Annotated in this window: 60 protein-coding genes (1 of these 60 running past the window's edge); 20 read left to right on the top strand and 40 right to left on the bottom strand. The window is 34.1% G+C overall.

Going from position 1 to position 55637, the window contains the following annotated elements:
* Positions 1–165: 165 nt before the first annotated feature.
* The 6 genes from ACU68W_RS06370 to ACU68W_RS06345 all read right to left on the bottom strand — a co-directional run bounded on the left by ACU68W_RS06370 (position 166) and on the right by ACU68W_RS06345 (position 9422).
* Complete coding sequence (locus ACU68W_RS06370; protein ID WP_002836002.1) at positions 166–672, bottom strand: glutaredoxin domain-containing protein; 507 nt, start codon at positions 670–672, stop codon at positions 166–168.
* A gap of 114 nt (positions 673–786) precedes the next feature.
* Positions 787–1122 carry a hypothetical protein gene (locus tag ACU68W_RS06365; protein ID WP_002836001.1) on the bottom strand — a complete coding sequence of 112 codons (336 nt, stop codon included), beginning with the start codon at positions 1120–1122 and terminating at the stop codon, positions 787–789.
* Between the two features lie 68 nt (positions 1123–1190).
* Positions 1191–1874, bottom strand: a complete 684-nt coding sequence (locus ACU68W_RS06360; RefSeq protein WP_002836000.1) for a ferric reductase-like transmembrane domain-containing protein — start codon at positions 1872–1874, stop codon at positions 1191–1193.
* Positions 1871–6556: an FMN-binding protein gene (locus ACU68W_RS06355; protein ID WP_446756308.1), complete on the bottom strand. Its 4686-nt coding sequence runs from the start codon at positions 6554–6556 to the stop codon at positions 1871–1873. Before ACU68W_RS06355 ends, ACU68W_RS06360 begins: the two co-directional genes overlap by 4 nt.
* A gap of 243 nt (positions 6557–6799) precedes the next feature.
* Positions 6800–7753, bottom strand: coding sequence for a ketopantoate reductase family protein (locus ACU68W_RS06350; RefSeq protein WP_446756307.1), 954 nt, complete (start codon positions 7751–7753; stop codon positions 6800–6802).
* Positions 7754–7772: 19 nt separating this feature from the next.
* Positions 7773–9422 (bottom strand): putative manganese-dependent inorganic diphosphatase, encoded by a 1650-nt coding sequence (locus tag ACU68W_RS06345; protein WP_308611251.1) that lies wholly within the window; start codon positions 9420–9422, stop codon positions 7773–7775.
* Between the two features lie 164 nt (positions 9423–9586).
* Between ACU68W_RS06345 and ACU68W_RS06340 the strand changes: the two genes are divergently transcribed.
* Together ACU68W_RS06340 and ACU68W_RS06335 are read left to right on the top strand one after the other, a co-directional pair.
* The gene (locus ACU68W_RS06340) at positions 9587–10108 is read left to right on the top strand and encodes a cysteine hydrolase family protein (RefSeq protein WP_446756306.1); all 522 of its coding nucleotides are present in this window, start codon (positions 9587–9589) and stop codon (positions 10106–10108) included.
* A gap of 51 nt (positions 10109–10159) precedes the next feature.
* Positions 10160–10786: a nuclease-related domain-containing protein gene (locus ACU68W_RS06335; protein WP_446756305.1), complete on the top strand. Its 627-nt coding sequence runs from the start codon at positions 10160–10162 to the stop codon at positions 10784–10786.
* A gap of 71 nt (positions 10787–10857) precedes the next feature.
* Here ACU68W_RS06335 and ACU68W_RS06330 read toward each other — a convergent pair whose 3' ends face one another.
* The 9 genes from ACU68W_RS06330 to ACU68W_RS06290 form a co-directional block, all read right to left on the bottom strand.
* On the bottom strand, positions 10858–11214 hold the full coding sequence (locus ACU68W_RS06330; RefSeq protein ID WP_094225230.1) for a hypothetical protein: 357 nt from the start codon (positions 11212–11214) through the stop codon (positions 10858–10860).
* Between the two features lie 60 nt (positions 11215–11274).
* A complete protein-coding gene (locus ACU68W_RS06325; protein ID WP_094223995.1) occupies positions 11275–11697 on the bottom strand; it encodes a hypothetical protein in 423 nt (140 codons plus the stop codon).
* 114 nt (positions 11698–11811) lie between these two features.
* Positions 11812–12912, bottom strand: a complete 1101-nt coding sequence (gene mnmA / locus ACU68W_RS06320) for a tRNA 2-thiouridine(34) synthase MnmA (protein ID WP_035112121.1) — start codon at positions 12910–12912, stop codon at positions 11812–11814.
* Entirely contained in the window at positions 12905–13993 is a 1089-nt protein-coding gene (locus tag ACU68W_RS06315) for a cysteine desulfurase family protein (RefSeq protein ID WP_446756304.1), read from the bottom strand. Before ACU68W_RS06315 ends, mnmA begins: the two co-directional genes overlap by 8 nt.
* 123 nt (positions 13994–14116) lie before the next feature.
* A complete protein-coding gene (locus ACU68W_RS06310; RefSeq protein ID WP_446756303.1) occupies positions 14117–14995 on the bottom strand; it encodes a CPBP family intramembrane glutamic endopeptidase in 879 nt (292 codons plus the stop codon).
* A 72-nt stretch (positions 14996–15067) separates the two neighbouring features.
* On the bottom strand, positions 15068–15721 hold the full coding sequence (locus tag ACU68W_RS06305) for a YitT family protein (protein WP_094207832.1): 654 nt from the start codon (positions 15719–15721) through the stop codon (positions 15068–15070).
* Positions 15722–16208: 487 nt separating this feature from the next.
* A complete protein-coding gene (locus ACU68W_RS06300) occupies positions 16209–16367 on the bottom strand; it encodes a hypothetical protein (protein WP_158521241.1) in 159 nt (52 codons plus the stop codon).
* Between the two features lie 419 nt (positions 16368–16786).
* The gene (gene rbr, locus ACU68W_RS06295; protein WP_094207833.1) at positions 16787–17371 is read right to left on the bottom strand and encodes a rubrerythrin; all 585 of its coding nucleotides are present in this window, start codon (positions 17369–17371) and stop codon (positions 16787–16789) included.
* 82 nt (positions 17372–17453) lie between these two features.
* On the bottom strand, positions 17454–17714 hold the full coding sequence (locus ACU68W_RS06290; protein ID WP_094207834.1) for a G5 domain-containing protein: 261 nt from the start codon (positions 17712–17714) through the stop codon (positions 17454–17456).
* Between the two features lie 176 nt (positions 17715–17890).
* Between ACU68W_RS06290 and ACU68W_RS06285 the strand changes: the two genes are divergently transcribed.
* Positions 17891–18619 carry a YdjY domain-containing protein gene (locus tag ACU68W_RS06285; RefSeq protein WP_094207835.1) on the top strand — a complete coding sequence of 243 codons (729 nt, stop codon included), beginning with the start codon at positions 17891–17893 and terminating at the stop codon, positions 18617–18619.
* Between the two features lie 110 nt (positions 18620–18729).
* On the opposite strand, the gene ACU68W_RS06280 is transcribed toward ACU68W_RS06285, so the two are convergent.
* From ACU68W_RS06280 to ACU68W_RS06250, 7 genes are all read right to left on the bottom strand, one after another.
* Positions 18730–19347 carry a hypothetical protein gene (locus ACU68W_RS06280; protein ID WP_446756302.1) on the bottom strand — a complete coding sequence of 206 codons (618 nt, stop codon included), beginning with the start codon at positions 19345–19347 and terminating at the stop codon, positions 18730–18732.
* 77 nt (positions 19348–19424) lie between these two features.
* On the bottom strand, positions 19425–20441 hold the full coding sequence (locus ACU68W_RS06275; RefSeq protein WP_094223999.1) for a hypothetical protein: 1017 nt from the start codon (positions 20439–20441) through the stop codon (positions 19425–19427).
* Complete coding sequence (locus ACU68W_RS06270) at positions 20438–20953, bottom strand: prepilin-type N-terminal cleavage/methylation domain-containing protein (protein ID WP_094224000.1); 516 nt, start codon at positions 20951–20953, stop codon at positions 20438–20440. Before ACU68W_RS06270 ends, ACU68W_RS06275 begins: the two co-directional genes overlap by 4 nt.
* Positions 20928–21251, bottom strand: a complete 324-nt coding sequence (locus ACU68W_RS06265) for a prepilin-type N-terminal cleavage/methylation domain-containing protein (RefSeq protein ID WP_094224056.1) — start codon at positions 21249–21251, stop codon at positions 20928–20930. The genes ACU68W_RS06270 and ACU68W_RS06265 overlap by 26 nt, the downstream gene beginning before the upstream one ends.
* Complete coding sequence (locus ACU68W_RS06260; RefSeq protein WP_311437618.1) at positions 21235–21705, bottom strand: prepilin-type N-terminal cleavage/methylation domain-containing protein; 471 nt, start codon at positions 21703–21705, stop codon at positions 21235–21237. The genes ACU68W_RS06265 and ACU68W_RS06260 overlap by 17 nt, the downstream gene beginning before the upstream one ends.
* Positions 21695–22246, bottom strand: a complete 552-nt coding sequence (locus ACU68W_RS06255) for a hypothetical protein (protein ID WP_094224002.1) — start codon at positions 22244–22246, stop codon at positions 21695–21697. Before ACU68W_RS06255 ends, ACU68W_RS06260 begins: the two co-directional genes overlap by 11 nt.
* A gap of 156 nt (positions 22247–22402) precedes the next feature.
* Complete coding sequence (locus ACU68W_RS06250; RefSeq protein ID WP_094209232.1) at positions 22403–23155, bottom strand: N-acetyltransferase; 753 nt, start codon at positions 23153–23155, stop codon at positions 22403–22405.
* 173 nt (positions 23156–23328) lie between these two features.
* Between ACU68W_RS06250 and ACU68W_RS06245 the strand changes: the two genes are divergently transcribed.
* Positions 23329–24060 (top strand): TraX family protein, encoded by a 732-nt coding sequence (locus ACU68W_RS06245; protein WP_446756301.1) that lies wholly within the window; start codon positions 23329–23331, stop codon positions 24058–24060.
* Positions 24061–24152: 92 nt separating this feature from the next.
* Positions 24153–25172: a tRNA 2-selenouridine(34) synthase MnmH gene (mnmH, locus tag ACU68W_RS06240; protein ID WP_094224004.1), complete on the top strand. Its 1020-nt coding sequence runs from the start codon at positions 24153–24155 to the stop codon at positions 25170–25172.
* A 64-nt stretch (positions 25173–25236) separates the two neighbouring features.
* Here mnmH and ACU68W_RS06235 read toward each other — a convergent pair whose 3' ends face one another.
* The 18 genes from ACU68W_RS06235 to rpmH form a co-directional block, all read right to left on the bottom strand.
* On the bottom strand, positions 25237–26145 hold the full coding sequence (locus ACU68W_RS06235; RefSeq protein WP_446756300.1) for a putative ABC transporter permease: 909 nt from the start codon (positions 26143–26145) through the stop codon (positions 25237–25239).
* A 33-nt stretch (positions 26146–26178) separates the two neighbouring features.
* The gene (locus tag ACU68W_RS06230; protein ID WP_242428076.1) at positions 26179–26535 is read right to left on the bottom strand and encodes a hypothetical protein; all 357 of its coding nucleotides are present in this window, start codon (positions 26533–26535) and stop codon (positions 26179–26181) included.
* A 1-nt stretch (position 26536) separates the two neighbouring features.
* Positions 26537–27508, bottom strand: a complete 972-nt coding sequence (gene pta, locus ACU68W_RS06225; protein WP_154254677.1) for a phosphate acetyltransferase — start codon at positions 27506–27508, stop codon at positions 26537–26539.
* Positions 27509–27532: 24 nt separating this feature from the next.
* The gene (locus ACU68W_RS06220; RefSeq protein ID WP_446756299.1) at positions 27533–28021 is read right to left on the bottom strand and encodes a DUF4446 family protein; all 489 of its coding nucleotides are present in this window, start codon (positions 28019–28021) and stop codon (positions 27533–27535) included.
* Positions 28008–29165, bottom strand: a complete 1158-nt coding sequence (locus tag ACU68W_RS06215; protein WP_446756298.1) for an aminotransferase class V-fold PLP-dependent enzyme — start codon at positions 29163–29165, stop codon at positions 28008–28010. Before ACU68W_RS06215 ends, ACU68W_RS06220 begins: the two co-directional genes overlap by 14 nt.
* Positions 29165–29800: a cyclodeaminase/cyclohydrolase family protein gene (locus ACU68W_RS06210; protein WP_446756297.1), complete on the bottom strand. Its 636-nt coding sequence runs from the start codon at positions 29798–29800 to the stop codon at positions 29165–29167. Before ACU68W_RS06210 ends, ACU68W_RS06215 begins: the two co-directional genes overlap by 1 nt.
* A complete protein-coding gene (locus ACU68W_RS06205) occupies positions 29797–30606 on the bottom strand; it encodes a ParB/RepB/Spo0J family partition protein (RefSeq protein WP_446756296.1) in 810 nt (269 codons plus the stop codon). Before ACU68W_RS06205 ends, ACU68W_RS06210 begins: the two co-directional genes overlap by 4 nt.
* Positions 30606–31352, bottom strand: a complete 747-nt coding sequence (locus ACU68W_RS06200) for a ParA family protein (RefSeq protein WP_446756295.1) — start codon at positions 31350–31352, stop codon at positions 30606–30608. Before ACU68W_RS06200 ends, ACU68W_RS06205 begins: the two co-directional genes overlap by 1 nt.
* A gap of 52 nt (positions 31353–31404) precedes the next feature.
* Positions 31405–32637: a competence/damage-inducible protein A gene (locus ACU68W_RS06195; RefSeq protein ID WP_446756294.1), complete on the bottom strand. Its 1233-nt coding sequence runs from the start codon at positions 32635–32637 to the stop codon at positions 31405–31407.
* Positions 32638–34100: 1463 nt separating this feature from the next.
* Positions 34101–34793 carry a 16S rRNA (guanine(527)-N(7))-methyltransferase RsmG gene (gene rsmG, locus ACU68W_RS06190; RefSeq protein ID WP_446756293.1) on the bottom strand — a complete coding sequence of 231 codons (693 nt, stop codon included), beginning with the start codon at positions 34791–34793 and terminating at the stop codon, positions 34101–34103.
* Positions 34793–36676, bottom strand: coding sequence for a tRNA uridine-5-carboxymethylaminomethyl(34) synthesis enzyme MnmG (gene mnmG, locus ACU68W_RS06185; protein WP_446756292.1), 1884 nt, complete (start codon positions 36674–36676; stop codon positions 34793–34795). The genes rsmG and mnmG overlap by 1 nt, the downstream gene beginning before the upstream one ends.
* A gap of 1 nt (position 36677) precedes the next feature.
* Entirely contained in the window at positions 36678–38036 is a 1359-nt protein-coding gene (mnmE, locus tag ACU68W_RS06180) for a tRNA uridine-5-carboxymethylaminomethyl(34) synthesis GTPase MnmE (RefSeq protein WP_446756291.1), read from the bottom strand.
* 111 nt (positions 38037–38147) lie between these two features.
* Complete coding sequence (locus tag ACU68W_RS06175) at positions 38148–39686, bottom strand: ABC transporter ATP-binding protein (RefSeq protein ID WP_311437614.1); 1539 nt, start codon at positions 39684–39686, stop codon at positions 38148–38150.
* 259 nt (positions 39687–39945) lie between these two features.
* Positions 39946–40869 carry an RNA-binding cell elongation regulator Jag/EloR gene (gene jag / locus ACU68W_RS06170; protein WP_446756290.1) on the bottom strand — a complete coding sequence of 308 codons (924 nt, stop codon included), beginning with the start codon at positions 40867–40869 and terminating at the stop codon, positions 39946–39948.
* Positions 40866–41597 (bottom strand): YidC/Oxa1 family membrane protein insertase, encoded by a 732-nt coding sequence (locus ACU68W_RS06165; RefSeq protein ID WP_094207867.1) that lies wholly within the window; start codon positions 41595–41597, stop codon positions 40866–40868. The genes jag and ACU68W_RS06165 overlap by 4 nt, the downstream gene beginning before the upstream one ends.
* Before the next feature lie 15 nt (positions 41598–41612).
* Positions 41613–41825, bottom strand: coding sequence for a membrane protein insertion efficiency factor YidD (gene yidD / locus ACU68W_RS06160; protein ID WP_094206476.1), 213 nt, complete (start codon positions 41823–41825; stop codon positions 41613–41615).
* Positions 41813–42154: a ribonuclease P protein component gene (gene rnpA, locus ACU68W_RS06155; RefSeq protein WP_002835949.1), complete on the bottom strand. Its 342-nt coding sequence runs from the start codon at positions 42152–42154 to the stop codon at positions 41813–41815. Before rnpA ends, yidD begins: the two co-directional genes overlap by 13 nt.
* A 29-nt stretch (positions 42155–42183) precedes the next feature.
* The gene (rpmH, locus tag ACU68W_RS06150; protein ID WP_002835948.1) at positions 42184–42318 is read right to left on the bottom strand and encodes a 50S ribosomal protein L34; all 135 of its coding nucleotides are present in this window, start codon (positions 42316–42318) and stop codon (positions 42184–42186) included.
* Positions 42319–42533: 215 nt separating this feature from the next.
* On the opposite strand from rpmH, the gene ACU68W_RS06145 reads away from it, so the two are divergent.
* From ACU68W_RS06145 to fumC, 15 genes are all read left to right on the top strand, one after another.
* On the top strand, positions 42534–42806 hold the full coding sequence (locus tag ACU68W_RS06145; protein WP_094206477.1) for an ArsR/SmtB family transcription factor: 273 nt from the start codon (positions 42534–42536) through the stop codon (positions 42804–42806).
* Positions 42807–42828: 22 nt separating this feature from the next.
* Entirely contained in the window at positions 42829–43419 is a 591-nt protein-coding gene (locus tag ACU68W_RS06140; RefSeq protein WP_094224018.1) for a methyltransferase domain-containing protein, read from the top strand.
* 658 nt (positions 43420–44077) lie between these two features.
* A complete protein-coding gene (gene dnaA / locus ACU68W_RS06135) occupies positions 44078–45523 on the top strand; it encodes a chromosomal replication initiator protein DnaA (protein ID WP_094207869.1) in 1446 nt (481 codons plus the stop codon).
* A gap of 287 nt (positions 45524–45810) precedes the next feature.
* Entirely contained in the window at positions 45811–46914 is a 1104-nt protein-coding gene (dnaN, locus tag ACU68W_RS06130; RefSeq protein ID WP_002835942.1) for a DNA polymerase III subunit beta, read from the top strand.
* Positions 46907–47113, top strand: coding sequence for a S4 domain-containing protein YaaA (yaaA, locus tag ACU68W_RS06125; RefSeq protein WP_002835941.1), 207 nt, complete (start codon positions 46907–46909; stop codon positions 47111–47113). Before dnaN ends, yaaA begins: the two co-directional genes overlap by 8 nt.
* Entirely contained in the window at positions 47113–48180 is a 1068-nt protein-coding gene (gene recF, locus ACU68W_RS06120; RefSeq protein ID WP_094224020.1) for a DNA replication/repair protein RecF, read from the top strand. The genes yaaA and recF overlap by 1 nt, the downstream gene beginning before the upstream one ends.
* Position 48181: 1 nt before the next feature.
* The gene (locus ACU68W_RS06115) at positions 48182–48424 is read left to right on the top strand and encodes a DUF370 domain-containing protein (protein WP_349170751.1); all 243 of its coding nucleotides are present in this window, start codon (positions 48182–48184) and stop codon (positions 48422–48424) included.
* Positions 48424–50340 (top strand): DNA topoisomerase (ATP-hydrolyzing) subunit B, encoded by a 1917-nt coding sequence (gene gyrB, locus ACU68W_RS06110; RefSeq protein WP_446756289.1) that lies wholly within the window; start codon positions 48424–48426, stop codon positions 50338–50340. The genes ACU68W_RS06115 and gyrB overlap by 1 nt, the downstream gene beginning before the upstream one ends.
* 9 nt (positions 50341–50349) lie before the next feature.
* Positions 50350–52770: a DNA gyrase subunit A gene (gene gyrA, locus ACU68W_RS06105; protein ID WP_446756288.1), complete on the top strand. Its 2421-nt coding sequence runs from the start codon at positions 50350–50352 to the stop codon at positions 52768–52770.
* A 10-nt stretch (positions 52771–52780) separates the two neighbouring features.
* Positions 52781–53092, top strand: a complete 312-nt coding sequence (locus ACU68W_RS06100) for an STAS domain-containing protein (protein ID WP_035109375.1) — start codon at positions 52781–52783, stop codon at positions 53090–53092.
* Positions 53092–53436 carry an ATP-binding protein gene (locus tag ACU68W_RS06095; protein WP_306479134.1) on the top strand — a complete coding sequence of 115 codons (345 nt, stop codon included), beginning with the start codon at positions 53092–53094 and terminating at the stop codon, positions 53434–53436. The genes ACU68W_RS06100 and ACU68W_RS06095 overlap by 1 nt, the downstream gene beginning before the upstream one ends.
* 4 nt (positions 53437–53440) lie before the next feature.
* Positions 53441–54217 (top strand): SigB/SigF/SigG family RNA polymerase sigma factor, encoded by a 777-nt coding sequence (locus ACU68W_RS06090; RefSeq protein ID WP_446756287.1) that lies wholly within the window; start codon positions 53441–53443, stop codon positions 54215–54217.
* Positions 54218–54829 carry an ABC transporter ATP-binding protein gene (locus tag ACU68W_RS06085; RefSeq protein ID WP_094224024.1) on the top strand — a complete coding sequence of 204 codons (612 nt, stop codon included), beginning with the start codon at positions 54218–54220 and terminating at the stop codon, positions 54827–54829.
* A 1-nt stretch (position 54830) separates the two neighbouring features.
* Entirely contained in the window at positions 54831–55604 is a 774-nt protein-coding gene (locus ACU68W_RS06080) for an ABC transporter permease (RefSeq protein WP_094224025.1), read from the top strand.
* A gap of 13 nt (positions 55605–55617) precedes the next feature.
* Positions 55618–55637, top strand: the 5' portion of a protein-coding gene (fumC, locus tag ACU68W_RS06075) for a class II fumarate hydratase (protein WP_306479133.1). Its footprint extends 1339 nt past the window's final position; 20 of the gene's 1359 nt are visible here — the first part of the coding sequence; the start codon lies at positions 55618–55620; its stop codon lies off the right edge, out of view.

Genomic DNA, 55637 nt, shown 5'->3' with positions numbered 1-55637 from the left:
ACTTACATACCGAATATTTAGTTGTTATTTAGTTTTTCTAAGCCTAATTTTTAGGCTTATTTGATGTGCCATAAATTACAAGATTAATTATTTTTTATTTTCTCTTGACATTTGATAGCTGGTCTAATAAATGCAACAAGCCATAACTAACGTTATGGCTTATCCTTATTTCTTATCAAAAAACTTTTGTAGTTCTTCTGATGTAGTCCCCACTTTGTCGTCGATGTTCATTCTATCGGTGATTTTTGCGTCTTTAACTCGAAACACTGCTGGGACTGTTTTGAGGTCGTTGTCGGTTCTGAATTTTTTCAAATCTTCTGGAGATTTTTTGATTCCAGCGACACTATCTATGTAGTAGATTTCGTATTTGGATACGAATGGTTTGAATACTTTTGAAAACTTCTGACAATCTGGGCATGTTTTTCTTCCAAGATACACTATGATTTCTTTTCCGGAACTCACTTCATCAAGTTCTGCTACTTTGATTTCCTTGACGCCTTTGATGTTTTGTTCGTACTCTTCAATGGCTTTTTGTTTGTCTTCTTCTGTGGTTACGTTTTTGGATTCAACTCCTGTGGCTTTTTTTATAGGCTCATCTTGTTTTTGGTTGCAACTTGCAAATAATACCAACATAAAGCTCACGCAAACGATTAATCTGAATTTGTTTTTCATATGTTCCCTCCTGTTTTTAATTTATTTTATAATATTTACAGGTAATAATCAATCTGTAAAATTTTAGACGTAAAAGACCACCAACTACTGTTGGTGGTCTGCGTTTTAGTAATTCTATTTTGTTTGTTTTTTACGCTGTTTTAAGATATTTCTAATGGTTATTATTGCGCTAATACCCATCAATACTAATGCCAATATCCAGCCGTACAAGCAGAATTTCACAAGCATTGAATCATTTGAAATAAGTCCGTCGTGTAACAAAGTAATCGTGAAGTTCATGTTCATCATTGCAAATGACAAAGCTATTAGAAATACTGTTGTCACTATGTGTAAAATACCATTATCTTTACGTTTTAATGATAAATACAAGCTGAAAATGCTGACCATTAGAAATACCGCTGTAACTACAGCATAATTTCTCGTAATTTCGTAAATTTCTTGTGTTGACATAATGATTATCCTTTCTTTTATGATAACTACATTATATCATTATTATTATACAAACAACCTAAAACAAATTATCGTTGTGCTTTTTTCTTCTTATATATGGATTTTCTTAATCTCAATATAACATAGCTTGCAAAAATAATCGTATAAATTATAACTCCAGAGATGTGTGCTTTCCAATTATTTGAATAAAGCACCATTACATGCACATAAATTCCTATAAAAAATGGATATGCCATTCTTTGAAGTTTCTTCCAGTTTTTGGCGTTCATTTTTCTACGAACTACCTTAAATGATGTCACGAAAAGCGGAATCAGCATCAACAATAAAAATATTGTTATTATTGATGCGATTAGTTCTCTTTTTGGCAAGGATAAGGGATTTGTGAAAAGCACTGGGAAATAATGTACTCCAAATATTATGTTGTGGCTTATCACCAACAAACTTCCTATTATAGACATTTCTCCACGAATGCTCATCAGTTTTTTTGAAAAATCATTGTGTTTTGTAACGGTCCCTAAGAACATTACTATCATGAATGTTGCCGTTGCAAATATTCCTCTGGCGAATATTTTCATGAAATAATCGTTGAACCAAGTTGGCAAATATCTGTAGTAACCCATGTTGTAATAACACACAACTAGTCCCGTCCACGCATACATTCCTAGATAATATGCCCCCGGATGTTTTTTTATTGATTGGGCTGTTAAGCTATAAAATATTATAGTGAAAATTATTCCTATTATTAAAGTCATCTAATCTCCTCCTTTAAGTTTTCCAAATTCTTTTGTTTTTCATCTTGTGTTTTAGTGTCGATATTCAAATCAGTTTTATAGTTGTTTTTTTCATTTTTTGGTTGAGATTTTTCTGACTTTTTATCTGAAGAATCTTTTATAGGTTCTTTTTCATTGTCTTTTTCTTCTACAACAGGTTTCTCGATTTTGATAAACACATAAGATTTTGATATTTCTTGTGTTTTTCTAAGTTTAAATATTATGTTAACTCTAAATTGTCCTACTTTTGTATAATCAGGTTCTTTTTCAAGTGTTACTTCTACCGATCCATCTTGTGGAATGTTGGAGAATTTCGCTTTGAAGTCTTCTATGGTTGGTTTTGTTCCGTTGACTATTATTGGTGACGCTCCATTTCTTTGCGGTGTGAATTTTTCTCCATGGTCTAAGTCATCATCATCTGATATTCCATCACGGTCTTTGTCACGGTACAACCAGTATGTCAATGTTCTCACTAATATTTTGCCATTTTTTTCGGCTTTTAATTTTAGTGTTATTGTTTTAAATCCACTTCCATCTTCCGGCCATCCTTCTGCGCTTACTTGTGGTGTTCCTGTTATTGTCGTTCCGTCAAATGATAATCCTTGTGGCAATCCGTCTATTTGGGCAATTATTTTCGCATCTTTGTCCAAACTTGTCACTGTCGCTGGTCTGATTGGTTTTCCTTCGATCCATTTTTGTCCGTTGGAATCCATCAAGCTTGTGTCGATTACTTTTTGATCAACAGGAATTTCTTCTTTTGTTTCTTGTTCAGCTTTTTTGTCAACTGGTTTTTTCACTATTACCATCACATAGCTTTTTCCAACTTCTTTTATTCCTTTGACTTTGAAAATCAGGTTAACTCTTTGTGGAAGTTCACTCGCTTTTGTATAATCAGGTTCTTTTTCAAGCGTTACTTCTACCGATCCATCTTGTGGAATGTTGGAGAATTTCGCTTTGAAATCTTCTATGGTTGGTTTTGTTCCGTTGACTATTATTGGCTGCGCTCCATTTCTTTGCGGTGTGAATTTTTCTCCTTTATCCACATCGTCGTCGTCTGATATTCCGTCACGGTCTTTGTCACGATACAACCAATATGCCAATGTTCTCACTAATACTTTGCCGTTTTTCTCGGCTTTTAATTTTAGTGTGATAGTTTTAAATCCACTTCCATCTTCCGGCCAACCTTCTGCGCTTACTTGTGGTGTTCCTGTTATCGTCGTCCCGTCAAATGATAATCCTTGTGGCAATCCGTCTATTTTTGCAATTATTTTCGCATCTTTGTCCAAGTTTGTCACTGTCGCTGGTCTGATTGGTTTCCCTTCGATCCATTTTTGTCCGTTGGAATCCATTAAGCTTGTGTCAATTACTTTTTGGTCTACAGGGATTTCTTCTTTTGTTTCTTGTTCTTTTTCTTCAGGATTTTCTTGTTCTTTGTCTTCAACAAGTTTCTTGTCCGATTCATTTCCCGACAATTTGAATGTTACAAATATTACGCTTGGCAAGTTCGGATTGTCTTTCGATTCGAGATGATAGTTCGCTTGAGTGTTGTTGATTGCGGCGTTTGATGTTGTATATTCGTATCTTTTGTTGTTTTTCGATACTGCACGAATTTTTATTTTTGAAAATTCAAATGACGTTGGTGCATCAATTATTTGTCTGTCTGCGATGTTGTTTGTGTTTTCAAAATCTTTTGATGCGTTTTCCAATCTGTACCATTTGATTCCGTCAACACTGTACTCCAATCCTACGATATAATCCTTGCTGTAGTTTCCGATTAGAATTCTGAACTCATCGTATGACAATGATTTTTCGTGAACAACTTTTGCTTTGATTACGTTCGTATCGGAATATTTTGACAAATCATTCGTAATTATGTTGCCCTTGTCATCTGTAATTGAAATTCCATTGGCTTGGAAATCTGTCCAGCCGATTTTTTCGGATGAACCGTTTTTTTTGATTACAATAATCTTCATTTCAGAAAAATCAGCTGCATCGTTTTTGTTCACTTCAATTGTTTTGTTTTTAGGTGATATAATCTTGATTTCTTTGACATCTGAATTATTCTTGTAATCATTTGACGATTTTGCTGTTGCTTCTCTTGTCGACTGTGCGATTCCACTTGCACTCACAGTCGCACCCGTTATGCTGTCGAACATTTCTTTCGAGTTGTATTTATCTGACATGTATGCCTTTACGGTTCTTGAAAGTAGCGTCAAATCAGATTCTGTTTTAATGTTGTTTCCAGAAAGTCCATTCAAAAGCGCGCCGTATTGTTTTCCAAATAATTCTTCTACTTTGGATTTCGGATCTTTGCTGTTTCTAATTTGTTCGAAATACTCGCGGTATAATCCCATTTTTGCGAGGTTAATTCGTCCTTCTTTTCCTTTTAAGAACGATAAAACTTTCTCAGCTTTTTTTCTAAATGGCCCCATATCGTCTCCGTATTCCGAATCTTGACCTACTTTGATGTCGATTATTTCGCCATTTTCAACTTTGATGTAGGTCTTAGTTTTCCTTGTGTTGATGTAACCGATGCCCCATCCGCTATACTCTCCATCTCTCAATGGATTGTCGTTGTAGTATTTTTTCAACGCGTCGTCAATTTTTTGTGGGTCATTCTTGTCATTATCTTTCTTGTTATTATTCGGATTTTCTTTTTCTGGTTGTTTATTGTCTTTTTGTTCGTTGTTTTCTTTTTCTGGTTTTTCTGGTTTTTGATCAGATTCGTTTGGTGCAATTCCTGCTTTGGACAATGCGTTGTTGACTGCACCTATAATTCCTTTGCTTGAATATGTCGCTTGTGATACTGTGTCCACCGTTTTTCCAGGTTTTCCAAGAATTCTTGAAATAACAGCCATTGCTTTTGCAAAATACGGCGCATCATCACTGTGAGATATTATTTCCACACCAGAGATTAATCCGTTTGTTATTGTAACTCTAACTGTGATTGGGCCACTGAATCCTTGTGCGATTCCTGTGTATTGACCGTCTTTTAGTTTTGCGTCATTTATTTTGCTGCTGTTTGTGTTATTATTTTCTGGTTTTTCTGGATTGTTTTGTGGTTTTTCTTCGTTTTTGTTACCCGAATTTTCTTGAGAATTTTCTTTAGAATTTCCTACTGAATTTTCCTTTGATATGTTTGGTTTTACTCCTGCTTTTGACAATGCGTTGTTGACTGCATTTATAATTCCTCTACTTGAATATGTCGCTTGTGATACTGTGTCCACCGTTTTTCCAGGTTTTCCAAGAATTCTTGAAACTACAGCCATTGCTTTTGCAAAATATGGTGCATCATCACTATGAGATAATATTTCCACATTTGTAATTGATCCATTGGCTATTGTAACTCTAACTGTGATTGGCCCACTGAATCCTTGTGCAACTCCTGTGTATTGACCATCTTTTAGTTTTGCATCATTTATTTTACTGCTGTTATTCGTTTTTGAATTATTTTCTGGGTTGTTTTGTTTTTTGTTATTTTGTTTTTCTTGGTTTTTATTTCCTGAAGATTTTTCTTTAGAATTTTTTGATTTTTCCTTTGATATGTTTGGCGCTACTCCTGCTTTTGACAATGCGTTGTTGACTGCATTTATAATTCCTCTGCTTGAGTATGTCGCTTGTGATACTGTATCCACTGCTTTTCCAGGCTTTCCAAGAATTTTCGAAATTACACGAGAAGCTCTTTGGAAATATGGATTATCATCATGGTGAGATAATATTTCTATTTTCGCAATGGATCCTTCTTTTACGGTAACTCTTACTTTGATTGGACCGTTGAAACCTTGTGCAGCTCCTATATACTGACCATCTTTTATTTGTTTGCTTCCTACGGAAATTTTTCCGACAAGATTTCTGATGCTTTTCTTGCCTGATTTTGCGTTTGGATTTACTTTTGAAATCTTCGCTTTTTCCTTGGAACCTGCTTGTGCCAATGCTTTGGATACTGCTTGTTTGATTGCGTTTGAAGATATCGTCGCTCCTGCAACAGAATCCACATTCACACTTCCTGTGCTTAAAATTCTGTCAATCACAGAAGATGCTCTGTTAAAATACGACGGCGTTTCGTTATTTGAAATCACATCAATATCAGTCAATTTGCCATTTTTTACAGTAACTCTTACCGATAATCTTCCGCCATAACCATTGGAACTTGCTTCGTACACTCCATCTTTTAGTCCTTTTGTGGCTACATTTTGTGTGTTATGTTTTTGTGTTTTTTGTGCTAGTTTTGGTGCTTCTTTTTTTGAACCAGCTTTATGTAGCGCATCATTTACAGCATTTTTGATCGCTTCAGACGAAATCGTCGCTCCTGAAATCGAGTCCACATCGGTGTTTCCTTTTTCCAAAATCTGCGCAATAATTACAGATGCTTTTTCGTAATATTCAGGTGTTTCATTGTTAGTTACGACATTAATCGCCGACAACTCTCCATTTTTTATTTTAATTTTGACCTTGAAATCTCCACCGTATCCCTGGCTATTTCCTTCGTATTCTCCATCTTTTAATCCCTCTACATTACTACCAGATGCTATTTGTGTTTTGTTGTTTGTAGCGTAATTTATCTTGTGTTTTTTATTATAAGAAATAATAGAAAACGCCATCGCAACTGTTACTAATGTAGCAAGAGTAAAAGATAAATATTTTTTTAATTTATCTCTATCCATATTTTCCCTTTCTATAAGAAATTTTTGCGCATGATATCATCATAAAACTTTTTCAAACCTCATGGATGGTTTTGATTATCAATATCGCTTTTTTTATTATAAAAAAATTTCTAAAAAAACACAACACTTTTTCTAAATAAATTTAATGTTCTTTTATTTGCTTTTTTATTTTAGCAAACAAAAACCACCAATAAATTTGGATATTTCCAAAATTATTGGTGGCAATAATTGTCGTATTTTATTTTACAAACTAAACATATTGTCGTAGTTGTTCATTTGAACCATTGCTAATCTGTAGATTGTTTCATTAACTGGTGCTTCAAGTCCAAGTTTTTTCGCTTGTCTTACGATTGCTCCGTTCAAGAATTCTGCTTCTGTTTTTCTGTGTTTTTGTGTATCTTGTGCTGCTGATGGCAATATATCTCCGTATTCTTCGAATGCATCTGTGACGTATTTTCTGAAAAGCTTGTCGCCGTCGAAGTTGTAGCCCAATTTGTCAGTAACAGCTATGAATTCATCTGAGATAGCTTTTAAAATTGCTACGGAATTTTCGTCAGTTCTAGTGTATTTTGTGGACAAATGCATTACTGCGCAAGGTAGGTTGTAGATTGCGTTGATGTATAATTTTCTCCACATAATTCTGTCTACATCTGGGTTTAATTCTGTTTTGATGTCGTTCATGCTGAATGTTTTTTCGATTTCGTGGAACAATTTATCGTCGTGGTTTTCATTGATAGCGCCAAATATTACGTTGGTTTTGTCGCTGTCGTATCCTGCACTGATAACTCCTGGTTCTTCGATAGATGCAGAGATGAATATAATTCCTTGTGCGATGTTTTCTTCTTTGATGTACTTTTTCAATATGTCTACGTTGCCGATACCATTTTGAAGTGTCATTACGACTGTTTTGTCGCCTACGATGTTCATATTTTCAGTCAAAATCTTTTCTGTGTCGTATCCTTTTACAAGAATTACAACGACATCTTGAACTTCCAAATCTTTTGAAGATGTGTTTGCAGATGTTACTTTTACTGTGCTTTCGCCGCCAGTCCTGTCGATAATTCTGATTCCATCTTTTCTAATTTTTTCCATGTGAGCTTCGTATGGATCTACTAAATTGACTTCGTTACCAGGAGATTCGATTGCTTTTGCAAGCATACAACCCATTGCTCCTGCCCCTAAAATTGTAATTTTCAATTTATCTCTCCCTTTCAAATTAATTCTCTTGGATATATTTTAACACAGCTTGGTTAAGTTTTGGGATCATTTGTTTTTTTCTTGAAAGAAGTCCCTTTGCCAAGAATGAATTGTTGTCGATTTTAGTATCGAAGGCTCCTGCTAATTGTTCTTGGAACATTCCAGAAACCAAAACTTCGCTTTCTTCTCTGAAGATATCTGTAAGAATTAGTACAAATGTAGCTTCTTTCTTGTCGTTTCTAATTTTGTTCATTTCTTCAAGTAAACTGTCTTTGATTTTGCCAAGATTATCCAAATCCATTGAGAAGATTTGCGCTACTCTACAAGTATATGATTCGATGTTGAATGTCTTCACATCAGTGTTCAACAAATCTGCTGGTGATTTTCCTTCTAATGATGTTCCTGCTTTGAACATTTCCATCGCAAATTCTTCTGGGTTGATGTTGGCGATTTTTGCCATTCTATCCAAAATCATTCTGTCTGTTTCGGTTGCAGTTGGTGATCTGAACAATAACGTGTCGGAAATTATCGCTGAACACAATAATCCCGCAGTTTGTCTTGTAGGAACAATTCCTTTTTCCAAGAACATCTTGGAAAGAATTGTACAAGTTGATCCAACAGGTTCATTTCTGAAATAAACTGGGTTTTGTGTAGCTACATTTGCAACTCTGTGGTGGTCAATGATTTCTGTGATGTCGCAGCATTCCATATCATCAACTGATTGGTTTCTTTCGTTGTGATCCACCAAGATTAGCTTTTTCTTTTCTTCATTGATAACGTGATATCTGGAAATATTTCCCACAACTTTGTTTTGATTGTCGACTACTGGATATGATCTGTATCTTGTCTTGGACATTGTGTTTTTAACATCTTCAACAGTGTCAGTCAATGTGAAATTAACCACTTCATCTCTTGTCATAACGTAATTTACAGGCACAGATTGTGGAAGAAGACGTGCTGCCATGTATGTTTGAAATTCCGTAGAAATTACTATTATGTCTTTTTGTTTTGCTTTTTCTATCAATTCATCTGATAATTTGTTGCCACCAGTAAGTATAATCATGGACACATTCTTATCTATTGCATCGATTTGTGAGTCTTCTCTGTTACCTAAAATCACGATGTCATCTTCTTCCAAATACTTTGCCATTTGTTTCGGATCCATCGCTCCTACGACCATTTTTCCGGATAACGCTCTGTCTTCTGCTGGAATATTCAAAACATTCGCACTCAATACATCGATGATGTTTTCCACAGGAGTTTCTGAGTGGTGAAGGATTTGATCGTCCCACACTTCCATGTAACATTTTGTGATGTCAGAAATTGACACAACCCCAAGAAGTCTTTCTTCGATGTCGATTACTGGCAAACTTGCGACATTTTTTTCTTGCATAATATTAGTCGCTTTGTAAAGGCTCGCGTTTTGGGACACGCATGTTGCCACATCAATGCTCAAATCTTTGACTTGTGGCTTCATTGAGTCCTTGAAAGTAGGTGCATCCACTCCAAAATAATCCAACACGAATTGAGTTTCCCTGTTGACATCGCCAAGTCTTATAGCTTCGACGTTCTCTTCTCCAGTTCTTTTCTTCAATTCTTGATAAGATAACGCCGCACAGATAGAATCTGTATCTGGGTTTTTGTGACCAGTTATATATATTTTATCCATATTTTCTCCTTCATAAAAATCAACCAAACATTATTTTTCTGCCGATTGGCTGTTTAATTTTATTTTCCTAACCTTTATGATTATATACCAATCTTTTGATAATTTAAACACTTATTGTAAAAAATTTTGTATTTGAGATATAATAACTTAAAGGAGTGACATAAATGGACAAACTTTTAATCGTAGTAGATTTTCAAAATGATTTCGTGGATGGAGCTTTGGGATTTGACGATGCAAACAAACTTGAAGACAAAATCTCTGACAGAATCAAAAAAGCAAGAGAAGACAATGAACAAATCATATTCACATTCGATACTCACGAAGAAAATTATTTGAACACACAAGAAGGCAAATTTCTTCCAGTAGAACACTGTATCAAAGGAAGTAACGGACACAAATTGTATGGAAAAGTTGCTGAATTAGTAGAAAAAGAAGACATATTAATCGAAAAACCAACATTTGGTAGCATTGAACTTTGTGATTACTTAAAAGAACACCAATTCTCAGAAATAGAATTGTGTGGACTCGTATCCAACATCTGCATACTTTCCAACGCAATACTAGCCAAAACATTCAACCCAGAAGCAACAGTAATAGTCGACAAAAACTTGACTGATAGCTTCGATGAAAAACTAAACAAAGAAACATTCGACATACTCAAAGGAGTACAAGTCGTAGTAAAGTAGTGTGCTAAAAAACATATATTTTTATCAAAATTTTTCACAAAGGAAATAATTATGCACGACATTTACATTATTTTAGGATTATTTTTAGCTTTTTGTGTAATTGCTAAGCTCTTACTACCACGTCTAAAGGGAGCTATGGGCGAATCAGCTGTAAAAATCAAACTAAATAGTCTTGATAAAGAAAAATACAGAATTATAAATAACCTTGTTTTAGAAAACAAACAAGGTAATACAAAAACTACACAAATTGATCACCTAGTAGTTTCAAGATATGGTATATTTTCAGTCGAAACCAAAAATTATAAAGGTTGGATTTATGGATCAGAACACGCAAAAAAGTGGACGCAAAATATTTATGGAAATAAAACAAACTTCATGAATCCTATTTTGCAAAATTACGCCCACATTAAAGCAGTTGAATCAATTATAAAAGATTCTTATCCTGATATGAGATATTTTTCAATAGTAGCTTTTTCACCAGAAGCTGAAATCAAATTTGAAGTGAAAAATTCTGTAGTTTGCAAAATATCACAAGTAGCTAAAAATATTGAAGAACTTTCATCAACGGAAATAATAAACGAAACAGATGTTGATAATATATTGAAGTTAATCGAAGAAAACAAACTAAATATTAGTAATAGAGAGCATGTAAAAAATTTAAAAGAAATAAAAAAATAACATTCGACATACTCAAAGGAGTACAAGTCATAGTAAAGTAAAATAGCAGCCGTGGCTGCTATTTTTGTTTTCTATTTTATATTGTCATCTGAATAACCGATTGATATGTTTTCATTGAGGACGTACTCTTTGGCTGCTTTATAGTCTTGATTTTTGTTGAATTCCAACAGCTTATCTTCGTGTTCTTTGGTTACGTCTTTTCCATCTTGAGTCAATACCAAATGTTCTTCGTCCTTGGCAAACTTTTCTAATGTAGCTTTAATTAAAGTATCGTCTTCTTTTTCGGGATTTTCCTTGACATATCTTTCAATTATTCTATGAGTGTCAGCATCGTCAGCCTTTGTCATGTTAGTTAGAAAATACGCATTGCACACAAGTGATATTGCAAAAAGTATTGCCACAATTGTAAATTTTTTATCATTTTTCATGATACTCCCCCTTTTGTGAAAACCTTTTTATTAAACTTAAACACCTATCCCAAAATATTTTTACAATTTATTGTATTCTTTTGTTAAGCTATCTCTCAACATTTCAATATTTTCCAAATATTCATACGTTGAATCGTACACTTGGTTGATTTCTTTTCTGATTCTCCAATCTGTGAACGGATTGTCGAACACAATGTCTAGCATAAAATCTTTCATTGAATACAAATCACCGAAGTCTTCCAATTCCACGTGAATGTCTGACAATTCTTTTTTTAATCTAAGTGAAAGATTTTCGATTAAGTGAAGTTTGCTTTGTGCTTTTTCCATTTTGCTTCTCTTGAAAAAACCAATCATGCCATCGCCGAATATAAAATCTGCCATAGCCCAGTTTTTCGCTGATTTCAAATCGTTAAGTACATCTTCAAGTTTTATTATTAAATCGTCACACACATCAATTGCTTCTTTTATTTCTTGTTTTTGCATAGTCTACTCTCCTTCTTATACAATATTTACCACAAATATCGTCAATTTATTCACTATTTGACATTTTGTAACAATTTAAAAAATCCACCAGATTTTACAACCTAGTGGACCATTTTATACCATTAATTTTTTATCTCCATTGTACACTTCGTCTATTATCGCTGATCCTATGCACACTTCGCCGTCGTAGAACACCGCTGCTTGTCCTGGTGTTACGGCTTTCGTGTCGTCATATGTGACTTCTACATGCGTGTCGTCGATGAATTTGACGTGCGCTTTTATGTCTTTTTGTCTGTATCTGAATTTTGCTGTACAATCGAACTCGTTTCTGTCCAAATGATTTAGCGATGTTTCAAATTGACTGGCGTATAATTTGTTGGAGTACAAAAGCGGGTTGTCTTCTCCTTGGCATACGATTAATTCATTTTTCTCCAAATTTTTCCCGCACACAAACCACGCTGCTCCATCTCCGCCAATTCCAAGCCCTCTTCGTTGACCGATTGTGTGATACATAAGCCCGTTGTGTTTGCCCATTATATTTCCATCGACATCAACGATGTTTCCTTGTTTTGCTGGTAAATAATGTGACAAAAATTCATTGAAATTTCTCTCTCCAATGAAACAAATTCCCGTAGAATCTTTCTTGTCAGCCGTAGCCAAGTTGTATTTCTTCGCTATCTCACGCACTTCTTTTTTTTGAAGTTCTCCAACTGGAAACATGACGTTTTTGATTTGGTCTTGTGTAAGTTGGCTTAGAAAATACGTCTGATCTTTGTTATTATCAAGCCCACGAAGTAGCTTCACTCCGTCATCTCCTCGTTCAATTCTAGCATAGTGACCCGTCGCCACATAATCTGCGCCAAGTTTCATCGCAAAATCCAAGAACGCTTTGAATTTTATTTCCTTGTTGCACATTATGTCAGGATTGGGAGTTCTGCCTTTTTTGTATTCGTCCAAGAAATAAGTGAACACTCTGTCGTAGTATTCCTTCTCAAAATTAATCGAATAATAATCTATGCCGATTTCATTCGCAACAGCCACCGCGTCCTTGTAATCTTCTTCTGCTGTACAGACGCCATCATCATCTGTCTCGTCCCAATTTTTCATGAAAATTCCCACGACATCATAGCCTTGTTGTTTCAACAAAAGTGCCGCCACTGACGAATCCACGCCTCCACTTATTCCTACTACTACTTTTATTTTCGAATTATCCATTGTATTTTCCTTTTTCGTACAAATCATTTAACACATTTACCGCTTTCAATATTTCTTCTTCTGTATTTTTAAATCCAAAGCTAAACCTCACCGAATGCTCTGCCCTTTGTCCATCGTACATATTTTCAATCACATGAGAATTCGTAATACTACCAGCAGAACAAGCAGAACCTGCAGACACGCAAATTCCGTGCATATCCAAATAAGTCAACAAGAAATCATTCTTCTCAAATGGAATGTACAAGTTCAAAATGTGAGATGCAGAATTGTCCACGTTACCATTAATTTTGTAATCAAATTTGATGTTTTCAATGAAAATCTTCTTCAAATTTGCAATATACTCACGTTCTTTGACAGATTTCAGCAAAGATTTCTCCAAAGTAAATGCCCCCATCACAAAAGAAGTGCCACCTCTTCTGTAATTTTCTTGCTCACCTGCATAAATCAGATTATCCAAATCCTTCCTTATATACAACACCCCGAATCCGTTGAGTCCTCCTAGTTTGTGTCCTGAAAACGACAACGAATCGCAGTGCAAATCCTCAACATCGACATCCACATGACCCACCGATTGAGTCGCATCGATATGATACCAAATGTCCGTATCCTTCAAATATTCTCCAAGTTTTTTCACAGGTTGAATAACTCCCGTTTCATTGTTTACATGTTGAAGAATAATTAGCTTTGTATTGGGTGTGATATTTCGAATAATTTCATCGCAATCAACCACACCGTTTTGTTGTACATCTATCAAAATTACATTGGATTTGTTGTGATCTAGTGGATTCAAAATAGATGGATGCTCTATTCGTGATGTGATAATATCGTAATTTTCATCAGAAAAATTATTGATAATATAATTGTTGGATTCGCTCGCACCACTTGTGAACACAATCCTATCATCCGTAGTATTCAAAAACTTCGCAATCTCATGACGGGAATTCTCCAAAGTCTTCTTCGCAAGTCTTCCCATTTTGTGAATACTATCAGCATTCGCATCAAAATCCATCATATTATTCATAATATATTCAATAAGCTCCACCCTTTTCAAAGATGTCGCCGCATAATCCAAATAAATCATAATCTAACCTCTCTTACATGCTATTATACTATAGTTTTTCAACAAAAAAATCAACATCTGATTACAATAAACAAAAATCCTCAATGCGTATTTACACATCGAGGTTTGTCGATAATTTCAAATTTATTCTTTTAAATCTTCGTAATTCAAATGTCTGAGTTCTCTCTTCTTCTTGAAATCCTTCAAGAAAACAAACATCAAAACCATGCACACAAGCATTACAATTCCAAAAATCGAAGCAAAACTTTGCACCACAGCCTCATTCGAAGAAATAACCATGCTGAAAGTGTTGTTAATCATGTGAAGAAGAATGGATGCGTAAATGCTTTCTGTGTAATAATACACCGCACAAATCACAATCCCTCCGATTAATGCATACGCTCCTTGGAACAAATTAAAATGGAACACTCCGAACACAATTCCATTCAGAATAATCGCCCATTTATAAGGAAGAAGTCGTTCGTTTTCTGTGAACAAAGTTCCACGCAACATCAACTCCTCTGAAATCGGAGCAAAAATCGTAATAGCAAGAACCGACAACATCATATTACCCTTCATCAATTCTTCTGATGCCTTGTTGTAAACTTCAAGGCTTGCCACAATTTGTGGGAAAAACTTGCCCAAATACATCATCAATGCAACAGTAATATTGATAAGACCCATAAGACCAATTCCAACCACGAAAAGCTTCAAAACTTCTGAAAAAGAAATCTTTCTTTTCTTTAAATAATCCCTATTGTATTTCGTTTGAAAAATCTTCGTTCTAAATTTAATGATTAAAAGGAAAATAATAATCCTCAGGATTTGTCCACATAGAAGAAAAGCCGCCCCATTTTTCACATAAAAATCTTGGAAATTGCCATCAAATCCTACAAATTGAGCAACAATTCCTCCAATCACTCCAACAATAAGCTCTGGAATTACGAACAAAAGCAAAAGGATAACTCCTTGTAAAATCGCAATCAAAAGATTAGAAAATTTTAGTTTTTTTGTATTCTCCATAAATACCTCCAGTTAATTATATATACCCAAGTTTTCTTGCAATAAAAAAATCAAGCACAAGGCTTGATTTATTTAAGCTTTTGATACGGCTTGATTTGCCATTTTGATTTCTGAATTTGGAAGTTCTACTTCGAATTGTCCTATCAAAAATGATGATATTACAGTTGTCAAAAGTGAGAACATAATTCTGTCGACTGGAATGTATAAAAGTGACAGTGCCAACACTGTTATATCTGAGAACAAATACGCTAATGATATTTTGAGTCCCGATTTTGTGGATATCGTCATTGCTAAGGCGTCGTCTCCACCTGCTGCTCCACCTTCACTTACTACAAGTCCGCATCCCAATCCGATGCAAATCCCTCCGATAATACTTGCTAACAATGGCACATCGTACATATTTGGTAACACTGGCCCTATAATATTGAAAAATTTCGCAAATACGGCAAATGATATTGTGGCTACGAAAGCTTTCTTCACAAAATCAAATCCCATTATCGAAAATCCAAGAACGTAGCAGCTCACATCCAAAATTACTGATGTTATTGATTGGTCAAATCCGAAGATTTTATTCAAGAACAACATCATTCCAAGTACTCCGCCCTCAGTTACGCCTGATTGTTTATGTACGTTCACTACTGCGAACGCCATTATTGCACATCCTAAGATTATTTTTAATAATCCTTTTTTACTTAATCCGAAAAATTTTAGCATTCTACTAAGCATATTATCTTCCCCCGTTTAGAAATTTAGGAAGTTAAATTTGACCACGAAAAAAAGACTGCGGTTCAAGTTTAACTTGCCTTTGCAATCTCTGGTTTTGATGCTTTTTTGTTTGCTGATTTTTTCTTGTAAAAACTCTGAACCTTATTGTTCTTTTTAGCCTATAAGAGTATCACATCAGATCCTTTCCAGGCTCTTTATCGAGCAATAGTCATCAGATAAAAACTACCAAATAATTGTATTTGGTACCCATAGATAAATAATTACAATGAAATTATATACTATTTTTCTCCAATTGTCAACTTTTTTAGTTAAATGTTGGAAAATTTTGCGTAAAATTTTGGTATGATTTGTGTGTTGTTTACACTTTCGCTTTAATATTTGAAATTTAAAGCGAGAATGATTTTTTTTAAATCGAGTAGGAGATAGATGATTCATTCATCTACCGTCCTCTAACACCACCGTACGTACGGTTTCGTATACGGCTGTTCTACAGTTTAATATGAACATTACTTAGTTCATTTTTTGTATTTTCTTTTGAGTTAATCTTTTCATGACTGTGTCCAGCTAATTTATTTTCACTTTCCGAGTTATCTTTGATTAGTCTGGTTAATTTTCTACCTTCTTTGTCATGATTAGTTTCTTTCATAAATTTATACCTCCTGTAGTTCAGTTTTCCTAAGTCTACCTAGTACTATGACTTCTGCTGACTTCTCACTATTCGTTATTATTACTTTTGCGCTAGTGAGCCCTCCTCGAGTAAGGGCATATTCTTTCCTCTCATATATCTGCCACATTTACATTTACGTATTCCGTGTAGTTATTGGACTTTGCTTTGTTGTGCAAGTTTATTCTACGTAACTGCCTTATGTGATTTCTATTCGTCAGACCAAGAGTTTGCCTAGGGCTTCCTTCAGATTCCACCTCACGATGGACACGCTTGCCTTCGGATATCTGTTTCCCACTACTGGGCACACTTAGGACTTACACCTGTTAGAATATACTCATGCCGAGCGCACATAAAAAACCCCAAAAGTCGCAAAACTTTTGAGGTTTGAATTCTTGTTTTTAATAAGTTTCTTTGAAGATTTCGAAGAATCCTTGTGGATGATCACATGCTGGGCATTTCTTTGGTGCTGTTTTACCTTCGTGAATGTAGCCACAGTTGTTGCATTTCCATAAGTATACTTCTTCTCTTTCGAATACTTTTTCTTTTTCGATGTTTTCTAATAATTTTCTGTATCTTTTTTCGTGAGCTTCTTCAACTTCTCCGATTTCAGTGAATACGTGTGCGATTTCCTTGAAGCCTTCTTCTTCAGCGATTTTGGAGAATTCTGGATACATTTCAGAATTTTCGAAGTGTTCTCCTTCTGCTGCTGATTTAAGGTTACTCTTAGTGTCTCCTAAGTGAACTGGGAATCCTGCTTCGATTTCTATTTCAGCATCTTGTAAATCTTCACTCAAAAACTTCATGAATCTTTTTGCGTGAGCCATTTCGTTTCTTGCTGTTTCTTCAAAAATCATAGAAATTTGAACGTATCCTTCTTTTTTTGCTGCGTTAGCAAAGTATGTATAACGCATATTTGCTTGACTTTCCCCTGCAAATGCAGCCATCAAATTAGTAGCTGTTTTGGTACCTTTTAAGCTTGCCATAAATTTTCCCCCTTGTAAATTTGAATGAATTTAACAATTCATTTCTATTAATACTATACCACAAACGTAAAATTTTATCACATTACATGTCAGATTTGTTCAAGTTCAAATCGTTAATAATCCCCTTTGTTCCAACTTTTATAACCGTTGGAGAGCCTTCTTCGATTATTTCTTCCTTTTTAATTGTCGGTTGTCCGTTGATATCTTCGTAGTACAATTTTTTAATCGTAGGTGTTCCCTTTTTTATTATGATTTCTTCACCTTGACGCATATTATTATCGTAAATTTTCTTAGGTTTAGGATTTTCTTCTACAATTGCCACGTCTTCTCCGTATTTTTTCACACTAATCACCTCTTTTATTATTATACCTTAGATTTCATTTATTTACTCAGCTTATAAGTAGTGTGTTATTTATTTGATTTTACAATAAATGACCATATAAAACTGTGATAAAATATAGCTATAGTATTAATGAATGAAACGAAAATAATTAAACTATTTAAAGAAGGGATGATTTTATGAAAAAATTTAAGATTTTGGCATTATTATTAATGGCAAGTTTAATGTTCGCAGGATGTTCTAAGGAAGATAAAAAGGAAACAACTTCTACAGAACAAAAAACTGAACAAAAGACTGAAGAAAAGAAAGAAGAAAAAACAGAAGAAAAAACTGAAGAAAAGAAGGAAGAAGCTCAAGAACCAACAGCTGATAATCCTATGATTGTTGACGAAGCTAACAAACAAATCAAAGTCTACGCTGAAGTTAATGATAAATTCAAAAAAGAAAGCACAATGCACGCTATCGTAGCAAAATCTGGTAAAAATAACGAACAATCAATGTTTGTTTCTTATGCTAACCAAAATGATTTGTACGATGCATTAGAAAAAATCGGTGCAAAACCAGGTAACAATGTTACAATGGACAACATGGGAAAAGAAGCCGTTAAAGGTGATAAGATTGATCTTACATTCAAGTTCCAAGGATCAGATAATGAACAAGGAATTAATGATGTTATAAAAGATTCTTCAGGAAAAGAAATAGACATTAGATTTGGTGGTAACCAAAAACCAGCAAAAGATATGAACACAGGTTGTATGACATGTTTGCAAAGTTGTCCTTTGGGAATAACTTCAAACGCAAATCAATTAATTGGCGCTGACGAAAAAGACGGAGTTAAATATACTTTGGCTGATTCAGTTCCAGCTGATAAAACACCTGTTGTTATCACTTATAAATTAGCTAACTAACCATTTCATTTAAAATTCTCTATTTAAAAAGGTAGGCTTTTATTAGCTTACCTTTTTAATTTTTGTATGTATTTGCATTCAAAAAACGCCCACAGTTGTGAGCGCTTGTGTTATAAGAAAACAATGTTTGTAGTTTCTATCCAATTTATCACTATGTTGTAAATGAAAAGTCTAACAAATCTCAAGCCAATGTACAAAGACATGAATGTGATGATGACGTAAGGTATTTTCTCAAATTTGAAGTTTTTGATGTTAAGTCCCAAGAAAAACAACAATATAACGAAAGCTTCTGCAATAACAATGTAAACTCCCAGTGGATAAAGTGCCATTGACATTGCTGCTTGAAACATAACTAATAGCAATATGCTGTAGTTTTCGTCTTCTCGCCAATCATCTTTTACGAAAAACTTGTTAGCTACTCTGTAAATTATTTTGAATTTAAGAATAGCAAACGCAAATATGAACACGCATCTTATCGCAAAATAAATGTATCCTACGAGAAAGTTTCTCCTGATAAATGCAATTGTGTCAAAGCTTGAATAATATTCCAAAATAGCTGTGATGATAAAAGCTAATAATCCCATTTTAAACAAGCCGTTTTTTTTATTTTTGAATCGATTTTTCGGAAGTTCCAGTGTTTCTCCCATAAACTCGAAAATCCCGTATACATTATCGTAAAGCTCAGATTGTTTGCTATTCATTTCACCTATTTTTTTAAATTTTTTCATAAGCAAACCCTCCCCTTTTCGCTTATCATATATATATTATACATCATTTCAAAGTAGAGTTTCAATCATTCCATCGATTATTTGTAATAACTACCCGCAAACTCGTATTTTTTACTCGTGTATTTTGTTTTATCTTCTGTAAATTTTATGTCGACCTCTTTCGTTGATAAATATTCTCCATTTACTTTATAACTATCTGCGTTGAAATTTTTGAGTATCAATATCCCATTAACCGTAATTTCAGGAGTTTTTTGGATTTTTTCATTTTCTACATAATACACGTTAGCCTTATCGATGAACACTCCATCTATTGTAACATCGTTAAGTATCGTGATATCATCTGAATCAATTACAATGTTTTTCTCTTTTGTGGAAAATTGTACTAATTTAGTCAGAAATTCATCATCTATTTCTATTTTTTTATCTCCGTCATTTTCTTCATAGCCATTTCCCTTTTCATCTTCCGAAACTTCTTCGTTGTTTTGATTTGTTTTTTCGGCTACGAATTCATTGTATTTTTCATCAGCGACCTTTTTGTCCACAAAATACGTTTCATCATTCAATGAAAATATTAAACAATCTTTTATTCCGATGCTTTTCTTTCCTTCAATGATTTCCGGCAACAGTTCATCGATCTTTTCTTCTGATATAATTCTTTTTTCAAAAGGATTTTTCCTATTATACACCATTCTAGTCGTTACTCTGGATCCATTATTGTCTGGATAATCACTGGTGTTTTCTGCAAATCTATCTCTTGGATACTCACTTGTAAACGAAAAAACTTTAGTATCTCCTTTTTTTTCTGTAAAAAAGTTGACCTTTGTTGGAGCCCTGAATTCGGGCATGTCTGTAGTCTGAATATCAAATGTTCCATTATCAGAATTTTCACTCAATTTTTTATCAAAAAGCTTTCTCTTATTAATTATTTTGACTTTGGAATAAGCAATCGCTTTGGCTTGAATGTAGTCGTATTTGTAGGCGTTGACAGTTCTGATATTTTTCACTTGAACTATCAAAAACACAATTACAATCATCAACACGAATATCATGTATAGCGCGTAAATGCTAATGTAGGCTTTGGATTTTCGTTTCATTTTACCTTATCTCCAATGTAGACTACCAGTTTCTTTCCATTTTCTTTTAAATAAATGTAGTTGTCGTCATGACTAAATGTGAAATCATCGGCGTTGTCCTTGAGTTTGTTCTTAGTTATCCTACCGTTGGGCCCGTGTTCTTTTAAATCATCAAAACTACTGGGATCTGTAAAAGCGTATCGTATGATTTTGCCATTTTCTTTTGTAAAATACACATAATTTTGCTTATCATCAATGTATTTTACAAGTACAAATCCCATTGATTGATCGAAATGAGTCCAATTTGGCTTTTCTGTAATTACAGACCTTGACCTTTCGATTTCGTTTTTTATGTAATATGCGCAGTGGTCGACATCGTCTACGTTGTTTTTCAGAGTAAAACTCGACTGCATAATTTTAAAATTAGTCTTAAACGATAGGAAAATCACACCCAAAACTACGGAGAATATAAACAAACTCACCATAACTTCAAGCAACGTAAATCCCCTACTTTTCTTTGTAAAATGACACATCTTTCGTGATATCTCCATTAGTTACACTGACATTTACCTTAACCAAATCTCCCACATCATCCTTCTTTACCACGACTTTTGAATTCTCATCAACAATTGAATCATCCACATCACCGTGAGCTTTCAAATATTCCACAGAATTGTCCAAATCACGTAGCACAACATTTTCAGTGTAGGATTTATCCTGCATCGTAATCACATTTTTAAGCTGTGGATAGTACACTACGACACAAAGACTCACCAAAAACAATGCAAACAAAACCTCAAGCAGTGTAAATCCCTTATTTTTTCGTCTCATCCACATCCACTCTCCCTGTCGCTATGTAACAATTTATCCTGTATGTTTTGTTTTTCGTTTCGTAATAAATAGTCGGAAAATGTGTTGCTGCAGAAGATTTGGATATATTTGCGCCAATATTTCCAAAGTCTATAGTATTTTCTCCACCTTTATTTAATCGAAGTGTTCCATTTTTCAAATCTCTTTCAAAAAGATTCTTCATTTTATTAGAATCGTAAAAATAATAGGAATTTGTGTCGAATCGAAATTGAATACTTCGTCCTGCATTCATTGCTACACTTCTGGCACTTTTCAAATCGCTAACAAGCGTATTAATCTCTTTTCTACTTGCAACATCAGTTTTGAAGTCGTATTTAAAAACGCAAATCATAATCACAACAGAAATAATGAATAGACTCACCATCACCTCTATTAAACTGAATGCCTTAGCTTTCATTTTTAATTTAGAAAACATTTCCCATCACCACATACAATAAAAAAGAAGACCAAATCACAGGAATGAATGCAATCTCCTCATTATCTTCTTTTCTTAGAATATAAATCAAAGCCCTGATTCCACTAATAATCCCAAGATAAAACACAAAACTCACTAAATCTGTGAGGCTTTTGCTCATGCCAAGTCCTAGAATAATCAAACAATCCACATTACCCATAAACTTTTCCTTGGTGAAAAAATTAAGCATCAAAATAACCAATAATAGCAGAAAACTCGTCAGGAAAAAACTCGAAAACACAGAAACAATAATGCTACAAATGATGAAAAACAAAACATTAATCCAGTACACCTCATTAGTTTTGAAATCATCAACCATCATGTCGCTACAGCCAAGTAATAAAGCAAAGTCGTGGATTGATGTAGTACTCGTAATTCGGAATATCGCATACAAAAACACCGAAATCAACGCAAACACTCCAACGTTTTTGATGGACAATCTCTTCAAATATAAATCCATCAAACATTTAGCCATCAACATCAAAACTATTATGGTTTCCATATTTTCCTCCATAACAATATTATATTATATTTTTAGCTAAAATAAACATTTTTTGTATTGGTTGATTTCGGTCGGTAAAGCTAGTCAATTATTTTACGTAAATAATCGCTGTCTATTATGCGAATTTCCATTCCTTCTATGTAAATCGCCTTGTCTTCAGCGAACTTCTTCAATTAATTTCAAAAATTTCTTTTCATTCTGTTGATCATTGGTAATCCATTTTCCATCATAAAACAACGCATAAGTAGTGCATGGAGTGGGAGCTTGTTGTGCTTGTTGTTTGGTATGAATGTGAACTGTTTTGAAGGAAATGTTGTTTTCTTGTGCGATTTTTTCTAGAATAGGAACGTATTTTGCATTGAATGGGCATTGATTGGTATAATACAAGACAAATCCTTTTTCTTCTATGTGTGGATTTTTGGCTTGTGTTTTGAATTTCGGGATCGAATTATTTTCATCAAATGGCAAATACATTAGATTTATTCCACAATCAGACTCATCGGCTACACGAAATCCTTTTTTTGACAAATATTTTGGATCAGATAGGAATGGCTTTTTCTTTTTAGAAGAAAGTATACACAGACCAATTTTACCTTGTGATTTTGCATCTTGGATACATTGATTGAGCAAATCATTTGAATATCCGTGGCCTTTTAATGCTCCTGAAACCCAAAAACAATCAATATACATATACTCATCGGCTTCAATTGGAATCCACGCATCTTCAGCTGGTATGTATTCAATGAAACATTTACCCCTTTTTTCCGATTTGATGAATACAAGACCATCGTCAAAGCAGCTTTTCATCCATTCTTTTTTCGAACAAACTTGGATATCATTGTTGTTTGATAATGCACAACATATATGTTCAGTTTCTATATTGTCTTTTGTTACGCGTATATATTCCATGAATTTTCACCCCATTTTTATTTTATTATATACTATTTTAAAGGTTATATGCTCTTTGTTGTGTATGTATAATTTATCGCTTTAGTTATTCTCTTAATTTCTGTAAATGAAAATATTGCAAATTTGTTCAAATTATTGTATCATACAGTATACTCAAAATTTAAGGAGGACAAATGGATATAAATAAAAGATTTGAACACGATAAATTAAAAAAATTTCAGATATTTAACGCAGCTCAGCTAAAATACATTGCGTTTACATCGATGCTGATAGATCATGTTAACAACTCAATTGTAACACATTTTTTAAATGGAAAAGGAGCATTGTTGTATATATCGAACTTTCTATCGATATTAGGAAGAATTGCATTTCCTATTTTTATATTTTTCATTGTTGAAGGATTTTTCAAGACACACGACAGGGCGAAATATCTTCGAAACTTGTTGGTTTTTGCGGTGATTTCAGAAGTTCCGTTCGATATTTTCACATCGAAGGTATTATTCGATCCGTATTGGAACAATATGATGTTCACGTTGGCTTTGTGTCTTGTAACTGTGTGGATAATTGATTATATTAAAGATAAGTTTAAGAACAGGGTACTTTGGTATATCGCATCTGTTGCAATCGTCGCTGTTTTCGGATTCTTGGCGATGTATTTAAGCTTGGACTACGATTATCATGCGATAATTCTAGCTTACTTGTTCTACATTTTCTACGACAAGCCAGTGATTTCCGCGGGTCTTGGATATTTGTCGATTATCAAAGAAGTGTATTCCTTCTTGGGATTCGCCTTTACTGTGACATACAACGGAGAACGTGGAAAACAAAACAAATTGGTAAACTATCTATTCTATCCAGTTCATATATTGATACTTGGACTTGTTAGAATGTATTTTAATTTTTAATTGGGAACTTGTGATTAGCAAGTTCTTTTTTTATTGCAAATCTCTTTTACAAACGCAATAAAAGGTGTATAATTAGTATTTTGGAGGCCAAAATGTTCGTAGCAAATACTTATGAAGAACTTATAAATATGGAAAATATAATATTTGTCGATGTTAGAAGCGAATACGAGTTTCAGAAAGAAACCATACCAGGATCTATCAATATTCCGATACTAAATAACGACGAAAGAGTGGAAATCTCAACGATTTATGATGCAGGAGATCACGAATGTGCAAAGAAATTGGCGATAAGATATGCATCTGTAAAACTAGAAGACATTTACATGAAGTTATTGGGTTTGAGTGAAAATCGCAACGTCTGCTTGTTTTGTTACAGAGGATCAATGAGAAGTACGGTGCTTTTTAATATAATGAAATCCATGGGGCTTGACATTTACAGGCTAAAAGGAGGATACAAAGCTTACCGTAAACATATTATTGAAAACTTAGATAAGCTTATTAATTCACACGAATACGTAAATATCAAAGGCTACACTGGTGTTGGAAAGACAGAAATTCTGAATATTTTGCAAAATTCTCGCAAAAACGTCCTCAACTTGGAACAACTTGCAAACCACAGAGGCTCCATCCTTGGAAATGCCGGATTGAAAAATCAACCATCGCAAAAAATGTTCGAAAGTTTGTTGTTTGATAAGCTCAAAAGTTTCGATAATTCTCCTGTTTTTGTGGAATGTGAAAGTAGCAAAATAGGAAGAATTAATGTTCCCAAATCTTTGAGACAAAAATACAACGGTTCACATCATCAAGTTATGATAAATTCAAGCCTTCAAGATAGAATAGATAGAATAAAAACAGATTATTTGAAAAATTCCGATGCTTTGGAGGATATTAAAAAAGGGATAAATCATTTGTCCAAATACATTGGCAAGAATAACTCCTCCATTTTGATTGATAAACTAGAGGACGAAGACTACGATTATGTGATAGAAAGTTTGATTACGAAATACTACGACATCAATTACGCAGTCAAAGCAAAAGATTTTGAACTGGAAATAAATAATGAAAATAGCGAAAAGTGTGCCGAAGAAATAATGAAATTTTATGCAAAATAATTCTGTATAAATATGTGTTTTGAATACAGCAAAAGCAGATGCCGTATAAGACATCTGCTTATTTTTATTTTTTGTAAGTTATATCGTTTCTCTTTGCAACTCTTTGTATGCTTTTTTGGTGAGTTTGTAATCTTTTAAGCCTTTTATCATAGACTTTGTCGATTCTATCGTGGATTAGTCCGACTTTTTCAGCGCTTTCAACTCTTTCATCCAACAAAGTTTTGAGCTTTTCTTTGAGGTTGGTTTCTCTTTCAATTCTGTCTTCTAATATTTTGGCGCTGTTTTCTATGAAGGATTTCTTGATTTCCACTTGTTCTATTCTGTCACGAAGTGCACTTTTAAGTCCCGACAAATCAGCTTCAAGTGTTTGCGATCCTTCCAACGCTTTGAGCTTGACATCTTTTCTGATTTCGTTCAAATATGCTTCCATTTTTTCTTGATATTCAATTATATATCTAAATCCATAAGCTTGTTTTACTGAAATCACAACATCTACAGCGAATATCGCCATTAGAATGTAGATCACGAAGTTGTAGTTTGAGTTTTTGATTTTTTCAGTGAGTTCAAGTATATATTTGTTGGAATAATTCATCATGAATATGGACATAACTCCGAAAAACAGTGATGATCTGAGGCATATCAGCCCTTTTATGTTCATAAATCTTTTTGTGTAATCCCAATATCTTACTTTGAATATTTTTTCAATTAAATATCCTGTTATAAACTCCAATGCCGTTGCAATTATAAGTCCCGAGAAAAATATCACGATGTAAGAATCGTTGAATCTCTCTATTGCGTGATCCACAAAAAGCGTGATGAACACTGCTCCAAACCCATATATTGGAAGTAATGGTCCGTACAAGAACCCCCTGTTTGTGAGTTTCTTTTGTCCAGCGCTTACCCAGATTACTTCCCAAATATATCCGATTACTGCATAAAAGAAGAACATATATATGAAATTAATTAACTCCATTTTATCTCCTTATAGACAAAGATAGGCTTTCACCTATCTTTGTGTTTTTGATTTATTTTTGTATATTATTGTATAAACTAGATGTATGATTATTGCAAACGCAAATGGCATATATATTCTACTAAACGAAAATTCTTTCAAATATTTGACTATTGCCATTATGGAAACCACTGCACTTGCAACCAAATACAATCTCAATTCCTTCAAAGATGATATGTCCTCATCTCTTCTGTCGTAAATCATTTTAGTCACGACTAATAACGATGCTACGAAAACTACTAGCATAATTCTTGTGAAATTCTTACCTGATACTGCGATTTCTACTAAAAATCCAGAGAACAACAAGAATATGACATATGTTATTAGCGTGAACAGTCTATTATTTTTCACTTTATAATGCTTGGGCAGCTGTTATTATAGCTAGCTTGTACACGTCTTCTTCGTTGCAACCACGAGACAAATCGTTAACTGGTTTTGCCATTCCTTGCAAGATTGGTCCTATTGCTTCAAATTTTCCTAATCTTTGAGCAATTTTGTATCCGATGTTACCTGCTTGTAAATCTGGGAATACGAACACATTTGCATTACCTGCTACGTTTGAACCTGGAGCTTTTTGTTTTCCTACAGATTCAACGATACTAGCGTCAAATTGTAATTCTCCATCGATTGGAAGTTCTGGTGCCATTTCTTGGGCAAGTTTAGTAGCGTTGGCAACTTTTTCTGCAAATGGGTGTTTTGCAGAACCTTTTGTAGAGAATGAAAGGAATGCAACTTTTGGATCGATATCGTATAGTTTTGCAGTTTCAGCACTTACAACCCCAACTTCTGCTAATTGTTCTTCGGACAATTCGATGTTGATGGCGATGTCTGAGAATACGTATCTTTCGCCGTTTGGTCCAATCATAACCATTGCTCCTGATACAAGTTTTGTACCTGGTTTTGTTTTGATGATTTGAAGTGCTGGTTTTACAGTGTCTCCAGTTGAGTGAACTGCGCCTGATACAAGTCCGTCTACTTCGTCACAATAAAGCATCATTGTTCCGTAGTAGTTTACATCTTTAAGCATAGTTCTTGCTTGTTCTTCAGTGTTTTTGCCTTTACGTCTTTCAACAAATTTGTCTACTTTTTCATCGAAATCAGAAGCATTTAGTGGATTGATGATTTTAACCCCTTCAATGTTCAAGTTTTCTTGGTTTGCTAATTCTTTGATTTTTTCTTCATCACCTAAAATTACAGGAGTAATGATTTTTTCTTCGTTCAATCTCGCTACTGCTTTTAAAATTCTTAATTCTTCTCCTTCAGGAAATACTATCTTTAAGTTTTTGCCTGAGATTTTTGATTTTAATGATTCAAATATATCCATCTTCTTCTCCTTTATTACAATGTTCTATTTTAAAGCTTTCTTCAAAGCTTCATTTTCTTCTTCGCTTAGTTTTTCGCTACATTTAGCGTTTGTTATGATTTTGATGTAGCTTGTAGATTGTTCTCTTCCGAAAATCGATGTGATTATAAGCCCGTTGTCATTGGCATCCAACAAACATAGTGAATATGAGAGTTTGTTAGTCAAATACTCAAATGCATCGTAGTTTACAAGACCAATTTTTTGAAGTGATATTGCTTGTAAAGTTTCCACAGATTCCAATGTTTTGGACAATTCTTCGATTCTTTTTTGATTTGCCACGATATCTGTAGAATTTTGATTCAAAATATCTTCAATGTCACCATCTTGTGCTCTGAAAAGCGCATCGTATCTTCTTTTGACACGGTTTACTTTTTTGTTGACGATGTTGATTTTACGGAAATTGATTAAGGAAACTAATGCCACAAACACCACAAGAACTATCAATATTGTGTTCAACGCATTAGATTGCCCCATCTTTGTCTCCTCTGTTGATTTCCTTCAAAGCTTCGATAGCTTTGTCAACTTCTTCTTCTGTGTTGAAATGTCCAAATGAAAATCTTACCGCACCAATGTCTTGGGTGTGTATCGTCTTGTGTGCAAGTGGCGCACAGTGAATTCCAGCTCTTGTTGCGATATCGTATTTGTCATCTAGGATGTAAGCCAATTGGCTAGAGCCTATTCCTTCAACATTCACAGGTACTACTGGTCCTTGGTATTCATCCAAACTTCCGTATAATGTGATACCATTTTCGTCTTTCAAACCATTTATAAATCTGTCTTTAAGACTATTTTCATGATCTCTAATGTTTTTCAAACCTTCTTGTTTGATGAAATCAACTCCTGCAGAAAGTGCATAAATCGCAGGTCCGTTGATAGTTCCAGCTTCTAATCTATCGGGATATTCGTCAGGTTGCTCTAAATCTTGTGAATGAGAGCCGGTTCCGCCTTGTTTCAAGCTTTTGACATCAATTCCTTCTTTTATATACATAGCTCCCGTTCCCATTGGCCCAAACAATGATTTGTGTCCAGGGAAACACAACACATCTATAGGCATATTTTTCATATCAAAATCCAAATATCCCATAGCTTGTGCAGCATCCACAATGTACAAAATGTCGTGAGCGTGCATGATTTCGCCGATCTTGCAGAAATCAACGATAGTTCCTGTCAAGTTACTCATAGCAGTTGTCACGCAAACTCTGGTCTTGTCAGTGATTGCTTCTTCAATCTTTTTGACATCCAAAATCCCACGTTCATCTGCATACACAACAGTCAAATCGATAAATCCGTCTTCTTGCATTTTGTGAAGCGGTCTAAGAACTGAATTGTGTTCCAAAGATGTCGTGATAACGTGGTCGCCTTTTTTCACAAGGCCTTTGATTGCCATGTTCAAGCTATCTGTACAGTTCAATGTGAAAATCAAATTAAGAGGATTCGTTCCGCCAACAAATTCCTGGATGTTCATTCTAGAATTAAAAATCGCCCTATCCATTTTAAGTGACAATTTATGTCCACTTCTTCCCGGATTTGCGGCAAATTCTCTCATTGCTTCGTCTAGTTTTTCGTAAACTATCTCAGGTTTAGGAAAACTCGTCGCAGCATTATCGAAATAAGTCATTATACCTCACCTATTTTTTTGTATGAAACTTCTTCAATTTCTCTCAATAAAACTTCTGATTTGTCTTCTAATGCTGTGATTTCATCAGCTACTTTCTTGCTATCTCCAAGTTGTTTCATGTTGATTTTAGCGTTCAACATTACTGATTTCATGCTAGAATGTAATAAATATGCACTTGCAAGAAGGTCTGTTACTGCATATTTATCGATATATTTTGCAATTTGTTTTACAAGTTCCATTGCTTCCATCATAATTCTAGCAGAAGACATTGGAGATTCTGTAGCGATGATGTATCCATCGGCTATCATTTTCTTTCTGTAAGCTTTTTCTTCGTCAGTTTCCTTAGGTAATTTGTATGCTTGAAGAACAGAGTCAAAGCTTTTAGTATCTTCAACCATTTTTTCTTTTAATTCTTCGATAATTTCAGTAAGTCTGTCAACATGACTTCTAATTTCTTGTTGAGTTTCATCGTCTAATGCTTTGAAAGATTTCTTGTCTTCGGTTAGATAGAAACTCATGTTTCCAATGCCTACTCCCAAAAGTGCAGTCAACGCACTTATAGAACCCCCACCTGGAAGTTCCTTTGAGTTTACATTTTTAATAAATTCTTCTAAAGTTTGATCCATAAACATCATAGCTCTAATATCTCCATAATCCTTTCTAAATCTTCATTAGATAGATATTCTATCTCTATACTTCCGCCTTTTCTTCTTGGCTTAATTCTAACCTTTGTAGAGAATTTCTCCAAAAGCCTGTTTTGCAAATCCAACAAATACGGGTCTGTTTCCTTGGACACTTTTTCAATTTCTCTGACATTTGTCTTCTTGGATAATAGCTTATCCAACAACGCTTTTCTCTTTTTCATATCGTCAATTGCAAGTAAACTTCTAGCTTGTGATGATGTGATGTCGCCTTTTTTCAAATGTTCCAGTGACAACTCATCTAAGTTAAGAAGTCTCAATGTATTTGCAATATAAGATCTTGATTTGGACAATTTGTCTGCCAATTCTTTTTGGGTTAAGTTGTAGTTTTCCATCAAGTTTTTGTAAGCTACGGCCTCTTCAACTGCATTCAAATCCTCACGTTGAATGTTTTCGATAAGCGACACCTCTGCCACTTCACTATCTTCCATTTCCTTAACAATTGCAGGAATCTCAGATAAACCAGCCTCTAAGCTTGCCAAAAACCTTCTTTCTCCGGCGATAATCTCGTATTTTTCGTCCTTTTTTCGAACGATAATCGGAGATATTACTCCATACTCTTTGATAGAATTTGCTAACTCACGTATTTTATCTTTTTCAAAATGTGTTCTTGGTTGATCTTCTCTTCTAATTATTTTTGATAATTCGATATTAACAATCGAGTCAGAACTTGTCGTTTCTATAATATTTTGTGGTATTAAAGCGTCTAAGCCTCTTCCTAATCCCTTTTTCCTAACCATTATAAAAATTCCTCCGCTAGTCTCGTATAAGCAATAGATCCTTTGGAATTTTTGTCGTAAGATAACGCACTCATTCCATAGCTTGGAGCTTCTGCTAACCTTATATTACGCGGTATCATGGTCGTAAACACCTTGTCTTTGAAGTATTTCTTGACCTCTTCCACCACTTCCAAACTGAGATTATTTCTACCATCAAACATACTCATAACGATACCTTCTATTTCTAAGTTTTCGTTAAGTGAACTTCTCACCAAATTAATAGTATTCATCAACTGGCTCACACCTTCAAGCGCGTAAAACTCACATTGAATAGGTATGAGGACGGAATTTGCCGCCACCAACGCATTTATAGACAACGTCCCCAACGATGGAGGGCAATCTATAAAGCAAAAATCATATCCACTCACATTAGAAAGTATCTTAGATAACACTTTTTCCTTGTCATCAGTGTTTATAAGCTCCACCTCAACCCCTGACAAATCAGACGTTGCTGGGATTATATCCACGTTTTTTTCTTCAGTTTTGATGATAAAATCCTCATCAAAATCTTCGTGAACCATCAAATCGTATACGCTTTTTTGAAGCTCAAATTTGTTGATTCCAAAACCTGAAGTAGTGTTACCTTGCGGATCCAAATCCACTACAAGCACTTTTTTCCCTTTCAAACCAAGAGCTGCTGACAAATTAACGACGGTAGTAGTTTTGCCCACTCCACCTTTTTGATTAAATACACATATTGTTTTCAAATTTACAGCTCCTTTCATATTTATTATAGCACAAATAAAGTTGTATTTTGTTTTAAAATGTTTCACGTGAAACATTTTCTAAAATCATTAACCTCAACTCTGCTAGTGCGCGGTTTGAAACTCTATTTCTGATTTTATTGCGTTCTCCATGAAGCTGTAATTTTAGCGTTTTTATCGTATTTTTGTAGCCCAATCCAACGTAAACAAGCCCAGCATTTTCTCCTGACGCGAAACCTGTCGTAGATATTGCACAGTCAACATTAAATTTTTCAAACATCCTCTCAACCATCTCAAACGCAACATTCTCACTAACAACATCGTATGTGTCAATAGTTTCAGGATTAACTCCAAGCAAATCAATCTTCGCTTCATTAGAATACACCACCAATGACCTTTTTAAATAATCGCTAACTCCAGACACATTCACAAGTTTGGATGCAATCATACCACCTGTAATGGATTCTGATGTCATAATCGACAAATCATGTTCTTTCAACACCTTGTAGACTGATTCTTCAATTGTTTCGTCATTTTCTCCAAAAACATACATGCCAAGTCTATCTCGAAGTTCTTTTTTCTTTTCAGCAATCATAGAAAGAGCTGTTTGTCTGTCAGATGCTTTTGCAGTTATTCGAAGTATTCTCTTGTCCTTCTTAAAATAAGGCGCAACCGTAGGATTATTTGACGATTCAATGATATCCTTGACCCTTTCATTCATGTCCCATTCTCCAAGAATAGAGATGTTCAACGTTTCAGAAATTATACAGTCCGTCGCAAATTGTTCCAATACTTGTTGCACTTGATTTTCGTAAATAGGCTTCATCTCAGCTGGTGGTCCCGGTAAGAAAAGAATTCTCTTGCCGTTATTCTCAATCATTGCACAATCAGCAGTCCCATTAAAATTTTCAAAAACAATCGCATCTTCTGGGAACATACATTGTTTGATATTGCCTTGGATCGCCTTCTCGTCTTCGTTAAAATACTTCCTCAATTTCGCATAACTTTTTTCGTTAAGAACCATTTTCTTACCAAGACAATCGCAGCAACATTTTTTCGTGATATCATCTTCCGTCGGCCCCAAACCACCTGTCGTTACAATTAAATCATTTTGTTGTAAACCATCTTCAATTTCCTTGTAAAGCCTGTGGTAATTATCTCCAACCACAACCCTCTTGTACACATCAAACCCCAACTCCCTCATTTTAATAGAAAGATAGTTAGAATTCGTGTCCAAAGTGTCACCAAGCAATAATTCCGTTCCTACGGCTATCATTTGAACTTTCATATCTCCTCCATAGTTTATTACCTATATTTTGTTTTACCTGCCATAAAACGCCTCTCAGAGCGTCGTTTTTTTCTCTCTTACAAATAAATTATATCACTAATAAAATTTTGTTTGTAATGTTTCACGTGAAACATTTGTGGATCAAAAATAGAAAAACATTCTTCCCTCATTCATAGCATTGAAAATCTTACGAGAAATATCTTTTCTCTTTTCCTCTTAAATCTATCGAAACAAAAAAGTAGAATTCATTCTTGCCTCTCCCGTAGCAATCCGAATCCCACGAGAAATATTTTTTTCTTTTCCTCATAAATCTTGGCAAACAAAAAAGCAGATTACCGCGATTGACGGAAAATATCATCTGGAGAAAACAACCTCAAATTCAAGCGAAGTGAATCGTTAATAAATTGCACTGTCTGAGCGTTAGCGAGTTTGCAATTTTAGATTCACAAGCTTAGAATTTACTTGTTTTCGTAAACTAGATATTTGAGCCAATCCGGTTTTCTGCTTATTATTGTGAAGTATTCTTTTCTCTCTAGTAGCAATCAAAATCCCACGAGAAATATTTTTTTCTTTTCCTCATAAATCCCCGCAAACAAAAAGCAGATTACCGCGATTGACGGAAAATATCATCTGGAGAAAACAACCTCAAATTCAAGCGAAGTGAATCGTCAAAAATCGCACTGTCCGAGCGTTAGCGAGTTTGCAATTTTAGATTCACAAGCTTAGAATTTGTTTGTTTTCGTAAGCTAGATATTTGAGCCAATCCGGTTTTCTGCTTATTATTGTGAAATATTCTTTCCTCTCTAGTAGCAATCAAATTTCCATAAATACGACTACTTTTTCCTTTTTCTTTATAAATCTAGCGAAACAAAAAAGTAGAATACACTTTCGCTAAGAATATCATACGAAGAAAATAAGCATAAATCCAAGTGAAATAAGTCGTCAAAAATCGCACTGTCCGAGCGTTAGCGAGTTTGCAATTTCAGATTCACAAGCTTAGAATTTGTTTGATTTCGTAAGCTAGATATTTGAGTCAATTCGATTTTCTGCTTATTATTGTGAAGTATTTTCCTCTCTCTCTTGTAGCATTCAAAATCCCACGAACAATTCTATTTCTTACCTTTTCAAACAAAATCCACGCAAACAAAAAAGCAGATTACCGCGATTGACGGAAAATATCATCTAACGAAACAAAAAAGTAGACTACATTTTTGCTAAGAATATCATACGAAGAAAATAAGCATAAATCCAAGTGAAATAAGCCGTCAAAAATCGCACTGTTTGAGCGATAGCGAGTTTGCGATTTTAGGCTTATGAGCTTTGGATTTATTTATTTTCGTAGTCTAGATATTCGTGCAAAAATGTTCTTCTACTTTTAGCATTTGATATAATATTGTCCCTGTTAATAGTCAATTCGGTTTTCTGCTTATCATTTGAAGTATTTTTAACTTAAATTTTCTTTGTTATAGTGGGTTTTTCTTTGGTTTGCCGCCGCCTCGTGGGTATTTCTTCGGAGTTTCTTTAATTTTCTTGATTACAACCAAGCTTCTGTCTTCGTCATCTATTTTGTAATCAATAGTTTGTTCTATTTTCCCGCCGAGGATTTTGATTGCGTTCTCTCCTACGTCTGTTTCGTCGGATTTTCCTTTCATGGCTATCATGTATCCTCCGACTTTCACAAATGGTAGACAGAACTCCGCCAACGTATCAAGCTTTGACACTGCACGTGATATACAATAATCGTATCGTTCTCTGTATTCCGCAGTTCTCGTGCATTCTTCTGCTCTTTCGTGGACTGCTTTGATGTCTGTAAGTTGTAGTTTATCTATAACATCCTTTAAGAAGTCAACTCTTTTTCTTAAACTGTCGAGCAATGTGAACTTCAAATCATTTCGCGCTATTTTTATTGGAATAGCTGGAAATCCTGCCCCAGTTCCCACGTCAATTATAGTTTTGTTTTCCTCAAAGTCGAACAAATTCAACACATACAAGGAATCCACAAAATGTTTCACGTGAAACATTTCTTCTTCAGTGATAGCAGTCAAATTCATTACCTTGTTCTTTTCCAACACCAAATCCATGTATTTTAACAGCAACTCTATTTGATTATCATCCAATTGTATTTCGTAATCGTTCAATGTTTCTTTTAGTGACATTATTTCTTCCTCGTTTCCATATAAATCAGTAAAACGTTGATGTCAGAAGGACTTACACCGCTAATTCTACTAGCTTGACCCAACGATTCTGGTTTGATGTCATTAAGTTTTTGTACAGCTTCATTGGAAAGGCCCATAACTTCCTTGTAATCTTCAATCATATCTAGTTTTCTGTTTTCAAGCTTTTTAAATTGCTTGATTTGACTCATTTGTTTTGCAATGTAGCCTTCGTATTTGATGTGAGTTTCCACTTGTAGTCTCAAATATCTAGGCAGTTCTGGTCTATCAACGTCAAATTCTTCTGTTTTATCGTATGTTAATTCTGGTCTTTTGATTAAATCCAACAAAGTTATGCCTGTTTTAAGTTCTGATGACCCAAGTTTTCTAAGTTTTTCGTTGGTTTCTTCTGTTGGAGTCACCATTATTGACTTCAACCTCTCTATTTCCTCGTCAATCGTCTTCTTCTTGTGAAGCATTTTCTCGTATCTTTCATCTGTCGCAAGACCTATCTCGTGTGCTCTTTCAGTAAGTCTTAAATCGGCGTTGTCTTGTCTCAAAGTCAAACGATACTCGCATCTGCTTGTCATCATTCGGTATGGCTCGTTAGTTCCTTTGGTTACCAAATCATCTATCAATACGCCAATGTAAGCATCAGATCTGTCCAATACAAATGGCTCTTTGCCAAGCAAATTCATAGCAGCATTGATTCCAGCGATAATTCCTTGACCGGCAGCTTCCTCATATCCACTGGATCCGTTGATTTGTCCTGCAAAGAACAAATTATTGATTTCCAAATGTTCCAAAGTTCTCTTTAATATAGTAGGATCGATGCAATCATATTCAATTCCGTACGCACTTCTCATAAATCTCACGTTTTCGAAACCAATGATTGTCTTGTACATTTCTTTTTGCACCTCTTCTGGAAGAGTCGATGACACACCTTGAATGTACATTTCCTTCGTACTCAAACCTTCAGGTTCCACAAATACTTGATGCTCATCACGGTCGGGAAATCTCACGATTTTGTCTTCAATCGAAGGACAATAACGTGGCCCCACACCCTTCACAATACCTGCATACATCGGAGATCTCTCCAAATTATCCTCAATAATTTGTTTTGTTTTAAGTGTAGTGTAGGTCAAATAGCAGTTTTCTTGCTTCTTTGAAATATCCTTACCATCATTCAAAAATGAAAAAGGAATAACATCGTCATCACCAGGTTGCACAGTCATCACTTCGTAGTTCAAACTGTCCTTGTGAACTCTCGCAGGAGTACCAGTCTTAAACCTTCTAAGCTCAATCCCCAAATTTTTCAAAGAATCTGATAATTTCTTAGATGATTTCATACCGTGAGGGCCAGATTCATAAGTGTACTCGCCCATCATCACAAGTCCTTTGAGGTATGTTCCAGTCGCAAGAATCACAGCTCTTGTTGGGAAAATCGCTCCCTGTGCAGTAGTTACGGATTTTATTTTGTTGTCTTCAACACCAATATCCACGACTTCAGCCTCAATCAAATCCAAGTTTTCTGTGTTTTCCAACACGCTTTTCATCTCATCGTGATATTTTCTCTTGTCTGCTTGAACCCTCAATGAGTGAACTGCAGGGCCCTTGGAAGTGTTCAACATTCGAGATTGAATGTAAGTCTTGTCGATAACAAGACCCATTTCCCCTCCCAATGCGTCAACTTCCTTCACCAAGTGACCCTTACCAGTGCCACCGATGTTTGGGTTACAAGGCAAATCAGCCACCGAATCCAAACTAATACTCATAATCGCAGTCTTTAATCCCAACCTAGCTGTGGCAAGGGCAGCCTCGCAACCAGCGTGACCTGCGCCTATAACCACGACATCGTAGGGATTTTCATAATATAATCTATCCATTTTATTTTCCTATACAAAAATCGCTAAAAATCTTATTCAATACATCGTCATCCACAGTTTCTCCAGTGATTTCGCCTAGAATTTCCCAAGCATTTCTCAAATCAACCTCGAAACAATCGATAGGAACGCCAGCTTCCATATCGTGTAGAGAGCTCTCCAAAGATTTAATAGCTTTGTTAATAATATCTCTATGTCTAATGTTAGTAATAATATTGTCGTTATTAGCTTCAATATATCCATCATTAAACATCTCTATAATCTTGTTTTCTAAATCCTCGATACCCTCGTTATTTTTGATTGAAGTGTGAATAACCTCGATTCCTTCCAAGTTTTCATCGAAATCGAATCCCCCATCCAAATCAATCTTGTTCAACAAAACAATCGACTTTTTATCTCTAATAAGATCCAAAATCTTCCTGTCTTCATCGTCAAACTCTCTCGAAGAATCAAAAATCGCAATAATCAAATCCGAATCAGAAATAAAAGACACAGATTTTTCAACACCGATTTTCTCCACGATATCCTCAGTATCTCTAATACCAGCAGTATCGTTAATCTTCAGACTTATCCCGTCCAAATCGATGTATTCTTCGATTACATCACGAGTAGTTCCTGGAATATCCGTAACAATAGCCCTGTTTTCCTTCAACAAAGCATTCAACAAAGAAGATTTGCCTACATTTGGCTTACCAATTATCGTAGTATTGATACCATCTCTGATAATTCTACCTCTGTTTGCACTCTCAGAAAGCTTTTTAAGTTTATCCAAAACTTCCTTACCCTCATTCAAAACAGGAGTGTTATCCAATTCGTCCTGCATATCTTCAGTAAAATTAATAGAATACTCCACATGAGATAGCATATCCAACAATTGGTCTCTCAACTGTTTGATATTTCTGTTAACACTACCCTCCAACTGTTTCATACTCACAGAGTACGCCTTGTCAGTCTTTGCCTTAATCATATCGATAATAGCCTCAGCTTGAGACAAATCAATCCTACCATTCAAGAAAGCCCTCTTAGTGAACTCGCCTGCCTCAGCAAGCCTTGCACCGTTGTTTAACAGAACTTCCAACACCTTTCTCACAGCGACAACCCCACCGTGAGTGTAAATCTCCACGACATCCTCACGCGTGTATGTGTGAGGAGCCCTCATATAACAAACCAAGACCTCATCGACGATCTCATTATCGTCAACAATGTGGCCATAAGTCATTTTTCTATTTATAAAATCAGCATTATCATTAGCCCTCTTGAACACAGAATCAAGCACATCCACACAACCCTCTCCAGTCATTCGAACAATGCCGATTCCCGCTTCACCAGTAGCAGAGCTAATAGCTGCAATACAATCGTCCATATTTAGTCTATCCTTTCATTCTTTATAGCAATATTATATTATATCATACAAAAAGATTACAAATAAATAAGAGCTTACAACTTCACTATATTGAAGTCATAAGCCCGTTATTTACCTCATATCTATAACTTTATCGTATTTTTTTAAAGTTTCGTCACCGTATTGATGAATTACTTCTATTACTGTATTTTTTGAAGAGAATATAATATCATCTATTATTTCTCTATTTTTCTTATCCAAATTAGACTTTATTTCATCTGCTAAAATTAATTTTCTGTCGTGGTACATTGCTCTTGCAATTTCTACTCTTTGTCTTTCTCCTCCGGACAAACTATCATTGGACAAAACTTTGGATTTAAGATGATTTATCTGTAACTTATCAATTATTCCATTTAATTTTTCTAAATTTCTATCATTATCTCCTAAAGTAATGTTATCTTCTAAATTAAGATTAAAAACATAACTTTCTTGTGATATAAAGCTGGTAAAACTCCTGATCTCAGCGGTTGATAATTCCTTTTTATTAAACATAATCCTTCCTTTAGATGCTGTTAAATTATTAAATATTAAATTCAATAACGTACTTTTACCACAACCACTTTCTCCTATAATTGCGACCTTGTCACCCTTTTCTATCTTAAAATTAAAATCTTTAATAATATCTTTATCATCATACGAAAAACTCAAATTATCAAAAGTAATTGGAAAAACTTCATCATTAAGATTTATTTTTACATTATCAATATCTTGATAAATGTAGTCGTACTTTTTTAAGAGATACTTTGATGATGAACGTGTATTATTAAAATATGCAAGTTCTTGGAACTGATATCCTATATTATAACTAACTAAGTAAACACTGATGAATACGCTTGACGATATTTTACCATTAAAACTCAAATATCCTCCAAGAATAAGAGGAATCATAGAACATACTATATCAACCAAATTAATCACAATGTTGTTTTTTGTTCGTATAATTTCATATCCCTTATAAGTATCCACATCCTGCTTTAAATATTTGTGATACAAATTAATGAAAAAGTCGGATACATTGTAAATTTTGATGATACTTCTTCCATTTTTGATGTCTTGTAATTTATTCATAAAAGCATCATCAGCTTTTGATAATTCTTCAGATTTATTATCTAATCTATTACTTCCATAATTACTCATAAGCGCTGGAATGCTGTAGAATACTATAAAAAGCATTCCCAAAAGGAAATTTCTTGTTAGTGCATAAATGATGGAAACACTTGTAAAACCAATCGACGATATAATAATTACCGTTGGTTCAATGTAGTTGTTTTCAATTTGACTTGAATCCTTTTCTATACTACTGACAATATCATTATCGATATGATTTTCACTTTTTAAAAAATGATTGAACACTTTTAACTTAAAAGATTCTCTAAAATCAGCTATTACATACGAATAGTAAAGTCTCTTTCCACTATCACCTATAAGCATTATAATTCCACACAAAATCCCAAACACAAGTGCTTTCATCAAAAATACTGTGTCTTTATTCTCAAATGATTTTATAATCAATGATACTATTACAGGATTCACCAAAGCCTCTATCCATGTGAGAACTATCGCAACAAAATATAAAATAAGATTTTTCTTCTTAACATTGTTTTTTATCATATTACCCTCTGAAATTTATATAACATTCTTAAAACTTGTACTTGACTAATAATATTTGATTATATTTAGCCTATTTTCTTCAAATAATTTTCGTTAACGATTTCAGAGATTATTTTTTTCTCTAAAATCTATTTATAAATTGTCATGATAATCACCACTTTCCTTTTCTTAGGATAAATCATAAAAAATTTGTTGTCAACTTTATTTCTTGTCATTCCACAAAAAAAGACCACATACCTAAGATATGTAGTCTCGTAATTTATTTTCTTTTAATAATAACTCTTCTATTAGGCTCATTGCCTTGAGAGAATGTATTCACTTTTTCATCGTTTTGAAGATAAGTGTGAATGATTCTTCTTTCGTATGGATTCATAGGTTCAAGCTTGATATCTCTTCCTGTTTGAATAGCCTTGTCAGCTAATCTTCTAGCTAATTTTTGAAGAGATCTTTCTCTTTTTGATCTGTATTGGTTGCAATCCAAAATAACTCTTATATAAGTGTCTGCATTTCTGTTAGTAACCAAGTTTACGATATATTGAAGAGAATCTAATGTTTCTCCCCTTTTTCCTATGATAATTCCGATATCAGATTCTTCTGAACACATAATATTGAACTTAATCATATTTCCTTCAGTTCTAGATTCGATATCGCAATCAATTCCCATATCTTCTATCATTTGTTTCAAGAAATTCTTGCTTGTGATGAAAAGTTCGTCGTTTCTATCAATAGTAACATCAGATTCAGCTTCTTGTTCTTCTTCAGTTTCTTCAGATTTTACAGCTTCTTCAGTTTCTTTAACTTCTTCAGCTTCTACTGGTTTTTCTGGTTTTACTGATTTTTCTACGATTTCTTCCTTATCATCTTCTGTAGATTTAGTTTCTTCAACTTCTTCTACAATTTTCTTGTCTTTTATAACTTTAGTATCTTCTTTTTGTTCTGTTTCAACTGAGTTAGAGTCAGAGTTTAGGATATTCTTCACGAAATCATCTGTACCCTTTTCTTTAACATCGTCTTTCAAAGACACCCTAACAACAGCGTCTTTTGCTCCAAACAAGCCCAAAAAACCTTGTTTAGCTTCATTTATAACTTCGATGTTAACTTCGTTTCGATTAGCTTGAAGCTTATCCAAAGCTTTATTGACACATTCTTCAACAGTCTTCGCACTAATTACTGTGCTTCTCATCTAACTTCCTCCGCAACATCTTTTTTGTCTTTATTCTTAATTATTAACCTTATTATAACTTCTAAAACGTTAGAAAATCCCCAATAAAGAATCAAACCTGAAGCGTATTTGCTTGAAATGAAGAACATAAATATAGGCATGAAATAAATCATTGATTTGTTCATCATTTCCATTTGATCAGGTTCATTTGATTTCTTATCCTTGTTATTAGTAGGCATACTGATCTTTGCTACTAAAAATTGAGTGAAAGCATTTATTAAAGGCAATCCAAACAATACTGGATCTGGTTTAGTCAAATCAGGTATCCAGAAGAAATTACGAGCGATCTCATTAATCTTAGACACATTATCAAACATGTACTTTCCTGGTTCTCTCATTACTCTAAATAATGCCAAAACCAAAACCATTTGTAAGATAATTGGTAAACAACCACTTAAAGGATTGAAATTATACTTCTTGTATAATTCTTGCATCTTTAATTGTTGAGTTTGTGGGTCGTTCTTGTATTTTCTTTGAATTTCCTTCATTTCCGGTTGCATCAAAGCATTTTGTTCTTGAGTTTTTTGCGTATGAATAGTTACCGGAAGAGTTATAAGCTTATAAATAAGTGTTAATAAAAGAATTGATATCGCAAAATACGATATACTTTTAGGTTCAGCCATCACATGTGAGATGTTTTCATATATGAACCTAAGAATAGTTCCAAATACATTTGCAATTATTTGCAATTCTACAACTCCTTTTTATTTTAGTGGGTCATATCCGCCTTTTGAAAATGGATTACATCTTAAAATTCGCCAAATAGTAAGCCCTAACGCCTTAAAAAACGGCTTTTTTCTGAAAGCCTCCAACGCATATTGTGAACAAGTTGGATAGTATTTGCACTTCCCATGTCCCAAATACGGCGATATTGCTTTTTGGTAAAATTTGATTAAAAATATCATCACTTTCGACATTTTTTATTCGATGCCTTTCTACAAACGTGCAATAATGCAGATTCTAGCTGTTTGTAAGTTAAGTCTTCAGTGTTTTTCTTCGGGATAATAACCATATCCAAGCCCTTGTCAAACTCAGAGAAATTAAGCCTTACAATCTCTCTCAGTTTCCTCTTGATTCTATTTCTTTCAACGGCATTGCCGTACTTTTTAGTAACAGAGAATCCGATTCGAGTTCCTTTTTTTGAATTGTACACTACCAAAGAGAAGTTTCTATTATAATAAGTCTTTCCCCTCTTGTAGACAACATTGTATTCCCTGTTATCTCTTAACCTTACACTTTTATCCATAATAAATTAAAGGCCACAATGAATGTGACCTAAGCTGATAATACTTTTCTACCTTTTCTTCTTCTAGCCTTTAAAACAGCTCTTCCACCTCTAGTAGCCATTCTATTTCTAAATCCGTGGTCTTTTTTTCTTTTTCTGTTATTTGGTTGATAAGTTCTTTTCATCAATCGCACCTCCTAGTATAAAATATAAGGACTTTTGCCTATAAAAACACTACTCCAATTATACTTATGACAATAACAATTGTCAAGCTTTTTTGTTGACAAATACCAATTAATCGCCAAAAATAATTTAATTATTACATATCAAAAATATTTGATGTATTGCGTAAAAAATGATATAATTAATATATCAAAAATATTTGATGTGAGGTAATAAAATGAACAACAAACAAATAGCAGACACATTTAAAGCATTGAGCGATGAAAAAAGAATAGATATTTTACAATTGTTGCAAAATGGAGAACAATGCGCATGTGTACTTTTAGAAAAACTAAACTTAACACAATCAGGATTGTCTTATCATATGAAGATACTTACTAATTCAAAAATAATAGAATCTAGACAAGAAGGAAAGTGGACATACTATAAAATTTCAGAAAAACAATGTCACAATCTAGCAAATCTATTAATAGAAATCACAAAGATATAAGATTTTAAAGAAAGGACAATAAATGAACAAACAATACACAGACGAAGAAATAAGACAACAAGTAACAAATTTCTACGATAACATAGCAGTAGGTAAGACGAGCACAGAAGTAAACTCAATAGACTTATACAAATCCTTAGGTTACGATCCTAAATTACTAGAAAAAATCCCTGAAGAAGTGTCATCAGGACTATCTTGTGGAAATCCACTTGATAACCTAGTATTAAAAGACACCGACACACTACTAGATTTGGGGTGTGGAATGGGATTAGATGTATTCATGGCAAGAATAACATATCCTAATTCCAATACAATTTATGGAATGGATAGGCTAGAGTCTATGATACAAAAAGCTAGTAAAGTAAGAGATAAAAAAGGATTCAAAAATATTGAATTTGTTCAAGGAGAACTCATCGACATGCCATTTGAAGATAACTCCATCGACAAAATCATCAGTAACTGTGTAATCAACCTTGAGCCTAACAAACAAAAAGTCTACCAAGAAATCCATCGAATCCTCAAACCAAATGGAATGTTCATAATCAGTGACATCACACTCAAAAAACAATTAAACGATGACATACTATCATTGGATAATATTTACGGATCGTGAGTTGGGGGAGCTCTTCTGGAAGAAGATGTAAAAGAAATCATTAAAAAAGCAGGATTTACAAATTTCTTTGCAAAAAGTGAGGAAGTCACAGACCCGTATGCCAAAAAATGGGGATATGGACTGAAAATAAAAGAATTTATCCAAGAAACTATGTTCATAGGAAATAAATAAATAACGAACACCAACATTTTCAAATAAAAATGTTGGTGTTTTTTTTCATAAAATTTCCACAAAACAGTAAAAATTGTGGATAACTTTTATCCACAATTCATTCTAAATTTAAAATATTAAACTCCTTTTGGAGATAAGTTATAGCAAACACAAAACCATTTATCAAAATTTTCAATAAATTTGTAATAAAAGATATGATTTGCTATAATTAAAGTATCAAAAAGTATGAAAAGTACGCATTTATTAACAAATTGTGGATAAGTTGTGGATAATATGTGAATTCTTGTTTTAAAACTTCACGAATTTGCTGTATATTCTAATTTAATATCCACAATTATTTTTCTATAAATTGATGTGGATAAGTTGTGCGAATGTGAATAAATTATATATTTTTTTTGTTTAAATTGGGAAATAGCTATTTATTTAATGTGGATAACTCATCATTTTGTGGATAAATATGTTGATAAGTAAAAAAACGAGGTGAAAAATGACCGACAAAGATGAACTCTGGTTAAAAATATCTAACACATTTAAACAGGAAATGTCTGATTTGAACTTCAACACATGGATTGCTCCATTAAAACCTCTTTATTTAACAAATACTGAATTTATTTTGCTTTCTCCAAATAGATTTACCAAAAAAACAATCTATAACAAATACTACGACGATATCCAAAAATACTTGGATTTCATCAGTAATATCAAGAGAAAAGTAGTCATCATAGACCGTTATGAAATGGATAATTACAAAGAAGAAAATATAATTCAAAACCAAAACATAGATGGTCAACGATCCATTCTAGTAAGTGAAGAAGTAAAAGAAGATGAAAAATACACTGTAGAAGACAAAAAACCTGAAACAAAACAACCAGAAGAAAAAACTGATTTGAGCCCTTACGGCAAGAATTTAATCAGCAAATACAAATTCGATACATTTGTAAAAGGAAAAAACAACGAACTAGCATTAGCCGCAGCACTTGCAGTAGCACAAAACCCAGCCACAGCATACAATCCATTGTTTATTCATGGAAAAGCAGGATTGGGTAAGACTCACTTGATGCATGCCATTGCTCATGAAATACTTAAAAATAACCCAAAAGCTAGGGTTATTTACACAACTAGTGAATCATTTACAAACGAACTTATATCTTCAATAGGAGATAAATCTACGAAAAAAAATTCACAATTTAGAGAAAAATACCGAAATATAGACGTACTATTAATTGACGATATTCAATTTATAGCAGGAAAACAAGGTACGCAAGAGGAGTTTTTCCACACATTCAACGAATTGTATAACCACAACAAGCAAATCATACTTTCCAGTGATAGACCTCCAAAAGAGATAAAAACATTGGAAGAGAGGTTAGTATCACGTTTTGAGTGGGGATTAATGGCAGACATTCAACCACCAGATTATGAAACACGTGTGGCTATTATAAACGAGTATTTAGATAGAAATAATACATCACTTACCCCAGAAATAATCGATTATATTGCTATGAATGTCAAAAGCAATATACGTGAGTTGGAAGGGGCAGTAATGAATGTCGTAGGTCAAAAAACTCTGATAGGAGATGGCAACATTACATTAGATTTGGCAAAAAATGTTCTAAAACAACTTATCGCAGACACTCAATTAAGACCTGTAACTATAGATTTAATCATTGAGAGTGTGTGTGATAGGTACAATGTAAGTCAAGATGATTTGCTTTCAAAAAAGAGATCCAAACAAATCGCATATCCAAGGCAAATAGCAATGTATGTGTCCAGAAAATTGTTGGATATTTCTTTGGTTAGTATTGCTTCAAGTTTTGGCAAAGATCACTCAACAGTAATGCATGGAATCAAGAAAATTGAGAATGATATCAAAAAAAGTTCAGAATTTGATGAAGAAATTGATAACCTAATCAACTACATTCAAAATTCTTAATTTATTAAACTTTATGATTGTGGATAAGTTTATTTTAGAGTTTTCTATCCACAATTTAATATTAATAACTATGTGGATAAGTTGTTGATAACTTTAAAGTGATAAACTAAAATTGTAAAAAGTTGATAATGTTGATAATCGCACAGCTTGTGCCAATTATATACACATCGTTATCAATATATAAAACACCACAAATTACAAACAAACTAGAGTTATCCACAATACAAACAGCCCTACTACTACTATTACTAACTATTATTATTATTTGTATAAACGAAAGGTAAAATATGAAATTAAAAATATCGCAAAAAGAATTACTTAAACATATCAATATTGCGCAAAAAGCGGTGTCATCTAGAACGACTATTCAGATATTAGAAGGAATTTTGTTCATCGCAGAAGAAAATTGTCTTAGACTTGTTGCTACGGATTTGGAACTTATTGTGGATACTAGAGCAAATTGTGAAATCTACGAAAAAGGTCAAATTGTAATTAACTCATCAATGATAGGGAATATCATTAGAAAACTTCCTGACGATGATATTTATATTGAAGTGGACGATAATAATATCAATATTAAATGTTTGTCTACGGAATTCAACATTCAAGGTCAAGATTCAAACGAATTTCCATCTCTTCCTTATATAGATAAGGATGTTAAATTGACTTTGGAACAATCTGAACTCAGAGATTCCATCAGAAAAACATCATTTGCTACAAGTATGGACCAAACAAGACCAGATTTGACAGGTGTTTTGTTCAATATTATGAACGATAGGATTGAATTTGTGGCCTTAGATGGTTACAGAGTTTCACTTGATTGTATGAGTAATGTGAGTGAGTTTGAAATGAAGGCTATTGTTCCAGCGAGAGCTTTGAATGAAGTTTACAAGATTTTGGAAGAAGGGGAAATAACTCTTAACATTATTACTGGAAATATTATTTTCAAATTGGAAAACACTGATGTTTATTCTAGATTAATCGATGGTCAATATATCGACTACAATCAAGTTATGAAACAAGATTTTTCGACTGTCGTTACTATAGAAAAGAGAGCTTTGCAAATGGCGTTGGAAAGAGCGTCTTTGATGGCAAAAGAAGACAAGGCGAATTTGGTTAAGCTAGATTTTTCTGGAAATGAATTGCATATTTCATCTAATACTGATATTGGTAAGGTCGATGAGTATGTGAAGTGCGAAATCGGTGGAGAAGATTTGAAGATTGCTTTTAATGCTAAGTATTTGTTAGATGGCTTGAAAGTTATTGATGATGACGATATTACATTGAATATGAGTGGAAGTCTAAGACCGATGGTGTTTAAGCCATTGAACGATACCAATTACACTTATCTTGTCCTTCCGGTAAAACTTGCAGGAGGTAATAATGATTAGTGTTAAAATTGAGTCTGAATTTATAAAATTGGAACAGTTTCTAAAATTCGCATCCATCGCACAAACTGGTGGCATGGCGAAAGAACTTATTAAAGAATCCATGGTTAAGGTAAATGACGAGGTTGAAACAAGACGCGGCAAGAAGCTTTATCCAGGAGATGTAGTGGAATTTGAAGGAGAGAAATACGTAGTCGAGTAATGATCGTTCAAAAATTAAAATTATATAATTACAGGAATTTCTGTGAAATAGAATTGGATTTTTGTGATGGTCTGAATCTGATTGTAGGCAGAAATGCCTCGGGTAAGACTAATATTTTGGAAGCTATTAATGTAGCTTTGAAGGGAAAAAGTTTCAAAACCAACACCAATTCTCACTTGATTAAATTCGGTGAAGATGAGGCTCGTATTGTAATGGATGTCTACGATGATGGTTTTGAGGATAAGATAGATATTACTATTAAAAGTAACGAAAAGATACTCAATGTGAATGAAGCTTTTGTGAATACTATTAAAGAATACAACGAGTATTTTGAGTGTATTGTTTTTAAGCCAGATGATTTGAAAATAGTAAAAGAATCGAAATCTTTGAGAAGAAAATTCTTGGATGAGTCCATAAGTGGTGTGGATAACTATTACAGGACTGTTTTGAAACAGTACAATCAAGTGTTGGATGAGAGAAATAAGCTCATCAAAAACCACAGGTACAATTCGTATTTTAATGAGCAGCTTAAGGCTTTGAATATTCAATTGGCAGACACTGGCTCATATATTATGCACAAGAGAAAAAGCTATGTCGAAAGGCTTCATCTTATCGCAAAAAACGTGTGCTCAAATTTGAGTGATGAGAATGATAAGCTGGACATGGAAAATAATTTTTCGATAGAATATGTAGAGGATATGACTAATCAAAAGAATACTTATTACAAGAGTTTGGTAGATATTTTGGATAAGGATTTGGAAAATAAGCAAACTAATTTAGGTATCCATCGTGATGATTTGGATATTTTAATCAACGACAAATCGGCTAAGTTTTTTGCATCTCAAGCTCAGGTGAGAACTGCTATTTTATCGATGAAGCTTGCACAATTGGATTTGAGTAGATTTTATAATGATAGATTGCCAATTATTTTGTTAGATGATGTTTTCAGTGAACTTGACGATTACAGAATCAACTACATCATCAGATATATCAAGGATTTTCAAGCTTTTCTGACGACTTCAGAAAGGGCTCCAGAAGGGTTGTACACGATAAAAATAGGTGAATGATATGTATTTGGATATTGGCAACAACACATTAATTGATGAAAATGAGATTATAGCAGTAGTTAATGTCTCGGACAAATTCTTCAAAGATTTTGATAAAAATGATTTGGATTATACGAAAAACGTAGAATTTGTGAATGAAGATGAGGACATTACTATAAGGTCTATAATCATAACTAATAGAGGAGTTTACAAGTCAAATATCAGTGGGAATTATTTGATGAATAACTTTATGAAAGGAATATAATGAAGAAAAAAAGAGAATATACTGCAGATCAGATTACAGTATTAGAAGGATTGGAACCGGTTCGTGTAAGACCAGGGATGTACATCGGTTCTACTGATGAAAAAGGTCTACACCATTTGGTGTACGAAGTAGTCGACAACTCAATTGATGAGGCGTTGGCTGGCGTGTGTGATTTGATTAAGGTTACTATAAAAAAGGACAATTCCATTATCGTAGAAGATGATGGTTCTGGTATTCCAGTTGAAACACACCCAAAAACAGGCAAATCAACGCTTGAAACTGTACTTACAGTGCTTCATGCGGGTGGTAAATTTTCAAACGACGCTTATCAATACTCAGGTGGTCTTCACGGGGTTGGTGTAAGTTGTGTTAATGCTTTAAGTACATATCTTATTGCCAGAGTCAAAAGAGACGGCAAAATGTACGAACAAAGATTTGAAAAAGGAAAAACTGTTACAGAACTTACTGTTATAAAAGAAAATGTCAGAGGAACTGGAACAACGATTGAATTTATGCCGGACAATACGATTTTTGAAACTTTGAATTTTGACAAAAATGTTCTTGCAAAAAGATTCAGAGAAATGGCGTTTTTGAATAAGGGCGTGAAGATAGAATTTGCTGATGAAAGAGAAGGCTACAAGGAATTGTTCCACTACGAAGGTGGTATCAAATCATTTGTAGAATACATCAACAAATCCAAAAAGCCTTTGGATCACGAAGTTATGTATATCGAAGGAGAAAAAGAAACTACTAAAGTGGAAATAGCTATGCAATACACTGAAAGCTATAACGAAACTATAGTTTCATTTACTAATAACATTAAAACAGTTGACGGTGGAACACATGTTGTAGGATTCAAATCTGCACTTACTCGTGCTCTTAACGATTATGCAAGAAATAAAAACATATTAAAAGAAAAAGACGATAACTTATCTGGTGATGATGTCAGAGAAGGTATCACTGCTGTTGTTTCAGTAAAACTTAACAACCCACAATTTGAAGGACAAACAAAAGGAAAATTGGGTAACTCCGAAGCTAGAACTGTTGTGGACAGCGTTGTGTACGAACATTTGAGTTTTTATTTTGAAGAAAATCCAAAAATCGTCAAGACAATTATACAAAAAGCATTGGCATCACAAAAAGCAAGACTTGCCGCAAGACGTGCAAGGGATTTGGTTCGTAAGAAATCGGTGCTTGACAATACTACACTTCCAGGAAAACTTGCTGACTGCCAAAGCTCAGACATCGAACACAACGAAATCTTCCTTGTCGAAGGGGATTCTGCCGGTGGTTCTGCAAAAGGTGGCAGGGACAACAAATTCCAAGCTATTTTGCCATTGAGAGGTAAAATCTTGAATGTAGAAAAAGCTCACCTTGAAAGAGTTTTAAATTCAAACGAAATCAAAGCTATGATTACTGCATTTGGAACTGGAATAGGAAAAAACTTTGACATCAGCAAACTTCGTTACGGTAAAATCGTAATAATGACCGATGCCGACGTCGATGGAGCTCACATTAGAACACTTTTACTTACATTCTTGTACAGATTTATGAAGCCATTAGTGGAAAAAGGTCACGTGTACATCGCACAACCACCACTTTACGGAATCATCAAAGGTGTTAAAGTAATGGAATATTGCTACACAGAAAAAGAATTAGAAGAAGCCTTGGAAAAATACGGCGAAAGAAGTAACATCAAAGTTCAAAGATACAAAGGTCTTGGTGAAATGAACGCAGAACAATTGTGGGATACTACAATGAATCCTGAACACAGAATCCTAATCAAAGTTGAAATCGACGGAGAAGACGAAAATGAACTCGACAACACATTCGATGTTTTGATGGGAGACAACGTAGAGCCAAGAAGAGAATTTATAGAACAAAATGCTGTTTATGCACAAAACATTGACGCTTAGGAGAATAATATGACAGAAAGAAAACTCAATATAAAACCAGCTGATTTGAAAAAAGAAATGGAAAGTGCATATTTGGATTATTCTATGAGTGTAATTGTATCACGTGCACTTCCAGATGTAAGAGACGGATTGAAACCTGTTCACAGACGTATAATTTACGGAATGCAACAACAAGGGTTGTTCCCAGATAGAAAATACTCCAAGTCCGCAAGACTTGTAGGGGAAGTAATGGGTAAGTATCACCCTCATGGTGACAGAGCAATCTACGATGCAGTTGTAAGACTTGCACAAGATTTCAATATGAGATATCCGCTTGTAGATGGCCAAGGTAACTTCGGTTCTATCGACGGTGACGGAGCCGCCGCACCTCGTTATACGGAGTTACGTATGGCAAAACTATCACTTGAAATGTTGCGTGACATCAACAAAGATACTGTTGATTTCCAAGACAACTATGACGGTGAAGAACAAGAACCAGTTGTACTTCCATCTAGATTTCCTAACTTAATCGTAAACGGATCCAGCGGTATCGCCGTTGGTATGGCGACAAATATGGCTCCACACAACTTAGGTGAAACTATAGATGCATTAATCGCATCAATCGACAATCCAAATATTACAATAGAAGAATTGATGAAACACATCAAGGCTCCTGATTTTCCAACAGGTGGAAACATCATGGGACTTGAAGAAGTCAAAAATGCATACACAACAGGACGTGGAAAAGTCAAACTAAGAGCAGAAGCTAGGATTGAGGAATCAAAGGGAAGATACAAAATAATCGTCACAGAAATTCCTTACCAAGTTAACAAATCCAATTTAATCAAAAAAATCGCAGATCTTGTAAAACAAAAGAAATTAGAAGGTATTAGCGATTTGAGAGATGAATCGGACAGAAAAGGTATGAGAATTGTCATCGAAACAAAAAGAGATGCCAATCCAAATATCGTGCTTAATAACTTGTACAAATACACTCAAATGCAAACTACATTCGGGATAATCAACCTTGCACTTGTAAATGGCGTTCCAAAAGTTTTGAATTTGAAACAATTAATAGACCACTATCTTGTTCACCAAGAAATCGTGGTTAGAAGAAGAACGCAATTTGATTTGAACAAGGCGAAGGCAAGAATTCACATAGTCGAAGGATTGTTGAAAGCAATCGACAATATCGATGAAATTATTCACATTATCAGAACAAGTTATGATGATGCGCTTGAAAAATTGATGCAAAGATTTGGCTTTTCAGAAATTCAAGCCCAAGCAATCTTGGATATGAGACTTAAAAGATTGCAAGGTTTGGAAAAAGAAAAACTACAAAATGAATTTGACGAATTGAGCGCATTGATTGAACAATTGACAGAAATTTTGAATAACAGACACATGTTATTAGAAATAATCAAAGACGAATTGACAGAAATCAAAACAAAATATTCAGACGACAGAAGAACTAAAATTCTAAGAGATGACGGTGATTTTGAAGATATGGAACTTCTAGAAGAAGAAGACATGTTTATTACTATCACTAACAAAGGCTACATCAAACGAATTTCCACAGATGCATACAAAGTTCAACACAGAGGTGGACGTGGTGTTAATGCAATGGGAATGAAAGATGGAGATTTCATCAAAGATATGTTCGCAACTACAACTCATCAAGATTTGTTGTTCTTCACTAATAAGGGAAAAGTTTATTCACTAAAAGCTTACGAAGTGCCAGAAGCAAGTCGTACTGCTAGAGGATCCAACATCATTAACCTAATCCAAATCGATGCCGATGAAAGTGTTACACAAGTATTGGCGTTGGATAAGGACAAAGAAGACGACCAATTTATAATATTCATCACTAAAAATGGTAAAGTGAAGAAGACTTCGTTGGATTTGTACGAAAATATTAGAAAAACTGGTATCATAGCTATCAAATTTGACGAAGGTGACGAACTTATCGATGTTAAACTTGTCGAAAAAAATGAAAATGTAATTATCGTCACTAAAAAAGGTATGAGTTTGCAATTTAATGTGGATCAATTGAGAGATTTATCCAGAAATGCTATCGGAGTAAAGGCTATAACGCTTAACAAAGACGATGAAGTTATTTCATTTGATTTGGTAAAAGACAATGAATTCTTGGCAGTTATCAGTGAAAATGGTTACGGTAAGAAGACTGAATTATCCAACTACACTACTCAAAACAGAGGTGGAAAGGGAATCAGAACTTACAAAATTGCCAAGAAAACAGGAGATGTAGCGTGTGCAAAGGCATTGAAAAACGAAGATGAGATACTTTTGATTAGCAAAAAAGCTGAGGTTATCAGAATTAAAGCGGAAGGAATATCTACACTTTCAAGATCAACATCTGGTGTATTATTGAAAAATACAGATAAGGGCGAAGATGCGATAGTAGCTGTAGCTAAGTATTTTGAAGAATAAGGAGAAAATTATGCAATTAAACTACGATATAGTCACAAAAGACGAAATAATTGTAAGAATCCAAGGTGATTTGGACATCAACACTTGCGACGAATTCAGAGATGATTTATTGGAAGAATACAAGAAAAATCCAAAAGACATCAGAATTGATGCGACAGATCTTTCATTTATAGATTCAACAGGACTTGGTGCTTTGATAAAAGTGTACAACGAACTAAGAGATAATAACCACAAAATCTACATTGACAATATCAAAAAACACGTCAATAAAGTGTTCACGATAACTGAAATGGACAAGATTTTCGTAATAAAGGAGATATAATGGAAGAATTCAGATTAAGTTTTCAAAATGAAAAAGAAAATGTATCTCTTATAAGACTTTCATCATCTTTCATTGCGATGAAGTGTGGATTTTCAGTGGACGATATTGAAGATATCAAATTGTGCGCGAGTGAATGCTTGAATTTGCAAAGAAACAGATCCAAAATCATCGATTGTACAATGACTATTGACGATGAATCTTTAACACTAATCTTCAAATTAGATGGATTTAATCCACGTGAAAACAACGAAAAGGATAAAATATCGGAAATGATTATCCAATCCTTAATGGATGAATACGAAATCAATGGAAGTGAGATAAAAGTAATCAAGAATAGGAAATAATATTATGGCGAATAAATCAATCAAAAAAGAAGAACAGGAGAATATTAAAGAATTATTCTTGAAATTCCAAGAAACACGAGACAAGAAGACAAGGGATACTCTCGTTGAAAAAAACCTGTATATCGCTGAAATATTGGCTAAAAAATACACAGGAAGGGGAATCGAATACGATGATTTGTACCAAGTTGCATGTATTGGACTAATCCTTGCGATTGACCGTTACGATCCATCAAAAGGCTACGAATTCTCCTCCTATGCAACTCCTACAATAGTCGGAGAAATCAAAAAATATTTCAGAGACAAAGGCTGGGTCATCAGAGTTCCACGCCGTATTCAAGAACTAAACAAAAAAGTTGCCAACGCCAAGATTCACCTTGCACAAACTATGCAAAAATCTCCAACAGTTGAAGACATCGCAGATTACTTGTCGATATCCAACGAAGAAGTTTTGGAAGTGTTGGAAGGGGCGAAGGTGTATGCTCCACAATCATTGGATCAATCGATCGATCAATCAAGTGACGACAGGGACACTAATCTTAGCGATTTGATTGGAGAAGAAGACAAGGACATGTTGCAGTTTGAAAACAGGGATTTAATCAACAGATGCATGGAAGATTTGAACGAAATGGAGAAGAAAATTCTTATAGGAAGATATATCGACAAGAAAACACAAATCGTGATTGCGGAGGAATTGGATATTTCGCAAATGACTGTCAGCAGAATGGAGAAGAAAATTCTCGAAAAATTCAAGGCGTCACTCAAGGAGCAACTGGAATTTTAAATGGAAATTTTGAGATTTGAAAATGTAAAATTCATCAAAGAGTACGATGATTTTTCTATAGATAAAAACGAAGTAGTTTTCGTTGTGGGTAAGAGTGGAAGCGGCAAATCCACTCTTCTCAAACTTATCAACAACACATTACAACTGAAATCGGGCAGAATTTTCTACAAAGATAAAAATATTTTGAATATCAAACCAGTTGAATTGAGAAGAAACATCATAATGACTTCCCAGGAAAATTTCTTGTTTGATATGACTATAAGAGAGAATTTCCATGAGTTTTACAAGCTACGCGATTTAGAAGAATTAACTGACGATGATATCACGAAGTTTTTGAAAATCACTAACTTTGATGTGGATGTGAACTTAGATGTTGAGAAACTTTCCGGAGGAGAAAAGCAAAGGGTGTTCTTGGCGATTGCTCTTAGCCTAAATCCTGAGGTTTTGTTATTGGATGAGCCTACAAGTGCGTTGGATAATAAGACTGCATTTGATATGATGAAAAATATCGTGGATTACTGCAAACACAACGACATTACACTTGTAGTTGTGAGTCACGCTAGACAATTAGTCGACGAATTTGCAGATAAAATAATCGATTTGGGAGAATAAAATGGGAATAATTAAAATACCATGGACTAGGTTCGTTCTGATTTATTTGCTTTTGTTAGTTGTGTTATTCGTAATGAAGAAATGTCGTATCAACAAAACAAAAATGCTAGTTGTAGCAAGTGTTCGTATGACTGTACAACTTATAATCGCAGGGTTCATTCTAACTTATGTGATAAATTCGAACAACAATTTATTTGTAATAATTTACATATTGATAATGGCGGCATTCAGTAGTTTGAAGGTGTTCAAAGGAAATCATTTATCTGACAAATTCAAGGTGATAATTGGGCTTAGTATATTATTTTCGGGATTGCTTGTGGAGTGTTTCTACGTAGGATTTGTAATAAGAAAACCGATTTTTGATGCGCAATATGCGATTCCAATTTCTGGGATGCTTTTCGGAAACACGATGACGGCTGTGAATTTGGGAGTAAATTACTTAAACGAAAATCTGAAACTAAACAAAAATAAAATCACAACGTTAATTAATTTGGGAGTAAGTGCAGACACAGCACTCATTCCTATTGTCAATCGATCCGTAGAAATGGCGATACTACCGAATTTGAACAGCATGATTGCGATGGGAATTATAAGTCTTCCTGGAATGATGACAGGACAAATCCTATCCGGAGTTAGCCCAAACACTGCAATAATTTATCAGATATCTGTGATGATAGCCATCTGCGCGAGCGTTAACATTGCAAGTTTCTTGTCGCTTTATTTGGGATACAAAAGTTTGATTAATAATAGAGAGCAAATAAATTTTGAATTATAATTGGAGGAAAAAAATGAGAATTGAAAAGGATTC

The sequence above is a fragment of the Finegoldia sp. P2-F-LR genome (genome assembly GCF_052932265.1).
Note: the sequence above shows the minus strand (reverse complement) of the source record. Positions and strands in the feature narration are given on the sequence as shown.

Excerpts from the sequence above, each read along its gene's own strand:
- ACU68W_RS06370 (WP_002836002.1), bottom strand. The coding sequence starts at position 672 with ATGAAAAACAAATTCAGATTAATCGTTTGCGTGAGCTTTATGTTGGTA.
- ACU68W_RS06365 (WP_002836001.1), bottom strand. The coding sequence starts at position 1,122 with ATGTCAACACAAGAAATTTACGAAATTACGAGAAATTATGCTGTAGTT.
- ACU68W_RS06360 (WP_002836000.1), bottom strand. The coding sequence starts at position 1,874 with ATGACTTTAATAATAGGAATAATTTTCACTATAATATTTTATAGCTTA.
- ACU68W_RS06355 (WP_446756308.1), bottom strand. The coding sequence starts at position 6,556 with ATGGATAGAGATAAATTAAAAAAATATTTATCTTTTACTCTTGCTACA.
- ACU68W_RS06345 (WP_308611251.1), bottom strand. The coding sequence starts at position 9,422 with ATGGATAAAATATATATAACTGGTCACAAAAACCCAGATACAGATTCT.
- ACU68W_RS06340 (WP_446756306.1), top strand. The coding sequence starts at position 9,587 with ATGGACAAACTTTTAATCGTAGTAGATTTTCAAAATGATTTCGTGGAT.
- ACU68W_RS06335 (WP_446756305.1), top strand. The coding sequence starts at position 10,160 with ATGCACGACATTTACATTATTTTAGGATTATTTTTAGCTTTTTGTGTA.
- ACU68W_RS06330 (WP_094225230.1), bottom strand. The coding sequence starts at position 11,214 with ATGAAAAATGATAAAAAATTTACAATTGTGGCAATACTTTTTGCAATA.
- ACU68W_RS06325 (WP_094223995.1), bottom strand. The coding sequence starts at position 11,697 with ATGCAAAAACAAGAAATAAAAGAAGCAATTGATGTGTGTGACGATTTA.
- mnmA (WP_035112121.1), bottom strand. The coding sequence starts at position 12,912 with ATGGATAATTCGAAAATAAAAGTAGTAGTAGGAATAAGTGGAGGCGTG.
- ACU68W_RS06315 (WP_446756304.1), bottom strand. The coding sequence starts at position 13,993 with ATGATTTATTTGGATTATGCGGCGACATCTTTGAAAAGGGTGGAGCTT.
- ACU68W_RS06310 (WP_446756303.1), bottom strand. The coding sequence starts at position 14,995 with ATGGAGAATACAAAAAAACTAAAATTTTCTAATCTTTTGATTGCGATT.
- ACU68W_RS06305 (WP_094207832.1), bottom strand. The coding sequence starts at position 15,721 with ATGCTTAGTAGAATGCTAAAATTTTTCGGATTAAGTAAAAAAGGATTA.
- ACU68W_RS06300 (WP_158521241.1), bottom strand. The coding sequence starts at position 16,367 with ATGAAAGAAACTAATCATGACAAAGAAGGTAGAAAATTAACCAGACTA.
- rbr (WP_094207833.1), bottom strand. The coding sequence starts at position 17,371 with ATGGCAAGCTTAAAAGGTACCAAAACAGCTACTAATTTGATGGCTGCA.
- ACU68W_RS06285 (WP_094207835.1), top strand. The coding sequence starts at position 17,891 with ATGAAAAAATTTAAGATTTTGGCATTATTATTAATGGCAAGTTTAATG.
- ACU68W_RS06280 (WP_446756302.1), bottom strand. The coding sequence starts at position 19,347 with ATGAAAAAATTTAAAAAAATAGGTGAAATGAATAGCAAACAATCTGAG.
- ACU68W_RS06275 (WP_094223999.1), bottom strand. The coding sequence starts at position 20,441 with ATGAAACGAAAATCCAAAGCCTACATTAGCATTTACGCGCTATACATG.
- ACU68W_RS06270 (WP_094224000.1), bottom strand. The coding sequence starts at position 20,953 with ATGTGTCATTTTACAAAGAAAAGTAGGGGATTTACGTTGCTTGAAGTT.
- ACU68W_RS06265 (WP_094224056.1), bottom strand. The coding sequence starts at position 21,251 with ATGAGACGAAAAAATAAGGGATTTACACTGCTTGAGGTTTTGTTTGCA.
- ACU68W_RS06260 (WP_311437618.1), bottom strand. The coding sequence starts at position 21,705 with ATGTTTTCTAAATTAAAAATGAAAGCTAAGGCATTCAGTTTAATAGAG.
- ACU68W_RS06255 (WP_094224002.1), bottom strand. The coding sequence starts at position 22,246 with ATGGAAACCATAATAGTTTTGATGTTGATGGCTAAATGTTTGATGGAT.
- ACU68W_RS06250 (WP_094209232.1), bottom strand. The coding sequence starts at position 23,155 with ATGGAATATATACGCGTAACAAAAGACAATATAGAAACTGAACATATA.
- ACU68W_RS06245 (WP_446756301.1), top strand. The coding sequence starts at position 23,329 with ATGGATATAAATAAAAGATTTGAACACGATAAATTAAAAAAATTTCAG.
- mnmH (WP_094224004.1), top strand. The coding sequence starts at position 24,153 with ATGTTCGTAGCAAATACTTATGAAGAACTTATAAATATGGAAAATATA.
- ACU68W_RS06235 (WP_446756300.1), bottom strand. The coding sequence starts at position 26,145 with ATGGAGTTAATTAATTTCATATATATGTTCTTCTTTTATGCAGTAATC.
- pta (WP_154254677.1), bottom strand. The coding sequence starts at position 27,508 with ATGGATATATTTGAATCATTAAAATCAAAAATCTCAGGCAAAAACTTA.
- ACU68W_RS06220 (WP_446756299.1), bottom strand. The coding sequence starts at position 28,021 with ATGGGGCAATCTAATGCGTTGAACACAATATTGATAGTTCTTGTGGTG.
- ACU68W_RS06215 (WP_446756298.1), bottom strand. The coding sequence starts at position 29,165 with ATGACTTATTTCGATAATGCTGCGACGAGTTTTCCTAAACCTGAGATA.
- ACU68W_RS06210 (WP_446756297.1), bottom strand. The coding sequence starts at position 29,800 with ATGATGTTTATGGATCAAACTTTAGAAGAATTTATTAAAAATGTAAAC.
- ACU68W_RS06205 (WP_446756296.1), bottom strand. The coding sequence starts at position 30,606 with ATGGTTAGGAAAAAGGGATTAGGAAGAGGCTTAGACGCTTTAATACCA.
- ACU68W_RS06195 (WP_446756294.1), bottom strand. The coding sequence starts at position 32,637 with ATGAAAGTTCAAATGATAGCCGTAGGAACGGAATTATTGCTTGGTGAC.
- rsmG (WP_446756293.1), bottom strand. The coding sequence starts at position 34,793 with ATGTCACTAAAAGAAACATTGAACGATTACGAAATACAATTGGATGAT.
- mnmG (WP_446756292.1), bottom strand. The coding sequence starts at position 36,676 with ATGGATAGATTATATTATGAAAATCCCTACGATGTCGTGGTTATAGGC.
- mnmE (WP_446756291.1), bottom strand. The coding sequence starts at position 38,036 with ATGGACGATTGTATTGCAGCTATTAGCTCTGCTACTGGTGAAGCGGGA.
- ACU68W_RS06175 (WP_311437614.1), bottom strand. The coding sequence starts at position 39,686 with ATGATAAAAAACAATGTTAAGAAGAAAAATCTTATTTTATATTTTGTT.
- jag (WP_446756290.1), bottom strand. The coding sequence starts at position 40,869 with ATGAGAAGCACAGTAATTAGTGCGAAGACTGTTGAAGAATGTGTCAAT.
- yidD (WP_094206476.1), bottom strand. The coding sequence starts at position 41,825 with ATGTCGAAAGTGATGATATTTTTAATCAAATTTTACCAAAAAGCAATA.
- rnpA (WP_002835949.1), bottom strand. The coding sequence starts at position 42,154 with ATGGATAAAAGTGTAAGGTTAAGAGATAACAGGGAATACAATGTTGTC.
- rpmH (WP_002835948.1), bottom strand. The coding sequence starts at position 42,318 with ATGAAAAGAACTTATCAACCAAATAACAGAAAAAGAAAAAAAGACCAC.
- ACU68W_RS06145 (WP_094206477.1), top strand. The coding sequence starts at position 42,534 with ATGAACAACAAACAAATAGCAGACACATTTAAAGCATTGAGCGATGAA.
- ACU68W_RS06140 (WP_094224018.1), top strand. The coding sequence starts at position 42,829 with ATGAACAAACAATACACAGACGAAGAAATAAGACAACAAGTAACAAAT.
- dnaA (WP_094207869.1), top strand. The coding sequence starts at position 44,078 with ATGACCGACAAAGATGAACTCTGGTTAAAAATATCTAACACATTTAAA.
- dnaN (WP_002835942.1), top strand. The coding sequence starts at position 45,811 with ATGAAATTAAAAATATCGCAAAAAGAATTACTTAAACATATCAATATT.
- yaaA (WP_002835941.1), top strand. The coding sequence starts at position 46,907 with ATGATTAGTGTTAAAATTGAGTCTGAATTTATAAAATTGGAACAGTTT.
- recF (WP_094224020.1), top strand. The coding sequence starts at position 47,113 with ATGATCGTTCAAAAATTAAAATTATATAATTACAGGAATTTCTGTGAA.
- ACU68W_RS06115 (WP_349170751.1), top strand. The coding sequence starts at position 48,182 with ATGTATTTGGATATTGGCAACAACACATTAATTGATGAAAATGAGATT.
- gyrB (WP_446756289.1), top strand. The coding sequence starts at position 48,424 with ATGAAGAAAAAAAGAGAATATACTGCAGATCAGATTACAGTATTAGAA.
- gyrA (WP_446756288.1), top strand. The coding sequence starts at position 50,350 with ATGACAGAAAGAAAACTCAATATAAAACCAGCTGATTTGAAAAAAGAA.
- ACU68W_RS06100 (WP_035109375.1), top strand. The coding sequence starts at position 52,781 with ATGCAATTAAACTACGATATAGTCACAAAAGACGAAATAATTGTAAGA.
- ACU68W_RS06095 (WP_306479134.1), top strand. The coding sequence starts at position 53,092 with ATGGAAGAATTCAGATTAAGTTTTCAAAATGAAAAAGAAAATGTATCT.
- ACU68W_RS06090 (WP_446756287.1), top strand. The coding sequence starts at position 53,441 with ATGGCGAATAAATCAATCAAAAAAGAAGAACAGGAGAATATTAAAGAA.
- ACU68W_RS06085 (WP_094224024.1), top strand. The coding sequence starts at position 54,218 with ATGGAAATTTTGAGATTTGAAAATGTAAAATTCATCAAAGAGTACGAT.
- ACU68W_RS06080 (WP_094224025.1), top strand. The coding sequence starts at position 54,831 with ATGGGAATAATTAAAATACCATGGACTAGGTTCGTTCTGATTTATTTG.